The organism is Sphingobacterium alimentarium, from assembly GCF_004342685.1.
Classification (GTDB): Bacteria; Bacteroidota; Bacteroidia; order Sphingobacteriales; family Sphingobacteriaceae; genus Sphingobacterium; species Sphingobacterium alimentarium.
This window is the reverse complement of record NZ_SMBZ01000034.1, coordinates 1-42,109: the sequence shown is the minus strand read 5'-3', so window position 1 is coordinate 42,109 and position 42,109 is coordinate 1. Positions and strand designations below refer to the sequence as shown.

At 38.8% G+C, this 42,109-nt stretch carries 37 protein-coding genes; 18 read left to right on the top strand and 19 right to left on the bottom strand.

The annotated features are described in order from the left end of the window. Positions 1-94: 94 nt before the first annotated feature. The 9 genes from EDC17_RS11995 to EDC17_RS11955 form a co-directional block, all read right to left on the bottom strand. Positions 95-886 carry an META domain-containing protein gene (locus EDC17_RS11995; protein ID WP_132778312.1) on the bottom strand — a complete coding sequence of 264 codons (792 nt, stop codon included), beginning with the start codon at positions 884-886 and terminating at the stop codon, positions 95-97. Positions 887-986: 100 nt separating this feature from the next. Continuing rightward, on the bottom strand, positions 987-2,171 hold the full coding sequence (locus EDC17_RS11990; protein WP_132778311.1) for a C1 family peptidase: 1,185 nt from the start codon (positions 2,169-2,171) through the stop codon (positions 987-989). Between the two features lie 64 nt (positions 2,172-2,235). Beyond that, positions 2,236-5,991 carry a sensor histidine kinase gene (locus tag EDC17_RS11985; RefSeq protein WP_132778310.1) on the bottom strand — a complete coding sequence of 1,252 codons (3,756 nt, stop codon included), beginning with the start codon at positions 5,989-5,991 and terminating at the stop codon, positions 2,236-2,238. A gap of 165 nt (positions 5,992-6,156) precedes the next feature. Continuing rightward, positions 6,157-6,996 carry a sulfurtransferase gene (locus tag EDC17_RS11980; protein WP_132778309.1) on the bottom strand — a complete coding sequence of 280 codons (840 nt, stop codon included), beginning with the start codon at positions 6,994-6,996 and terminating at the stop codon, positions 6,157-6,159. 88 nt (positions 6,997-7,084) lie between these two features. Further along, positions 7,085-9,013 carry a 30S ribosomal protein S1 gene (rpsA, locus tag EDC17_RS11975; protein ID WP_132778308.1) on the bottom strand — a complete coding sequence of 643 codons (1,929 nt, stop codon included), beginning with the start codon at positions 9,011-9,013 and terminating at the stop codon, positions 7,085-7,087. 212 nt (positions 9,014-9,225) lie between these two features. Then, on the bottom strand, positions 9,226-10,188 hold the full coding sequence (locus EDC17_RS11970; protein WP_132778307.1) for a YihY/virulence factor BrkB family protein: 963 nt from the start codon (positions 10,186-10,188) through the stop codon (positions 9,226-9,228). Between the two features lie 9 nt (positions 10,189-10,197). Beyond that, positions 10,198-10,605: an acyl-CoA thioesterase gene (locus tag EDC17_RS11965; protein ID WP_132778306.1), complete on the bottom strand. Its 408-nt coding sequence runs from the start codon at positions 10,603-10,605 to the stop codon at positions 10,198-10,200. 8 nt (positions 10,606-10,613) lie between these two features. Further along, positions 10,614-11,654 carry an endolytic transglycosylase MltG gene (gene mltG, locus EDC17_RS11960; protein WP_132778305.1) on the bottom strand — a complete coding sequence of 347 codons (1,041 nt, stop codon included), beginning with the start codon at positions 11,652-11,654 and terminating at the stop codon, positions 10,614-10,616. Between the two features lie 2 nt (positions 11,655-11,656). Further along, positions 11,657-12,439 (bottom strand): PASTA domain-containing protein, encoded by a 783-nt coding sequence (locus EDC17_RS11955; RefSeq protein WP_132778304.1) that lies wholly within the window; start codon positions 12,437-12,439, stop codon positions 11,657-11,659. A 126-nt stretch (positions 12,440-12,565) separates the two neighbouring features. Between EDC17_RS11955 and EDC17_RS11950 the strand changes: the two genes are divergently transcribed. Beyond that, complete coding sequence (locus EDC17_RS11950) at positions 12,566-13,567, top strand: D-alanine--D-alanine ligase (RefSeq protein WP_132778303.1); 1,002 nt, start codon at positions 12,566-12,568, stop codon at positions 13,565-13,567. Positions 13,568-13,632: 65 nt separating this feature from the next. Here EDC17_RS11950 and EDC17_RS11945 read toward each other — a convergent pair whose 3' ends face one another. The 3 genes from EDC17_RS11945 to EDC17_RS11935 form a co-directional block, all read right to left on the bottom strand. Then, a complete protein-coding gene (locus tag EDC17_RS11945) occupies positions 13,633-16,281 on the bottom strand; it encodes a M14 family metallopeptidase (RefSeq protein ID WP_132778302.1) in 2,649 nt (882 codons plus the stop codon). Between the two features lie 94 nt (positions 16,282-16,375). Beyond that, the gene (locus EDC17_RS11940; protein WP_132778301.1) at positions 16,376-16,978 is read right to left on the bottom strand and encodes an alpha-ketoglutarate-dependent dioxygenase AlkB family protein; all 603 of its coding nucleotides are present in this window, start codon (positions 16,976-16,978) and stop codon (positions 16,376-16,378) included. After that, on the bottom strand, positions 16,965-17,825 hold the full coding sequence (locus tag EDC17_RS11935; protein ID WP_207895755.1) for a methylated-DNA--[protein]-cysteine S-methyltransferase: 861 nt from the start codon (positions 17,823-17,825) through the stop codon (positions 16,965-16,967). Before EDC17_RS11935 ends, EDC17_RS11940 begins: the two co-directional genes overlap by 14 nt. Before the next feature lie 71 nt (positions 17,826-17,896). Between EDC17_RS11935 and EDC17_RS11930 the strand changes: the two genes are divergently transcribed. Then, entirely contained in the window at positions 17,897-18,310 is a 414-nt protein-coding gene (locus tag EDC17_RS11930) for a hypothetical protein (protein WP_132778300.1), read from the top strand. Positions 18,311-18,389: 79 nt separating this feature from the next. Here the strand turns inward: EDC17_RS11930 and EDC17_RS11925 are convergent, their stop codons facing one another. The 3 genes from EDC17_RS11925 to EDC17_RS11915 all read right to left on the bottom strand — a co-directional run bounded on the left by EDC17_RS11925 (position 18,390) and on the right by EDC17_RS11915 (position 21,758). Continuing rightward, the gene (locus tag EDC17_RS11925; protein WP_132778299.1) at positions 18,390-19,097 is read right to left on the bottom strand and encodes a class I SAM-dependent methyltransferase; all 708 of its coding nucleotides are present in this window, start codon (positions 19,095-19,097) and stop codon (positions 18,390-18,392) included. Next, a complete protein-coding gene (pncB, locus tag EDC17_RS11920; RefSeq protein WP_132778298.1) occupies positions 19,084-20,262 on the bottom strand; it encodes a nicotinate phosphoribosyltransferase in 1,179 nt (392 codons plus the stop codon). Before pncB ends, EDC17_RS11925 begins: the two co-directional genes overlap by 14 nt. Positions 20,263-20,408: 146 nt before the next feature. Continuing rightward, positions 20,409-21,758 carry a DUF6600 domain-containing protein gene (locus EDC17_RS11915; RefSeq protein WP_132778297.1) on the bottom strand — a complete coding sequence of 450 codons (1,350 nt, stop codon included), beginning with the start codon at positions 21,756-21,758 and terminating at the stop codon, positions 20,409-20,411. A 332-nt stretch (positions 21,759-22,090) separates the two neighbouring features. Between EDC17_RS11915 and EDC17_RS11910 the strand changes: the two genes are divergently transcribed. The 5 genes from EDC17_RS11910 to EDC17_RS11890 are packed head-to-tail and all read left to right on the top strand — an operon-like array spanning position 22,091 to position 25,661. Beyond that, positions 22,091-22,861 (top strand): MlaE family ABC transporter permease, encoded by a 771-nt coding sequence (locus tag EDC17_RS11910; RefSeq protein WP_132778296.1) that lies wholly within the window; start codon positions 22,091-22,093, stop codon positions 22,859-22,861. 2 nt (positions 22,862-22,863) lie between these two features. Next, positions 22,864-23,637, top strand: coding sequence for an ABC transporter ATP-binding protein (locus EDC17_RS11905; protein WP_132778295.1), 774 nt, complete (start codon positions 22,864-22,866; stop codon positions 23,635-23,637). Between the two features lie 12 nt (positions 23,638-23,649). Next, positions 23,650-24,639, top strand: a complete 990-nt coding sequence (locus tag EDC17_RS11900) for an MlaD family protein (RefSeq protein WP_132778294.1) — start codon at positions 23,650-23,652, stop codon at positions 24,637-24,639. Between the two features lie 23 nt (positions 24,640-24,662). Continuing rightward, a complete protein-coding gene (locus EDC17_RS11895) occupies positions 24,663-25,355 on the top strand; it encodes an RluA family pseudouridine synthase (RefSeq protein ID WP_132778293.1) in 693 nt (230 codons plus the stop codon). A gap of 45 nt (positions 25,356-25,400) precedes the next feature. Continuing rightward, positions 25,401-25,661 (top strand): hypothetical protein, encoded by a 261-nt coding sequence (locus tag EDC17_RS11890; RefSeq protein WP_132778292.1) that lies wholly within the window; start codon positions 25,401-25,403, stop codon positions 25,659-25,661. 34 nt (positions 25,662-25,695) lie between these two features. Here the strand turns inward: EDC17_RS11890 and EDC17_RS11885 are convergent, their stop codons facing one another. After that, on the bottom strand, positions 25,696-25,980 hold the full coding sequence (locus EDC17_RS11885) for a DUF4286 family protein (protein WP_132778291.1): 285 nt from the start codon (positions 25,978-25,980) through the stop codon (positions 25,696-25,698). Between the two features lie 102 nt (positions 25,981-26,082). Between EDC17_RS11885 and EDC17_RS11880 the strand changes: the two genes are divergently transcribed. The 9 genes from EDC17_RS11880 to EDC17_RS11840 all read left to right on the top strand — a co-directional run bounded on the left by EDC17_RS11880 (position 26,083) and on the right by EDC17_RS11840 (position 34,871). Beyond that, complete coding sequence (locus tag EDC17_RS11880; protein ID WP_132778290.1) at positions 26,083-27,966, top strand: S9 family peptidase; 1,884 nt, start codon at positions 26,083-26,085, stop codon at positions 27,964-27,966. Beyond that, positions 27,966-29,642 carry a sensor histidine kinase gene (locus EDC17_RS11875; RefSeq protein WP_132778289.1) on the top strand — a complete coding sequence of 559 codons (1,677 nt, stop codon included), beginning with the start codon at positions 27,966-27,968 and terminating at the stop codon, positions 29,640-29,642. Before EDC17_RS11880 ends, EDC17_RS11875 begins: the two co-directional genes overlap by 1 nt. Positions 29,643-29,646: 4 nt before the next feature. Next, positions 29,647-30,342 carry a response regulator transcription factor gene (locus tag EDC17_RS11870; protein ID WP_132778288.1) on the top strand — a complete coding sequence of 232 codons (696 nt, stop codon included), beginning with the start codon at positions 29,647-29,649 and terminating at the stop codon, positions 30,340-30,342. A gap of 144 nt (positions 30,343-30,486) precedes the next feature. Then, positions 30,487-30,960 (top strand): transcription elongation factor GreA, encoded by a 474-nt coding sequence (greA, locus tag EDC17_RS11865; protein WP_132778287.1) that lies wholly within the window; start codon positions 30,487-30,489, stop codon positions 30,958-30,960. 217 nt (positions 30,961-31,177) lie between these two features. Then, a complete protein-coding gene (locus EDC17_RS11860; RefSeq protein WP_132778286.1) occupies positions 31,178-31,591 on the top strand; it encodes an HIT family protein in 414 nt (137 codons plus the stop codon). Between the two features lie 34 nt (positions 31,592-31,625). Further along, positions 31,626-32,273 carry a DedA family protein gene (locus tag EDC17_RS11855; RefSeq protein ID WP_132778285.1) on the top strand — a complete coding sequence of 216 codons (648 nt, stop codon included), beginning with the start codon at positions 31,626-31,628 and terminating at the stop codon, positions 32,271-32,273. A gap of 16 nt (positions 32,274-32,289) precedes the next feature. Then, positions 32,290-32,832, top strand: coding sequence for an inorganic diphosphatase (locus EDC17_RS11850; protein ID WP_132778284.1), 543 nt, complete (start codon positions 32,290-32,292; stop codon positions 32,830-32,832). Positions 32,833-32,836: 4 nt separating this feature from the next. After that, on the top strand, positions 32,837-34,153 hold the full coding sequence (locus tag EDC17_RS11845) for a hemolysin family protein (protein WP_132778283.1): 1,317 nt from the start codon (positions 32,837-32,839) through the stop codon (positions 34,151-34,153). 1 nt (position 34,154) lies between these two features. Further along, a complete protein-coding gene (locus EDC17_RS11840) occupies positions 34,155-34,871 on the top strand; it encodes a 16S rRNA (uracil(1498)-N(3))-methyltransferase (protein ID WP_132778282.1) in 717 nt (238 codons plus the stop codon). Here the strand turns inward: EDC17_RS11840 and EDC17_RS11835 are convergent. The 3 genes from EDC17_RS11835 to EDC17_RS11825 are packed head-to-tail and all read right to left on the bottom strand — an operon-like array spanning position 34,868 to position 37,422. Next, positions 34,868-35,350 carry a hypothetical protein gene (locus EDC17_RS11835; protein ID WP_132778281.1) on the bottom strand — a complete coding sequence of 161 codons (483 nt, stop codon included), beginning with the start codon at positions 35,348-35,350 and terminating at the stop codon, positions 34,868-34,870. The two genes, EDC17_RS11840 and EDC17_RS11835, sit on opposite strands and share 4 nt — an antisense overlap. Next, positions 35,351-36,787, bottom strand: a complete 1,437-nt coding sequence (locus EDC17_RS11830; protein ID WP_132778280.1) for an ABC transporter permease — start codon at positions 36,785-36,787, stop codon at positions 35,351-35,353. It abuts the gene before it with no gap. A gap of 8 nt (positions 36,788-36,795) precedes the next feature. Continuing rightward, positions 36,796-37,422, bottom strand: coding sequence for an ABC transporter ATP-binding protein (locus tag EDC17_RS11825; RefSeq protein WP_132778279.1), 627 nt, complete (start codon positions 37,420-37,422; stop codon positions 36,796-36,798). Positions 37,423-37,694: 272 nt separating this feature from the next. Between EDC17_RS11825 and EDC17_RS11820 the strand changes: the two genes are divergently transcribed. Together EDC17_RS11820 and EDC17_RS11815 are read left to right on the top strand one after the other, a co-directional pair. After that, positions 37,695-40,559, top strand: a complete 2,865-nt coding sequence (locus tag EDC17_RS11820) for a TonB-dependent receptor (RefSeq protein WP_132778278.1) — start codon at positions 37,695-37,697, stop codon at positions 40,557-40,559. A 94-nt stretch (positions 40,560-40,653) separates the two neighbouring features. Continuing rightward, positions 40,654-41,844: a hypothetical protein gene (locus EDC17_RS11815; protein ID WP_132778277.1), complete on the top strand. Its 1,191-nt coding sequence runs from the start codon at positions 40,654-40,656 to the stop codon at positions 41,842-41,844. Positions 41,845-42,109 lie beyond the last annotated feature (265 nt).

Here is a 42,109-nt window from a genome sequence, read left to right as displayed (position 1 = left end):
CGACGTTATTCTAACAAACCGCCTTGGTACGGATCCGTATGCCGGGTGGTGTGAGAGGACAGATAGGGAAATAATCCCTATCTTCCTACTCGATTTATTTCTTTATTTTTTTGAACCTCAGCACGGCGATATCGTCGGTGATTAATGTCAACTGGTCATCGTTGACACTAAATGAGGATATTCCTTGTAGATTTTTGAAATACATACTTTCACCTTCCAAAGCGGGACAAGCCATCTTCGTAGAAGCGATAGCGCTGAACTTCAATTTATGACCATCCAACTGAAAAGTGCTGGAATAGCTGTTACAGCCACCATTACCTGTCAATGTTTCTTCTTTAATATCAAACTCTAACGTAGGTTTTTTCGTAGGGAATAATTCTTCAAAAGGAGCAGATGCCATACCCATATAATCTAATTCCCAGCCACCTTTGAGTAAAGCCGATTTATTTTCTTTTTTCAATTTGAATTGAGCTTTAATATTTTTCTTAGCATCTAATAGCGATAACGTATCATTAGCGAGTTTATAGTTTGTAATCGTAGGGATAATACGGGATAAACCGAGCTCTACATCCATATTGTCGCAGGCCATCATGGTCGAGATACCTCTAGTCATTTTTATTTTATTAGGCGCTTTGACCTCAAAATTGCCCATTAAATTATTGCAACCTGTAATTGCTGAATATTCTTTTTTGGCTATATCGACACTAAATGAAGGCTCGATACCATTCACTTTGTCTCCAATTTTTTTATTGTCAATGGATATAATATGCCATTTAGCATTTAAATTACTTGCACTTTGATCAGAAGCATACTGTTGCGGTTGAAACAGCGAACAACTGCCGAACAAGAATACTATTGAGACCGCAATTAAATTAATTGATTTCATGTGATTAAAAGTAGACTTTTAATACAATTATAACAATAAAAAATTGAGTTAAAAAAAAAGCTCAACATTTGCTGAGCTTTTCTTATTTGGGCATGTGTGCTTATAGACCCAATTTATTGCGGATTTCTTTCTGTATTGCATTTTTGTGCACCAGAAGAGATATTGTTTTATATTTTACGTATTCTTTAGTGACATACATGTAACCTTTGTAGTCATTGGATTCACCCCAAGAATTTTTCACAATATAATATTCTTTACCTTTTTGATCTTTTACCATACCCACTATATGCATACCGTGGTCATCGGTAGTCGAATAATTATCGAATGCAGCTTGACGTAGGTCTTCGGTGATTTTAGCCTCTGCTTTAGGACCGTTAAACATATCGGCAACCTCTTGCTGGCTCATTTTTTCAATTTCCTTTTCCGGCACAAATGCAACGCCATTTTTCCAGCTAAAGAATTTTTCGGATACATCGGTAGCCCAAGCTACTGTGTATCCATTTTGTAATGCATTGTCGATAATTTCTGTTAGCTCATTCATTTTTACATTGTAAAAACTCTCATACGACCAATTGTCAGGAATTAACAATACGAATGGCTTGTAATATGCATGTTCATTAAAAGAACTGATTCCTACATAGTCATCAGGATTGATGCCGATCACTTGATCTGCCCAAGTACGTGGTGTGTAGGTTTTGCCTTTATATTGAAAGGATTCTGGAGGTACGCCAATATAAGCATTCATCACTCCCTTCACGGCATTTTGCCAAATAGGAGTAAGTTTTTTATTTTTCACAATATTCTCATTCATCCCATGAAGAATATTGCTCATTTCGGAAAAATTGTTGCGTGTTTGTCCTTCTCTCAATCCCGTATATACTTCGCGCGGTACGGCTCCATATTTACGGTAGATCGTCAATACATCGTGTACTTGTCCCCCTTCACCTTGTGCTTGGTCACCATGTAATTTTACGTAGGTTTTCGCTTTTTCCAAATAGGTGTAGTATGCCGTAAAGATTTGTGAAATCTCGACAGGTTGTTTGCCCATACGAATCATCTCGGATTCCAGATATGAGTTTCCAGAATACGACCAACAAGTGCCTGACGAGCCTTGATCTTTGATCGAAGTGTTGCCAAGATTGATTACATCAGTAAAAACAAAGCCTTCTTTACTTTTGTCGCTCGCATTGTTTTTAAGAGCATTAATGAGGTTGTCTTGCGCAAAAGTTTGTGAGGTAGTTGCCAACAAAAAGGCAGCTATATAAAAGGATTTTCTCCAGTTCATTTTTTGTTATTTAATAAATTTAATACGAATATACATTTTTTGGATTTTCGTATTTGTAAAATTCTTATAGCAATTTTTCTTCACCAGTGTATAATGGCAATACTATAAAGAAAGTGGTGCCTTGATTGAGTTTTGTTTGATAGTCAATTGTGCCTCCCATTCCCGTAATTGTTTGTTTCACAAAGGCTAAGCCCAATCCTGTGCCCGAACTTTTGGTGGTGAAATTGGGTTTAAAAATTTTGGGAATTACCTCCTCAGGAATACCAAAACCATTGTCTGATACTTCAACCATGACATGGTTATCATCATGGCTTTTAATAGTGATCACGATTTTTGGTCTGCGTCTTCCCAAAGTGGCTTCGATGGCATTTTTAATCAGGTTATTGAATGTACGAATGACTTGGTCCCGATCCCCGAATATCTCGATGCGTTCGCCAAATGTGGTTTCATTATGCAATTGAATTTTCACATTCGGAAGATTATCATATACGTGGATAGACTTATTTATCTTCTCTATAAGATTAAGAACGATGAAATGAGATTCCGGGAGCTTCGCAAAAGCAGAGAACTCTGAAGCGATATTTGCTAAGGCTTCGATCTGCTCTATAAAGGAGTTGGATATCTTCTCAAAACGCTCTGGAAAACGGCTGTCGTTATCTTTGAAAGATCGGTTGAGCTGTTGAATGCCCAATTTCATCGGCGTCAACGGGTTTTTGATCTCATGAGCTACCTGTTGGGCCATTTCGCGCCATACACTTTCCCGCTCTGCGTGCCTCAATTGTTTGGCGTGTTGCTCCAGCTTGACCAACATATAATTATACTCTTTAACCAACAAACCGATCTCATCATCCTTTTCCCAATACAAAGACTCGTTGGGTTTGTCTGATATATTTGTCTGCGAAAGTTTTTTCCGAATCATTTGCAGCGGTTCGGTAATCTTATTGGATATGTATAAAGATAGGAACGCGAAGATAATAAGTATAATCGTGTATATATTTAAAATGGTCTTCAGGAGGATATTGGTGTTTTGCCTCTCCACTTCCAAATAATCAAAATACGGAATTCCCAGATAAGCGATGGTGCGGTAGTTGCCATCTTTGATGGCACCGTATGAACTCTCATACGTGAAATCTATAATCTGCTCGTAGACTAAGGTTTCGTTTTTCTTCAGCACATTCATCTCCATGAATGCATTTGGATTAATGAATGATGATACTAGACTATTATTATAAATAGCAGGTTGGGTCGTGAAGAAAAGCTTCCCATTCTTGTCATAAAGGTTGAAATCCATCACATGTACATTCGTCAGCGAAGACATGGTTTTGTGCAATGATGTGAGATAGCTCTGGGATGAATCTTTGACAGCGATATCTTGTAGGTTTTGGATAGTTTCATTCACAAAATTCAATTTGTGTTCTTTACGGGTTTTCGCCGTTTGAATCTTGATACTATAGAAACTGATAATTCCTGAAATCACAATGGCTATCAATACCGATGTAATCACGAGCGTCTGAATACGTGAACTATATCTTATCTGCGCAATACTGTAGCGCAGACGTAGAAATAGATTCATTAAAGTCACATTCTGCCGCACATATACGGGCAGAATCTGCGAAAGCAGTCGCACTAAATTGATCAGGATGTAGAGGTACAGGAACGTAATCGACACGACTGTAATAAACTGCCACGAAGATTGAATCTGTTTACTGACAATCAATGTTGTATTTTCGTCCGGACGATATATGACGTGATTATATGAATCGTCATCATTTATATAAATGAACTCGTTGATTTTCTGTGTATGGTATGGATCATGGTTGGAATACGTATACTTACCATTTTGACTGATCAGTGCCCCCTCTTTGTAGATCGCGAAGTTAAAGTCTTTTATTTTGCTATTAGGGTGATCGTCAATACCTGTATTCTTATTAAGGAATGGAATAAAGGAAGCAATATTCGTCAGACTTTTCTTCAGATTAATTATAACGGTATAACTGTTGCCATTATTATCTTGTAGGCTTAGTAAGGAGAAATAATCATAAAAACCGATTTCAGTTTTAGATTTATAAAAAGTCTCTGTATTGGTTATTTTATTTGCATTGGAAATAACTTTCTCCCTAAAATCCAACAGCGGATTGGAGACATAGTTGGCTAGCGGCAAACCATTAAAGTAATAGTAAGTGGATAAATTGTAATTGCTGGACAATGCAGCCAAATAATTCTTCTGAATATAATCATCAATGAGATGCGTATTGGGATTGCGGCTAGCGATCTCTATTAGTTTTTTCAACCTTTCATCTTGCTTGATCCGGCTTTCAATTCCCGCAAACAATGATACTGCTTCGACATCATCATCCGATTCCAGATTAAGCAACATGAGCTTCATATGCTCTTTGTTGTTTTCATTGATGGCATCTGCATACTTGATCGTCGTGATGCAAACGATTGTCAGTATGGTGATGATTTGCGTATAGATATTGTTGTATTTTAATATGGACTTGTCAAACGAACTCATCATTATCAAAATACCGATCAATACATTGATGAGGGAAAAATCCTGATAAAAACCACTTACGATCAAGGTGATAACAAGAGCTATAAGCTGGATATTTAAATTGATTGTGGTTTTTGGCGTAAGTATTTTACCGAGGAATACCAAAATATCCGTAATCAAGAATATCGAGAATATATTCAAAGAATATATTAGAATATGATATATCGTGAAATCATACGTAAAAAACAGCGTAATTAAGTCTTCAGTAGAAAATGAAGAGTGCGTGATCAGGGAAGCAAGCTGGCGGAATTGTTCATTAAAAATGTAATAAACGAACAGTAAGATCCCTAAAAATACCCAATTACGTAGATTCCGTTTGAGAAAGAATTCGGGAATGACGATATGCTTTTTGATGAAAATGATAAAGCATAATACCCACAGTAGGACGGTCGAATTGATGAGGTAAGACCAGAGATTAGGGGCTAAATAATTATAGGCATATACTTTTGGCGAGAACAATTGGTAATCCGAAATCTGGGATAGCCAGTTCGTCTCCAGATCGATCAGCCGAATGATGGTAAAGGTAACAGCTAAGATTATTATGGATAAGATGGGCTTACCATTCCGGGCAATGTTAACACAAATGCTACTGATGAGGATGACACAGCAAATGGTGCCAAGCACCCAGCAGATGAGTTGGATATTGAGATAAATATTGTTGTATTTACCGTTTTTAAGCTTTACCGAAAACAGGTATTGGCCGCCCTGTGAATAAATATTTCGGATATCATCACTATCGCCAAATTTGGATACTTGTAGCTGCGTAGTGGTTAATGCACCTATATAATTTTGCCGAGCTCGAGCGATATAGTTGGTCTGAAACTGCCTTTCAATGGGTGTGAGGGCAACCAGATGCATGCCACCTGACAAAATCTTCTTTTTAGCCAAGAAAGAAAAATTGTCTCCGTTGATATAACTTATCCCTTCTTTGAGACCGGCATCTGTCTCAGGCACATATATATTTGTTGACCAGTAAATCGGGCTCGAATTTTTGAAAAGATAGAGATAAATCTGTTTTTCTTTGTATTCATTGGCTATCTCCCGTACTTGTAAGGGATAGCGTTCACTATTGATAAAAGTTTTCTGAAGGATAGAATCTCCAAAGATTTCATCAATAATTTGTTCTTTGAGGTAAATATTCTGAGTTACTTTTTGACTTTCTAAGTCAAGAACGTCCTTGTCTGTTATCGCATTTTTTACAGTAACAGCTGTCGCAAAAAATAAGAGTGTGAGTACGAATAATAATATTCGGATTTTGTTTTTCATGTTTTTACGACTGGAACTACATATTTAAGTATTGGACAAAAGGAACATCTCGTTCTTGGTAAAAATAGTATAAAAAACCAAGTTGAAGCATATGCACTTTTTATTTAAGCCATTAGGTATATTAATAAAGCATTAATTATGCCTATTTTTTGCAAAAGAATAAAATTACTTTTTAGTCGGGAGATTTAGGTCCTCAATTCCCCATTCTGCCCAGGATCCATCATAGACTCTAATGTGTTTAGTTCCAGTGAGGTAACTGGCAAATGCGAGTATAGAAGCTGTTATTCCTGACCCACAAGTAAAAACATGTTCATCGGAAACGGGCTTCAGACTTTGAAAAATACTTGTTAACTCTTGCGTATCCCAATACTTATCGCCGTCTAATACCTCGTCAAAAGGCAGGTTTTTGGAATGGGGGATATGTCCTCCGTTTAATCCTTTTCGAGGTTCAGGCACTAACCCCGTAAATCTTCCTTTGCTGCGGGCATCGAATATATCTATTTTTTTTCCTTTATAATGCTGTAATATAAAATCCTTATCTGCATACCAATCCGCTCTAAACTGTGCTTCAAAATCTCCTTTCGAGGATGCGGTACTATGTGAGTTTACCACAGGAAGTTTGCTCTTCTTCCAGTTAGGAAGCCCTCCGTTGAGAATATAGACATTGTCAAATCCCATGACCTTAAACATCCACCAGGCTCTCGGACTTGAGTATATTCCCCACCGATCGTACAGGACTACGGTGCTATCCTTATTGATTCCCAGCTGCTGCATTTCCTGCTCAAATACATCTGCTGATACGAGCGTATGCGGTAGCTGAGACTTTTTGTCCGACAGTTTGTTTTCTATATCGAAGAATAGGGAGTTGGGAATGAGCTCGAGTTTTTTTCCTTTTAGCGATTTTCCAATTTTGTCAATTGTACAATCCAAAAGCACAATTGCATCAGAATTTTCTAATGCTTTTGCGAGTTCGAGAGCGGTGATAAGTGAATAATTGAATTCCATAGCCTAAATTTACAAAATACCCTATAAAAACAAAAAGCTCCAGTCTATTGACCGGAGCTTTTCTTATATGTTAGTTAGTGACTAAAAATTACTTTTTGTCGCCACCTTCCATTTGCTCTTTCAATTGAGCTAACACGTCTAAGTCACCTAAAGTAGATTTCTCAACTGAATCTTTTACTTTTTTCACTGCGTTTGAAGCTGATTTAGCATCTTTTTTGCGTGAGTTAGATTCTTCTTTGCGAGCTTCTTCTTTAGCTTCTTCCCAGATACGTGAATGAGAGATTACTAAACGTTTGTTCTCTTTGTTGAATTCGATGATTTTGAACTCAGCAGTATCATCTACTTTCAATGCTGAACCGTCTTCTTTTACAGAGTGTTTAGAAGGACAGAAACCTTCAACACCGTATTGTAAAGCTACGATATCACCTTTGTCACCAACTTTGATTACTGTACCTTCGTGGATCGAACCTTCAGTGAAGATAGTTTCGAATGTATCCCAAGGGTTTTCTTCTAATTGTTTGTGACCTAAAGATAATTTACGGTTTTCTTCGTCTAATTCTAATACAACTACGTCTAATGTTTCACCTACTTTAGTGAATTCGTTAGGGTGGTTGATTTTTTTAGACCAAGATAAGTCAGAGATGTGAATTAAACCATCGATACCGTCTTCTAATTCAACAAATACACCGAAGTTAGTCATGTTTTTAACAACAGCTGTTTGTTTAGAGCCAACAGGGTAACGCTCTGTGATGTTTTGCCAAGGATCTGGAGTCAATTGTTTGATACCTAAGCTCATTTTACGCTCATCGCGGTCTAATGTTAAGATTTGAGCTTCGATTTCGTCACCTACTTTTAAGAACTCTTGTGGAGAACGTAAGTTTTGTGACCATGACATTTCAGATACGTGGATTAAACCTTCAACACCTGGGATGATTTCTAAGAAAGCACCGTAATCAGCAACTGTTACGATTTTTCCTTTTACTTTAGAACCTACTGCTAAAGTAGTATCTAAAGATTCCCAAGGGTGAGCTGATAATTGTTTTAAGCCTAAGGCGATACGTTTTTTCTCATCATCAAAGTCTAATACAACTACGTTGATAGTTTGATCAAGAGCTAAAACTTCTTTTGGATGCTCGATACGGCCCCAAGAGATATCTGTAATGTGAAGTAAACCGTCAACACCACCTAAGTCGATGAACACACCGAAGTCAGTGATATTTTTAACAGTACCTTCTAATACTTGACCTTTTTCTAATTTAGCAACGATTTCAGATTTTTGGTTTTCTAAATCGTCTTCAATTAATACTTTGTGTGATACTACTACGTTTTTGAATTCGTGGTTGATTTTTACCACTTTGAATTCCATAGTTTTACCTACGTAAATATCGTAGTCACGGATAGGTTTGATATCGATTTGAGATCCAGGTAAGAAAGCTTCTACACCTTTGATGTCAACGATTAAACCACCTTTAGTACGAGATTTAACGAAACCGTCGATGATTGCATCATTTTCTAATGCCTCATTGATAGCTTCCCATGATTTTTGAGTTTTTGCACGCTTACGTGACAATACCAATTGACCATTTGCATCTTCTTGAGATTCTACAAATACATCAACAGTATCCCCAACTTTTAAGTCAGGTAGATCACGAAACTCAGTTTTTGCTACAAGACCGTCTGATTTGAAACCTACGTTTAATACAACGTCTTTGTTGTTAATAGAAACAACAACACCTTCGATAATTTCACCTTGATTGATTTGGTTGAAAGTACCAGCGTATTGCTCTTCTAATTTAGAACGCTCAGCTTCGCTGTAGTTACCGAAAGCTTTTTCGTCAGCATCCCAATCGAAATCACCTTCTGGTGTAGACCAAGTAGTTGATTTGATTTGGTCGATCAAAGTTGAATCTGCTTCAGACTCAATTTTTTCAGTGTCTTTCACTACTTTAGTGTCAGCACCTTGTAGCTCTGCGTTTTTCGCCGCTAACTCTTTTTCTGCTTCTTGTTTTTTTGCCATTAATTAATTTCTCCTTTTTCCTACATTGTAGGAAGTGCAAAGATACGAAAAACTTTTATTTCCAATTATTTATATGCTATTTTTTTTGTCTGTTGGGATAAAAACTTTCTCATCTATCTGTATGGCCAGCTGTGGCTTATGATAACAAGCACTTTTATAAAATGTAAAAACAGAAAAATAAAAGGATAAAGAGGGGTAAATCATTAAATTTCCTAATACCTAAAGCTATTGGATTTTTTTGGCGTGACAACTTTTATGCTTTGTTTCGACAAGGTAATACTGGTGTTTAATTCAAATCCAATCAATATAATCAATGAATTGAGGTACATCCATATCATGACGACTATTATCGTTCCGATCGAACCGTATAGTTTATTGTAAGCGTTGAAATTGTTGATATAAAATGCAAACCCGGAAAAAGTAACGATAGCTAAAATCGTCGCTAGCATTGCACCCGGGCTCAAGATACGCCAATGCTTGGAGCTGGAAGGCCCATATTTGTATACCAATCCCACCGTCAAGAAGTAAATTAAAAACAAAATACTCCAGCGAGATATCTTCAATAAAAAGGTCCATAGCCAAGCCAGATCGTAATCAATATTTTCTTTGAGGTAATTGATCGAAACGCCAACCATTGTAAATACACCGATCCCAAGCGTCAAGGCAATGATAATGGCAAAGGACAACGCTAATGCAATCGTTCTACGCTTGAGCCATTTTCTGTTCTCACGCGTCAACGATGATTTGTTGAAAGCCATCATTAAATTGGTCATACCATTTGTTGCAAAGAATGTCGCTAGCAAAAAACCGAAGGACAGCAATCCACCATTTTGATTTTTGATAATATCTTCGAGGGTATTTTGGAAAGCACTAAAAGCATCTGTAGGAATCACTATTTCCAAGAAGCTTAACAGCTTTTCCTGAAAATTTTCGACAGGAATGTAGGGGATAAGCGTGAAGAGAAAAATAATACCCGGAAACATCGCTAGCATAAAGTTGTATGCCAGACTTGATGCTTTGTTAAGCAAGGATTCTCGGGTGATCTCTTGAAAAAAGAAAGTGGCAACCGTATATAACGGTAATTTGCCAAATCCGGGGATGATGGCGGTTTTGCTCCATTCAACTAGATTGTCGTATGGTTTTAACAATAATAATCTATGATGAAGCTTATTCATAGCCTAATGTTAGCTAAAATAGGGCTCCATTTGCTTCATGAAGACGCTTGGAGCTTTGCATGGTCTATTTTTTTGCATATCGACAAAAACCAACTGCGTCGTGCCCGTATTGATCAGTTCGCTCGCTTCATTATACACTTCATATTCAAATTTGATACGTACTGCCGGTTTTTCTTTGATGATGACTTTGATGGTCAGCAATTCGTCGTACTTGGCAGGCTGAATGTATTTGATGTTCATTTCCAATACAGGCATCATCACACCCAATTCTTCTAATTCTTTGTACGAGAATCCTGTCTGACGGAGCATTTCGGTACGCGCTACTTCGTAGTATGCCGCATAGTTGCCATAATATACATACCCCATTTGATCCGTCTCTGCATATCTTACTCTAATTTTTTGTTCGTGTACAAACATGGATAGCATTATTTTTTGATATTTCTTTCGTCTAAGGCTTTTTGGAATTTGCGTGCATTGACTTGATGTTCGGCTACAGTCTCCGCAAATGCGTGATACCCCGAAAAATCTTCTTTGGCACACATGTATATATAGTTGTGCTGTGCGGGATTCAATACAGCATCGATAGCGACGATAGGCGCCATATTGATCGGTCCTGGAGGCAAGCCTCTGTATTTGTATGTGTTGTAAGGATTGTCAATAGCTAAATGTCTAAAAAGTACCCGACGAATGGTGAAATCATTGTTCGCAAATATGACCGTTGGATCTGCCTGTAATAGCATTCCTTTTTTCAAACGATTCAAATACAATCCTGCGATCAAAGGCATTTCATCATTGTGCAGTGCTTCTCCACGTACGATAGATGCTAGTATAGATACTTCGATAGGTGTTAAGTTTTGCTTTTCGGCTTTGGCAATACGCTCCGCTGTCCAGAATTTTTTGTATTCGGTATGTAGTCGCTCGATTACTTTGTCCGCTGATGTATTCCAATAGATCTCGTACGTATTCGGAATGAACATCGTGTAGAAGTTGTCCTTTGTAAAACCGTATTTTTCGGCCTCCGCCTCATTATTAAGTAGCGAAATAAACTGTAGCGAGTCTGGTTCAAAATTACGGCCTAGGAAGCCCGCAAAATCTTCTTTCAGGCGAATGTTGGAGAAACGTAGCGCAACGGCTTCTTGGTAGCCCCCACGTAGATTACCTATCAGTCGTCTGTTGCTCATGTTTTTTTCTAGCTTATAACGCCCAGGCTTGACAGATGCCGGGTATTTCATGGCTTTAGCCACCATGTCAAATTCATCAGCATCCTTTACTATATTCTCTGTGCGTACTCTGCGGAGCACATTTTCATAATTGTCGTTGGTATGCACATATAGGTACTTTTGGCTGTCTGTAACCGAGGCACCTAAGAATATCTGATAGGCTTTATAGCTAATTATTAATCCTAAAACAAGGATTAAGGCTAGCGTAATGCCAAACCATTTTGGGAATTTACGTTTCTGCGTCATATTTACGGATTTGGAAGGATCTCTGAAGGTGTGCTATCATTGCTTAATTCAAGATGGATAGGTGAGCCTATACTGATAAATCGAGCCGTAGAATCTGGCGATTGTCCAATCACACGTGCTGATGCGGTGTCAGTAATATTACCCGTTATTTTGCCCACGGTCAGTCCTAATCCCACCAACGCAAATTTTGCTTCTGACAAAGTTAGATTGGTCAAAGTAGGTACTTCTACTTCGTTAGAGCCTTTACCATTCCCTAATACCAAGGTAATTTTGGATCCTTTGGCAATAGGGCGGCCAGTGCGGATCGATTGTCCGGCAAATTTAGCGTCCAAGACCACATCTCTGGCGATGTCATATATATAGATGGTATCCCCAATTTTCAATGAAGAATTATTCAGAATGGCGCTAGCTTCAATAAAAGTTTTTTCGATGATATTCGGAAATTCTACGTCTGGAGCTACTTCGGTAATAATTGTCAAATAAACGGTACGCCCACTTTTTACTAAAGAATTAGCGGATGGATTCTGTTCAATAACAACACCAGGTTTAGCATCCATTTGATAGATGGAATCGATTTGGTATTCCAAATCTGCCTTTTCTAAGATAGCCTTTGCTTCTGATATATTAAGGCCTTTGAGTAAGGGAACCTGTTGTGAGTCACCATGCTTCGTATATATCCGTAGTCCTATGTATACTGTCAAGAAAAAAGCTGCTATAACGATCAGCGCATAAATAAGATTTTTTCTAAACGTATCCGTTTTTAAATAGAGTAATAGTTTGGACATTTGTAATTCTTTAATTTAATTGAGCAAAGTTAAGGTATAAATAGTGCATAAACCTAATGAATATTAAGCAAAAATATTCGTTTTTCCGTGTATCACAAATTATATTTGCGAAGACAAACCCATAACATGAAAACAAAAGTAGCATTAGTCACAGGTGGATATACAGGTGAAGCCGAGGTGTCATACAAAAGTTCAAAATTTGTTTATAGCCAATTAGACAAGGACAAATACGATATTTATTTGATCGATATTACACCTTCAGGCTGGTTTTACAAAGATGAAGATGACAACCAATATCCAATCGAAAAAGATGATTTTTCTTTATTGTTAAATAATGTTAAAGTAACGTTTGATGTCGCCTTTATCATCCTGCATGGTACGCCGGGTGAAGACGGACGTTTGCAAGGTTACTTTGATATGATTGGTCTTCCATATACGTCGTGTAATGCGCTGACTTCCTCATTGACGATGAACAAAGGATATACAAAAGCTATTCTAGCGGATATTCCCGAATTGTACGTCGCTCAGTCAGTTTTATTATTTGAGAATCACAGAGAGCAGGCAGTTTCTTTAGTAGAATCCAAATTAGCGTTGCCTTATTTTGTAAAACCTAATGCGGGTGGGTCGAGTATTGGGATGAGTAAAGTGAAGTTTGCGGAGGAACTAAAAGGAGCGCTTGATAAAGCTTACGATGCGGAGAATACAGGCACTCAAGTGTTGGTCGAAGAATTCGTGTCAGGCAGGGAATTTTCTCAAGGTATTTTTCGTAATGCGAAAGGGGAATTAGTCGTATTGCCCGCTACGGAGGTTCGAACTACTCGTGAATTTTTCGACTTCGAAGCGAAATATATTCCGGGATTGACAGAAGAAATTACGCCGGCAGACCTGAATCAGGAACAACAATACCGTGCAGCAAGGATAATAAAAGAAATCTATATTCGCTTGAATTGTAAAGGAATGGTGCGTGTAGACTTTTTCTTAGAAAATGATACCGACAAATTTTATTTTATTGAAATCAATACTATACCAGGACAGACCGCGCAAAGTTTTATCCCGCAGCAAGTAAGAGCCTTCGGAATGAAAGAAACGGATTTTTATAGTGAATTGATTGAAGCAGCGTTGCTGTAGAGTAGAAACGAGAATATTTTTTAATGAAAAAGGCAAGTTCTTCAGAACTTGCCTTTTTCTTTTGTCTAGTACAAATTGTTGAACAACAATTTGAATGTACCATGAGCTTGTGCTCTAAAAGTGATGTCGGGTGTGAAAACCGAAAGTTTTCCTTTGCCAAGCGAGGTTTCGAAAGCGATAACACCATCTTTCAAATATTTTTCTCCCCAAGACCAACCACTCTTAAGAACTTTGTCTGATCCAAACCAAAGCAATGGTTTTATGGATGTGTCATTAATCTTGTATACATTATTGTTGGCGAAGTATATGTCCATCTTGTCAGCGTAGCCTTTTCCTGATCGCGTTGTATTATCCACATTTGCCACCAATACTGAGCCCGGCGTATAGAATACTTCCCGGGTCAAAGCTTTATTTTGGTTATCCACCAAATGATTACTCACGCCGATATTTAAGTCTTCAGCTATTCTTGCACTTGCTCCAATAGCGACCAGATGTCCGCCATTTTTGACGAAAGCTTCCAGCTGAGGCAATGTTTTTTCGATGCTCATGCTGCCCCAAGTCGCAGCATACGGAGCTGGGATATTATCAGGAGCAGATGCAGGCATCGCGCCGAATTGTGAATTTCCCGGTCTTCTGATTACAGCATTGCTTGGTAATACAATGACATCAAATTGCTGATTTAAATTTCCTTTGTCCATGTCTGGGGCATAGATGACCGTGAAGTCAAAACCATATTTTTCGAATATAAACCTTGTCCATCCGGAAGGCATACTGCCACCATAAGTATCCCAAAGGCCTATACGTAATTGCTTTATCGGCTTAGCATTATTCGGTAGTTTGTCTATTGCCGTCGTCGCCAATCCCGATTCAGAAATTATTTTTTCTGCGGTGTTATTATTGGAAATAACAAAGTCACCAGCATCTGTTTTATATACTTTTACTTTTTGCTTTATCAAGTCATTCACGACACGGAAACTTTCGTTATCCTTGTTTGATAAATTCAGAAACTTACCTTTTGCCACGGATTGTGTCATTACTTTTAGGGGTTCACCATATGGCAATGTGGTGAAATTACCCGCCACTTCTTCGTAGGCACGATCAAAATTGATGTGCATCAAGTAGGCTAATGTCCAACCTGCAGCATCGTAAGGTGCGATAGGAGGGCCTCCTGCATATTCAAAGTCGTTAGGATGATCTTGCGCTTCAAACATATCCAAGATATGTGGGCGAAATGCCTGATTCGTGCGGATTATATAGCTCTGTGCAGGATACGTTTTGCCATTTTGGGTGAAAGCTTGTAGCGCTTGCTCAATGCGTATGCCGTTAGCGGATAGCGCATTCAAGAATTTCACTGTTGTCGCTGGATTATCTTGATTGGTAGCAATGATGTAGGCGCGAGGATCTCTATACTGCTTGTTTTTTAGCAGGGAGTCTATCGCATGTCTTGAAGGATATCTTTGGTTTCTTTGATTGTCGTTTTCCTTTTTTAAGTTTTCAATTGCTTTTTCCACTACAGCTACTTTACTTGGGGAAAGCGACCACGTGTCTTTATTTCCTTTTTCAATCGAATTGCGCCCCATTCTATAAATGTTGAATAACAATTCCTGACGGAATTTTGAGGCGTAATTAAGCACAGCGTAGTTCAATGAAGTGGAATAGTCAATAGACTGTTTGAAATGCCAAGTCTGCGGAATTACTGGAAAGTGTGTGTTGCTGTTTGGAATCAAACGCGACGGAACTAATGGGATTTCGAAAGGATTTGGTCCTCCAATAATTTCGGTCAATAAGCCAATGGTATTGTGAAAATATGTGGTTGTACGCAAGCCGCCATTATACCAAGTAGAAAACACAGAGCCACCTCTTTGTGTATAGCCGGGCTTATTCTCCGCATACAATCGAGATGACATGGCTGCGCCTAAAGATTCAATACCAGTAATAACCAATGGATCAAATACATAATTGAATGGATCACGGTAAGGTGCACCGGCTACCACTGCACCAGCAGGAGCAGTTTGATGGTGATTATACATGATTTGTGGATTCCATTCGATGAATAACTGACGTGCAATATTTTGGGATTCTTTTAAGTTCAACATGAAAAAATCTCGGTTATTATCGTGTCCAGCATACTTTTGGTAAAGTTTAGGAACATTCCAAAGGGATCTTTTCTCCGGCTGTGCTTCGCGCATATACCAATCCGAAATTAATTGCTGTCCATCGGGATTCGCGTGTGTCAACAAGATAATCGTATTCTCAAGAATATGTTTTGTCTCATCGTCATTGCGGCTCGCCAAAAGGTAAGCAATCTCGATCAGCTGATGCATACCTACGGTCTCGTTAGAATGCAGTCCACCATCTATCCAGACAACAGATTTTCCTTCTTTGGCCAGATCGCGTGCCTCTTGCTCAGGCAATTCTGCACGTGCCAAAGTCAGTGCTATAGATTTATAGCGTGCTAAGTTAGCGAGGTTTTGAGGAGATGATACAATCAACATAGGCTGATTGCGACCCTCTTCAGTCTTGCCTATGATTTGATAATTTATACGGTCAGACTGCTGGGCAATTTTTTTGAAATAGGCTTCAGTCTCCGTGAAGTTTGCCAAATGATAATCATCACCAATATTAAAACCGAAATGTTCTTTTGGGGATGTGATTTGCCCACTTGCCAATGACAAATGAGCCAAAAAGGCTAGAAATAATAATACTTGTTTCATTAACTTAGTGATTGGTCGTAATTAGGATAAATATAAGAAGTAAAGGCTGATTAAAGCACAGCAAAAGAGAGTTTCTTAGAATTGTTACATTCTGCTATAGCTCTTCGATGGTTCTAAATGTAAGGTTTATGCGGGCTGTATTGATCTTGGTGGTTGGTGGAAGTCGATGCAACCAATGGGATTGGGTTTCGTCTTTCATTATCAGTAGGGAGCCGTTTTCGAGTTGGATGTCGATTTTTTGTTTGGTCAACTTATGCTTGAAAGCGAATTTACGTTCTGCTCCAAAGCTTAACGAAGCAATAGCGCCGTTTTTCTTGAGATCTTTTTCGCCATCACTGTGCCAAGCCATTCCTTCACTGCCATCATGGTAGAGGTTCAATAAACAGGAATTGAATGTTTCTCCACTAGCTGCTTCTACACGTTTTTTTAATTGCAAAAGGGTATCGTTCCAAGGGGAAGCCACTTTTTGGATTCCTGAGTAGGTGTATTCAAAGGGAGAATCGCCATACCAAGCGACTTTACGTTTGGTGTGGATTAATTTACCAAAAATCATGGCTTGATCGTGCTGCCAGTTGATCTCTTCTTTTAGTCGCTCGTAAAAATAGTCAGGTTGATTAATGATTATACCGTAATAATGAACTGTGCCATCATAGGGCAGTAGATTTTGTAATGGATCAGCAAAGTTAAATATTTTCATCTTGTTCCTTGTTGGTTTGTGCATGCTCCCAGCCAATAATCGCCGTTTTGCGAATAGGTCCCCACATATAACCGCCAAATAGCCCAGAAGTTTGTATGACACGGTGGCAAGGAATCAAATAGGCTATGGCGTTGCTTCCTATTGCTGTTCCTACCGCTCTTGAGGAACCGGGGTTGCCGATGGAATTGGCAATCTGTCCATACGTTTTTAGTTGTCCCGAAGGAATTTTTAATAAGGCTTCCCAGACCTTCAATTGAAATGGAGTACCTTTCAAATGAAGACGTAAAGGCGTCGATATGTTGGACATGTTGTTAAAGATCTTGCTGATTTCGGCATGTATCTTTTCCTCTTGCAGCCTAATGTTTGCCTTAGGAAAATACTCCTTGATGCTTTCCATGGCATCTAAACCTTCTACCAAAAAGGCAATATGACAAATTCCTTTATTAGTTGATGCTACGCAGACTTCGCCAAATGGTGTGGATTGGCAACTGTAGTTGATTTGCAAAGATGCTCCGCCATTTTTGTATTCCGCAGGCGTCATGCTTTCAATTTTGACAAATAGTTCATGTAAGCGGCTGGAACTGCTTAGGCCCGTTTTGAATGTAGCTGTTTCGGTGGAGTTGGAATCTTTCAAAACTTTTTTAGCATGCTGAAGACTGATATATTGCAAAAATTTCTTCGGCGTAGTACCCGCCCATTCTTGAAATAAGCGCTGGAAATGAAAGGGACTTACATTTATATGGGTGGCGATTTCTTCCAACGTGGGCTGCTGCTTGAAGTTAGATTGTATATAAGCGATTGCTTTTGCAATACGTTCGTAATTCAACTGCTGTTGTGACATCTCCATATACAAATGTCCATTATCTTTTTCTTCTATGCAATCCGAAAATTGCTTAAATAAAATTATATTAGGGGAATATGGTTGTAGCAAATAAACTTAAAAACGTATCTATTCTTTTTCTAGCATCAACCTTAATATTTATGTTGACTTTTGTAGGATGTAGAATGCTATTACAGTCGGATAATTTATCTGATTATGATGTTAAGGAGGGACGACTTGAGAGTTATTGGTTAGAAGAAAGGAGTCGTTTAGAGGGATACAGAATAAAGACAACTCGGAAATATAATATTCTGAAACTGAAGCTAGTTTCGGGAGAAATTTTTGAATATAAGAGTGATTTATATTCAAAAATTAACAAAAATGATTATTTAAAAATTTATTATAATGAAAGTTTGTCAAATGAAATTGCTCAGCTAGAACTGAATAATCAAATTGTTAAATCGATTTCATCTCATCTAAAAGGACAGATTGGTTTGGGGATTTTTTTTTAAAATATTTTCTTTGGTTATCTTTTTATCAGTTGCTTATAATCTTATAAAAAAAGGTTTTAATAGTAAGTGGTAATCCAAATTATCTCCTTGGTTCCATTCGGACTAAATACTGGTCATTCTCGTCTTCAAAAAGAATCTGTACGACCCAACCTTCCTCATGGGCAATTTTTATTAAAATATCTTGATCCAAATAGAGCCACTTAAAAGGTTCACCTTTGATACCTTTGAATTCGTATTGAAAGCCGATTTCCCCGAAATAATAGCTCGGTCTTTGTATACGGTATTCCTCATAGAGATACGAAATATCCGAACTATCAAATAGTAATTGACCTCTGTCCGTTAATAGGGTTTTGCTGTGTGCCAGAAGTTGACGAAAACCATCCACAGTACCTGCCAATCCTATTCCATTCATGAGGAATAGCAAAGTGTCATATTGTGCGTCTTTTAAGTTGTAAAAGTTTTTTTGAACGATTTTCTGTACGCCGCGCTGCTGCATGATAGTGCAGGCTGTTGCTGAGATTTCTAACGCAGTGACGTCGAAGTCTTTTTGTTGCAAATATAGTGCGTGCGCACCTACACCGGCACCTACATCCAATACTTTGCCGTCACAAAGTGATAATGCAATAAACTCCAATTCAGGAAACTCTTCAGGATCTCGAAAGAAGACTTCTATAGGCATCTCTTCGATATCACCATACGTGCTATGCAGGAAAAGTGGGGTGCTTAATTCTTGTTTCTCAAAATATTCGGCTAAAGCTTCTCCGGATACGTCTCTATGCTTGCTCATCTATTTGTAAATATCTTTTTGCCATTTCAATTTCTTTGGGGGCGCCCGTATGCTTCATGGCTTCGTCCGAAAGCTTAATAACAGGTGTCCAGTCGCCATCTTCAGGCAGGGCTTCGGTCATTTTTAGGACTATATTCATGCGCTTCAGGCCTACATCATTGGTGAAATCTGTACCGATTCCAAAGGATATGCCGATCTTTCCTTTACAAAAATTCACAATACGTTCGACTTTGGCATAATCCAAGCCATCGGAGAAAATGATAGTTTTGGAATTCGGGTCAATGCCTTTGCTGAGGTAATGATTAATAGTCTTTTGCGCGAATTCAATGGCGTCACCCGAATCATGACGGATTCCGTCAAAAAGTTTGGTGAGTTTCTTATCAAATTGTTTGAAAAACACTTCCGTCGTATATGTGTCAGACAACGCGATACCCAAGTCCCCACGATATACATCCGCCCAATTCTCCAATCCGAGAAGATTAGCCATTTTGTACCCAAACTTGGCGGCATGAAACATAAACCACTCGTGCGCATGTGTGCCGATGGGTTTGGTCTGGTGCTTCATAGCCAGATACACATTGCTGGTGCCAATGAAAGTCTTTGAATTGTGTTTTTTTAATGTGTCAATAACTAAATCATGCACCGCGAAGGAATGACGTCTACGTGTGCCGAAATCGGCGATGGTAATATCTAGTTTGTCGTATTTCTGCATTTTGCTTTCGACGATGGCTGCGACCTCATCGTCCGATACGCGCTGCAGTCCCATCATCTCGTAGTATAATTCACAGATCAATGACATGATAGGGACTTCCCACAGGATTGTTCGGTACCAATAGCCTTCAATTTTAACAGTTAGGTCAGGGCCGTCCTGCTCTATTGAAACCTCCGACGGATCATACTGATAGCCTTGGAGGAAATCAAAATAGGTCGGGTCAATGTAGGGACAAGTTTCTGCAAAGAAGCTTTTCTCTTCTTTGGAAAGTTTTAATTTCCCTAATTCGCGAACTGCCTCCTGCAACTTTTCGGCAAAACCATCCGGAAATTGATGCTTGCCCCGATTAATAAACTGATACCGTGCTTTAGCACGCGGAAAAAGTTTGGTAACCGCGTATTGCATGGTGAATTTGTAGAAATCATTATCTAGTATGGATTCAAGTCTTGCCATAAGAATTCGTTGTCCTAATTGAAACCCTGTTAAGCTGTGTATTTGCACCGAAATGTAGTTCGAAAGTACATAAAAAAAGCGAGCTAGCATGAAGCTGGCTCGCCAAAATTGATAAATTATGATACTTATGTTGAATCCTAAATGGATTATCTTCTGCTTCTTTCCGAATTGCCAGAACCTCCACCACGTTGTGTATTGCCTGAAGATCTATTATTAGAAGCTGGCGTAGATCGCTCTACACGTGAGGATGACCCTCTGCTTACGCTAGTAGGGTTGGAGCTACGTACACTACGTTCCTGTGTTCTTTGCTCACGCTGTGGTTGGGCACGTTCTACACGTTGCGGTTGCGATCTTTCAGCTCTTTGCGCTTGTGGGCGCTCTGCACGTTGAGGTTGTTGCTGTACATTTTCTCTGCGTGGTGTAGCTGTTTCACGTGTACGTGCTGCGTTTTCTCTTGCATTCGTATTGTTGCGCTCTACTGGCGTACGTTCTACTGTTCTCGGGCTTCGTTCCCTAGTGTTGGTGTTCGTATTACCTCGTTCTACTGCAGTGCGTGAATTTGTATTTCTGTTGTCAACTGCTCGCTCTTGCGTGCGGTTATCTCTATTTCTGATTGTGCTATTACCGTCGTTGTCTATACGCATTTCACGTGTAGCGCTTCTTGCAGCACTTCTATCAGCAGTATTTCTACTGTTGTTTCTGCTTTCTTCACGTGCAGTCTTTGCAGAACGTCTTTCAGAAGATGTAACCGAACGGTTAGATGTTCTATTGTTGTCACGATCTGGACGATATATAGATACACTTCTGCTATCCGTACGTGACGCACCAGGACGATCAGATTGTCTTACACTTCTTACTTCTACTCGTCTACCGATAGCACGCTCCATTTCCTTGCGAGAAGGACCACCATAGTAATGATTATTGTTCACAACATAGGTGTTGTTGATGATAGTTGTTCGGTTGTAGATATTAGTGCGACCATAGTGTGCATGTCTATGGAAATTGTGCGAGTAAATATATCTTGCAGGTGTAAAGCACCAAGCAGATACAGGAATGTGAATAGAAATGTTAACACCACGGTGAGGCATCATCGGAGCCCAACCATAATATCCATTTCCTGAACGCCATTCTACCCAAGCTGGTCCCCATTCATATCCTGGAATCCATCCCCAGCGATTGTAAGAGGTATATACCCAGCGGCCGTAGTGAAACGGTGCCCAGCCCCATTCGTAGTTAGAAACCCAAGTATTACCATACTCTGTCATAGCCCAGTAGCCATTCGAGCTGTATGGTCTGAAGTCTCTTCCCGCATCTGGATACCAAACATCACCATAGTTAGGGTCCATGTCCCACTGTCCATAAGGTGACAATTCGTTATAGAATAAATCCAAGGATACTTGTCCATAAGCTTGTGCTTTCGCATTGTTTATAGACAAAACGCTGGAAAATGCAATCATTAAAGCTGCTATTAAGGCGGTGAATTTCCAGTTTTTCATGTTCTGTATATTAAAATGTAAATATTTTTTATCTGTACTCAATTTTGTTGGTATGACAATAAAAAAGGAGGTAGGGTTTAATTGGCAGATGGTAATATTTTGCTTAACAGTCAAAAATATTGATGCTTAATTGCTATGTGGCTTTTTCGATTTACATCCTGCTGTCATTTTCTGTTTGCTTTTACGTTATATATAATGATTTAAAACAATTTTTCATTTATTAGTATTTGTAAATTTAGGTATGCGTAAGGGTATGACCTAAAAATTTGTACATTTGCGTTGTGCTTTATTTAGGGCACTTTTTAATTTTTATATAGGTATAAGAGATATAAATGGGAAGGAAAATCAATAATTTACTCCTCGAATTTGCTAGGTTGCATCGTTTTTTGATGCGATTTTTTCGCGAAGTTGTGAGCCCACCATTTGAGTTTAAAGAGATAATAAGACAATGTTATGAAGTTGGGTGGAAATCCTTTCCATTGATTTCGTTGACTGGATTTATCGTTGGTTTTGTATTTACAAAGCAATCTAGACCTTCCTTAGAAGAGTTTGGCGCTACCTCTTGGTTGCCAGCTTTGATTTCTATCGCTATCGTTCGCGCGTTGGCACCACTGGTGACGGCATTAATTGCTTCGGGTAAAGTGGGGTCGCAAATAGGGGCAGAGCTGAGTTCGATGAATGTGACGGAGCAGATAGATGCCATGGAAGTGTCGGGTACTAACCCATTCAAATTCTTAATTGTGAGTAGGATAGTAGCTACAACTTTGATGATTCCTGTGTTGTGTTTCTACGTTGCTGGCATTGGTCTGTTTGGAGGGTATCTAAGTATTACTTCCAAAGATGATTTGAGTTTACTTAGTTTTTTTACCCAGGTATTTGAGTCTATCCAAATGATAGATTTGTTTGCTATGGTGTTGCGTGCTGTGGTATTCGGTTTTACCATTGGTTTTGCCAGCTGTTATGTAGGCTATTATTCATCCAAAGGTACAGAGGGAGTGGGTATTGCTGCCAACTCAGCCGTAGTCGCTTCGATGTTTATTGTATTCATCGAAGAATTATTGATTGTACAGCTTTTAGGTTTTATCACACCACTAATTAGCTAATCATGGAAAAGAGTAAAGCAATAATCAATTACGATAAAGCTGTAATTGATGTCGATAAAGTAAGTAAGTCTTTTGGAGACAGGCAGATTCTACATGATGTGGATATGCAACTATTCGAAGGGGAGAACTTGGTGGTGTTAGGTCGTTCGGGTACGGGAAAATCCGTATTGATCAAACTCATATCGGGTTTGTTGAAACCGGATTCCGGGACAATTAATGTGCTTGGCGAAGTGGTAAATGACTTAAGTGAGCGGGATTTAATGAAATTGCGTTTGAAAATTGGGTTTTCTTTTCAAAATAGTGCATTATACGATAGTATGACTGTGCGTGAAAATTTAGAATTTCCCTTAGTTCGAAACAAGCGTAATCTGACGAGAGCTGAAATAAACAAAGAAGTAGAGGATGTATTGGAAGGAGTGGGCTTGTTGCAAGCGATCAATCAGATGCCATCAGAGCTTTCGGGTGGACAGAAGAAAAGAATTGGTATTGCCCGTACCTTGATATTACGCCCTGATATTATGCTTTATGATGAGCCGACCGCTGGTTTGGATCCGATTACTTGTCTCGACATCAATACTTTAATCAATGAGGTGCAGGAGCGATACAAAACCTCTTCCATCATTATTACCCATGACTTGGCATGTGCAAAGATGGTGGCTGACCGCATGGTCATGTTATTGGATGGCAGATTCGAAAGACAAGGTGCCTTCTCGGAGATATTTGATACGGATGACGAACGTGTAAAACCGTTTTACGATTATAATTTTATAGTATAAAATACATTGATAATGAGTGCTTCAGAAAATAAAAGATCATTAATAGTAGGACTTTTTGTTTTTATTGGGTTGATAATATTAGTAGCCGGTATTCTGGTAATGGGTACGCAGCAAAATAAATTCAGCAAGAACATTAAGGTTACTGCATTTTTCAAAGATGTAAAAGGATTGAAAGTCGGAAACAATGTTTGGTTTTCGGGTGTGAAAGTGGGGATAATAAAAGAGATTGCATTTGAAGGTGTTGAGAATGTGCGTGTTTCGATGAATATCGAAGAGAAAAACAGTCAGTTCATCCGTAAGGATGTGGTGGCTACTTTAGGTTCGGATGGTCTTATCGGTAACTCCATCATTAGCTTAGTGGGTGGTAATCCACAGACTCCACAAATCGCTGATGGCGACGTGTTGAAAAGTGGTGCCAGCGTGGGCATGGAGCAGATGATGGGCATGTTGCAAGAGAATGGTACCAATCTATCTGTTATTACTTCTAATTTTGCTAAGCTATCTCAACAGATGGTAGATGGTAAAGGTACTGTAGGCGCTTTGATGACGGATGATGACATTGCGAATAATCTAAAGACCTCAGTTCAATCCATGAATAAAGTGATGAGCGATGCCAATGTTGCGGTTAATAATCTTGTTGCGTTGACGCAAAAATTGAATAGTAATCAAGGTCTTATCCACGATTTGACTACAGATACGAAAGTATTTGCTTCTTTACGCGAAGCTGCTGCACAATTGCAGGGTGTGACACAGACTGCAAATGCTTTGGTCGAAAACTTAAATCAGACCTCAGCGCGCTTGAATGATAAAGACAATGCTATTGGTGTATTGACAAATGATCCCGAGGCAGCGAATGAAATTAAGCAAATCCTTCGCAATCTTAATACTAGTACACAAAAGTTGGATGATAATATGGAAGCACTCCAAAGTAACTTTTTATTCAGAGGATTCTTCAAGAAAAGAGAAAAGGAAGCAGATAAAGTTGCTGAAGAGATAAAATAATAGTGAGGGCTTTAAAAGAAGAAATGTCGGTAATTACAGAGAGTGATATCTTATTCGAAGACAATCACTTGATAGCTATCAATAAAAAAGGCGGAGATATCGTTCAGATCGATGATTCGGGAGATAAGTCTCTTGAAATCATGGTCAACGAATTTTTGACAAAGAAGTATAATAAGCCCAATGGAGCTTTCGTGGGCGTGATCCATCGATTAGACAGGCCTGTTAGTGGCATGATATTGCTCGCCAAAACGAGTAAGGCGCTGGATCGCATGAACAGAGCTTTTCACGATCGAAAAGTTCAGAAATCATACCTCGCAGTAGTCAAAGAAAAGCCTGCGCAACAAGCTGGTAAGCTCGTGAATTGGCTTTTGCGTGATCGCAAAAAAATGATTACTAAAGCTTATGATCGACAAGTGAAAAATGGTACATATGCTGAGTTGGATTACGAAGTGATCGGCAGGCTGGATGGCTATTATCTTTTGAAGATCAATCCACTGACTGGGAGAACACATCAGATACGCTGCCAGTTGGCATTTATGGGCTGTCCTATCGTTGGCGATAATAAATATGGATACCCTCGCGGTTCATTGCGCCGCACAATATGCTTGCATTCTCGCTCATTAACTTTTCCTCATCCGGTCAAAGAAGAAGAGATGACCGTAGTGGCACCACTGCCAGAAGATGGTTTTTGGGAAAAATTTAATGTGCTGTTGTAATAAGAACTTACAAAAATTTGATAATTAAATCCTTACCTTTGAAGTATGAAATTGTTCCGGATTTTGATATTGTGCGTTAGTCTTGCTATAGGCTCGAATGCTGTTACGATTACAGAAGCACAGGCACAATGCGCTATGTGTTCCTTAAATGCAGAAAACAGTACACAGAATGGAAATACACAAGGCCAAGGTTTGAATGATGGAATCTTGTTCTTATTGGCTATGCCTTTCTTAATTGGGGCAGGAGTCGCCATACTGTGGTACAAAAAATATAGACATAAAGAAGAAAAGTCTCCTATTTTTTAGGAGACTTTTCTTCTTTATAGCCAATTGCCTGATTCTACAAGTACTTCATGGTACTATCAAACAAAAATGCTTTTTCGTGGTGATTCGTGGAGATATACTCTTGCAGAACGATCAATTTTTCCTGTTGAAACTTCGGAATATCCGACGCATATTCGAAATTAAATTGTATGGAATAAGTATGCCCTTCATGCGGCGAATCCAGAATCTTCAAGTATTTTGGTTTTTCCGATAAGGTTTGAAACCAGTTGTTTGTCACCCAATTCATTAGAATTTCGTGATTGTCATTTTCTACAATGATAGAGATATTATACAGATACATGTCGCAAAGTTAGGAAAAGGTATTTATTCCGCTGTAAAAATAAGGTTGCAATTGTTATAATCTCTCAAAAAATTGCTTTATTTGAATAGGAGTAAATACCATATGAACACAAAATTGTTAGTTAATGTGCTGTTATTATCAATAAGCTTAATGTTGGTAATAGGATGTAGTGAGCGTGTTCACGACCAAAAAATTCCGATTGAGGATTTTTTTGACAAGCCCGATCATTCAAACTTTAAAATTTCACCCGATGGTAAACATATTGCTTACCTTGGATTAGAAGATCATTGTAAAAATATTTTTGTCTTAAATCTGGAGAATCCTGATTCTTCCAAGCAACTGACGTATCAGAATAGTATGAATGTGCAATACTATTTTTGGGCTACGCAGGATACGATCGTATTTTCCAATTCGGAATCTTACAAGGATAGTTTGCGTCTATTCACCGTCGATGTACATACCGAAGAAATCCGACCATTACTCGCGCCCTCCAAGCATTCGCTGGACTGGGTGAAGCCGGCACGTGCTTTTAATGGTTCGCTATTAGCGCGAATGAATAGAAGAGATTCGACGATTATCGATCTGTATAGGATTCCATTAGCCGGTGGCGAACCTCAACTCGTAGATGAAAATATCCATGATTTCAAAGAATGGTTCGTGTCCTCGGATGGCAAGGTGAGATTGGCATTATCCAGCGACAGTGTAGAAGATCGCTTGTGGTATAGGGAAGAAGAGTATTTGCCTTATCGCAATGTCTTGGAAACGGATTTTTCGTCCTTAGTCTATCCCTTGGGACCACTCAAAAACTCCAAACAGAATGTCTATGCGCTATCGAACCGTGGTCGGGACAAAATGGCTGTTGTCAATCTGGACTTAGAAACTGGTACAGAGACTATTCTTGCTAAAAATGATGATGTAGATATGAATGGAGACGGCTATTCCTTCACCCGTCAAGAACTCCTTTTCTCTACAGCCTATAATAAGAAAAAGGAAACGGTCATCCATAACGAGCAGCTGAAACATATTTACAAAACCATTTCTTCACAATTTGAAGGCAATAGCGTAGATATTATCGATGTAGACAGTTCTTTTCAGACTGTATTATTCAAAACATATACGGATACCAATCCGGGTGGAATATACTATTACTACAAAGGCAAGATTAAGGAACTTACACCAATTAATCCTGCATTGAGTAATAAAAAATTACCAGCCATGGAGGAAGTGGCTTTCGATTCTCGGGATGGCAAGCATATCAAAGGATATATTACTTATCCATTGGAAAAAAAGGATAAATATCCGGTCGTGGTTTTGGTGCATGATGGACCTAATCGTCGTGATGTATGGGGTTTTAATTCGGAAGTCCAGTTTCTCGCAAATAGAGGGTATGCTGTATTTCAAGTGAATTATCGCGGTTCGGTAGGATTGGGCAAGAACTTTTATGTGTCAGGATTTAAGCAATGGGGTGGTGAGATTCAGAATGATATTAATGATGGCGTAGCCTGGTTGATTCACAAAGGAATCGCCGACAAAGACCGTATTGCGATAATGGGAACTGGATTTGGAGGATATTCCGCATTGTATGCGGCTTGTTTCAACCCAACATTGTACAAATGTGCGATTTCTTCATCGGGCTATATTAACCTTTTTGCGTATTTCAAGGAATTTCCGCCTTACCTCAACTCTTATAAACAGCTGTATTATAAAATTATAGGTGATCCACAAAAAGAGTACGAACTTTTCAAAGCTATTTCCCCGCTTTTCCATGCGGAGAAAATCAGGATGCCTATACTTATGTTTCAAGGAGGTAAAGACCGCTACAATAGCATGACCGATGTCAATCACTTCGTACAAAAACTGAAAAGCAACAACGTACCATATCAATATGTGCTGAAAGAAGACGAAGGACGAAGATTTAAGAAAGATGAGAATATAGTAGAGTTTTATCAGACGATAGAGAAATTCTTGAAAGAGCAATTAAAATAATGGCAAAGATTGATTCGAGATATAGAAAAAACTTTGGCTTACTGCTGGTGTTCTTGCTTTTCGTGACTTTATTGTTTGTTATTTCCGTGTTTTTCGCACGCACTATTACTTCCAATTTCGTCCAAACGGACTTTAACAACCGCAAAGCTGAAGTATTCGACGAGACTATTAAGGATTTCAATGAATTCTTTCAGGAGAAAATTCCAGAGGTCGCTTACTATCAAGGTTTTATGGATTCGGTCCAAGCAAAGGAATTTTCCAGTACGGTCTTGCGTAAATATCCTTTTGTACAGAAGATAGAATTTTCGGATATCGTCTTTACGAATATTGATTCGGCACAGCGGCAGATGCGTATCGGTAATTTTGGTGCATCTTCTAAATCCAGTTATCAGTATCAGCTGAGCGCAGATTATCGCTTACAAAGTACCAAACAAACAGCGAGTGGAGATCTTTCTTCGAATGAAGAACTGTACAGTGTTTTTTTGCGTTTGTGTACATGGCTGGGCCGCGATCAGATTGATACCACCAAGATTGCAAATACGGAGATATATAAGCTTTTTTACAACATACAGCCTGGTAAGATTTCTTATCTAAATATACCACGCATGACGGATATTCTGGCCTTTCGCAATATGATGATAGATGCCAATTATCAAAAATCCGTCTATGAGCAGGATTTTTATGTGTTCTACATTTTGCCTACTAAGATGCAGGTCAAAAATAAATATACAAACCTGTATGAAAAGGTATCTATCAAGCCTGTGGTGGATCAGTACGTCCTGAATGAAGACGTGTATCTGAAAACCGAAATAGCTTTGCCCGGGGCATTATCAGAATATAAGTTGCAATTTGAATCCTCGCAAAATCATATCTCTAAGGAAATAAACAAGAAATTTTTTCCTGTTGTGATTATTTTGATTCTTATCTATCTAATTTTGCTATCGTTAGGATATTTGATTTATCGGAATGTATTGACCAACAATCGGATGTACCAACTTCAATACGATTTTATCAATAATCTGACCCATGAATTTAAAACTCCGGTGAGTGTGATAAAAATTGCGGGTAATAATATCAAAAGTGCGGAGCAATTAAGCGATGGGGATAGAGCCATGTACGGCCGTATATTGGATCAGGAGGCAGACAAATTGAATAGTCTGATGAATAAGCTGCTTTCGTTTGCACAAATCGAAAACAAATCCATCAAATTCAATGGTGAATATATAGATTTAAAAGAATTTAGTCAGCATATATTCGAATCCACGCGGATCAAATACCCCGATTTGGAGTTGCAGACACGCGTCAGAGTGAAAGATGAAATCTATGCAGACCCTGTTTTGCTGACTAGCGTGTTTCAGAATTTAATAGATAATGCTTACAAATACTCCAGCCCCAGCAAGCGGTTTTTGGAGATAAATGTTGAACAAACTAAGAAAAATTTTGTTATTTTATTCAACGATCGGGGGATAGGTATAGATAAGAAAGAATTTAATAGTATTTTTAAGAAATTTTACCGCGTCAAAAACCAATTTAATCAACAAGGAAGTATTGGACTGGGATTAGCATTTTGTAAAGAAATAACCGAATTCATGGGCGGTGAAATTAAAGTTGAAAGCGAATTGAATGTAGGAACGTCATTCACGTTAGTATTTCCTACAGAAGTCAAAAATGGATAAAAATATGGATAAAGATATTACAGTTGCTGTCATTGAAGATGATGAAAATTTACGTTTTTTGATCAGCCACCGTTTGCAGACTGAGCGCTATAAAGTAGTGCAGGCTGGTAATGGTGATGAGGCAGAAGAGTTAATATTATCTGTACAACCGGATATTGTTCTTTTGGACTGGATGCTTCCCGGCAAGGAGGGTATCGATGTGTGTCGATCCGTACGTAATAAGGGATTCGAACATATCATCATTATGATGACCGCAAAATCGCAAGATGTCGATAAGATCGATGCCTATAGCCATGGCATTACCGACTATATTACCAAGCCATTCAATATGGATGTATTGGTCGCTATGATTGATAATAAAGTCCGGTTCTTTGTGCCTAAAAATGCAAACAAAGATGTGTACGTATTTGGTAGCACCGAACATCATCCACAGATTCACTCACTCATACGTGATGGTAAGAAGATAGAGCTCACTATCTTGGAAAACAGAATTTTGTTGCATTTTCTTCAAAACATGGGTAAGGAAATCACGCGTGAGGAGCTGATGGAAGTGGTATGGGGGTATAGCTCCAATGTCAACACCCGTACACTGGATATGCACGTAGTGCGCTTGCGCAAGAAGATAGAAAGCAATCCAGATAAGCCTACATACCTACAGACAGTACGTGGCTTAGGCTATAAATTTGTGAACGAAGAATAGTTTATTACTAATTTGGAATATTGATTTATTTAATATATCTTCGTGTAGAACGATGAACAAGACCATTCTCTCCTGGAGCGAATGGTCTTGTTTATTTTTTTGTTAAATTTTTTTTGTTAATTAATTAAGTTAAAATATAAAATTATGGCAGAAGTAACTTATTACACCGAAGAAGGGTTAGCAAAACTCAAGGAGGAGTTACAGTACTTAAAGTCGGAAGGACGAGTTAAGATTGCTAACGCTATTGCTGAAGCAAGAGACAAAGGTGATTTGTCCGAAAATGCAGAATACGATGCTGCAAAAGAAGCTCAAGGCTTGCACGAGGCTAAGATTGCGAAGTTGGAAGAGGTATTGTCAAGTGCCCGTTTGATCGATGAGTCCAAATTGGATTTATCTAAAGTGTTGGCGTTGTCTATTGTACGTATTCGTAACAAAAAGAATGGTGCGGAGATGACTTATCAGTTAGTTTCGGAAACGGAGGCTGACTTGAAAGCAGGTAAAATTTCTGTTAAATCCCCAATTGCACAAGGCTTGTTGGGTAAATCCGTAGGCGATGTTGCCTTGGTACAGGTGCCAGCTGGCGAAATTGAATTTGAAATCTTGGATATTTCAAGATAAGCGTATGTAAAGGTTATGAGCGGTACTGCCATAACCGCTTATATTACTTTGCTATATCACACAAAAGGATTCTTTGTTAAAAAAAGAATCCTTTTTCATTTTTAGCTCGATTCCTAAAGTATTTAAATTGTAAGATGAATATCAAAACGCTGCCAATATTACCATATTGTCTTTGATATTTTGTTATATTTGCGGATACACTGATACGAAATATTATATGTCTACGATATTTTCCAAAATTATAGCTGGTGAAATACCTGCTTATAAAGTAGCTGAGAGTAATGATTATTTAGCATTTTTAGATATATCACCCCTTACACGAGGGCATGTATTGGTAATCCCTAAAAAAGAGACAGACTATATCTTTGATATTGATAACGATGAGTACATGGGCTTATGGGTGTTTGCAAAGATAGTATCGCAAGGTATTAAAAAAGTATTCCCCTGTGTGAAAGTAGGCGTGGCCGTAGTAGGTCTAGAGGTGGCACATGCCCATATACATTTGATTCCATTAAATAAGGTTAGTGATATGAGTTTTGACAAGCCAAAATTGTCATTGCCAGCAGATGAATTGCAGCAAATTGCCGATGATATACGTCAGGCGATTTCGGAAGTGACTAATGCAGAATAACACGTAGCAGAAGTCTTATAACGAACTAACTAGTATGCAAGAGTTTTTATTGTCATTCCAACAACTAATGGATCCCGAGTACTTACTGAGTAACGGCGGATTCTATATAGTATGTTTGATTGTATTTGCGGAAACGGGTCTCTTCTTTGGCTTCTTTTTGCCAGGAGACTATTTATTATTTCTAGCGGGGCTATTCTGCGCCCTTAATAAAATTGACGTAAGCATCACTACGATGTTTTTAGGCATTTTGGCTTCGGGTATTGCGGGTAATTTTGCTGGATATTGGTTTGGCCATCGAGCCGGGCCCATGCTTTTCAAGAGAGAAGATTCTTGGATTTTCAAGAAAAAATATATTGTCATGGCTGAAGAATTCTACCAGAAATATGGTGGAACTGCCTTAGTCATTGGTAGGTTTGTGCCAATAATTCGTACATTTGCACCCATATTTGCGGGGGTAGTGAAGCTTGACTTCAAGAAGTTTGTCTTGTACAATGTATTGGGCGCACTTGTTTGGGTAGGTCTTTTGACCTTATCTGGATACTATCTAGGAGCTTTATTCCCTGAAATCATCAATTATGTAGAATATATTGTGATAGGTATGATTGTCATTGCTTTCTTACCTATTATCATAGCTTTACTCAAGAGATGGTTGAAAAATCGAAAACAGAAATTAACAAAATAAACAGTAAGTAATATTAATGAGTACACAACATCCTTGGCATCAAGTGTCTCCTGGAGACGACGTGCCAAATTCAGTAAATGCCATAATTGAAATTCCTAAAGGTTCAAAAGCAAAATATGAAATTGACAAAGAGAGTGGTTTAATTAAATTGGACCGTGTATTATTCTCCTCTGTAATGTATCCAGCGAATTATGGATTCATTCCGCAAACATACTGTGATGATAAAGATCCATTGGATATTTTAGTCATTAGCTCCGTGGATGTATATCCTATGAGTCTGATCGAGGCTAAAGTAATCGGTGTGATGCACATGATCGATGGTGGTGAGCAAGATGACAAAATCATTGCCGTAGCTAAAAATGATGTATCTGTAAATTATATCAACGATCTATCGGAATTGCCCCCGCATACCATGAAAGAAATTGTTCGTTTCTTCCAAGATTACAAAGCATTGGAAGGAAAGAGCGTAGAAATTCAAAATTTATACGGTCGTGCGTATGCTCAAAATATTATAAAAGAGAGTATCGAACTTTATAATACTGAAATAAGAAATAAATAATCAAATGGCTCTCGATATTTTTTGGACGTTATTATTAGTCTGTGCAAATGGTTTTTTTGTCGCAGCTGAGTTTGCGATTGTCAAGGTAAGGGCATCGCAAATCGAGCTACAGGCCAAATCCGGTAGCAATGTGGCTAAAGTAGCAAAAAATATTACAGAGCATTTGGACAAATACCTAGCTGCCACACAGCTAGGTATTACTTTGGCTTCTCTAGGTCTGGGATGGATCGGGGAGAAGGTCATGACCAATGCGGTGCATCAGGCTTTTGGTTTGTTGGATATCGATGTTTCACAAGGTTGGGCAAAGGGATTAGGAATTGCTATTGCCTTCGGAACAATCACGTTATTACACGTAGTGCTCGGTGAGTTAGCGCCCAAATCTATCGCCATTCAAAAACCGGTCGCTACCACGATGAAGATTGCTGTGCCTTTACGCTTGTTTTATTGGCTATTAATGCCATTGATTTTTGTGTTTAATGGGTTGGCAAATTTCTTACTCAAGTTGGTAGGTATCGAACCGCACCCCAATGAATCCATTCACTCTTCGGAAGAATTGCAATATTTACTGGATAAAGGTAAAGAGTCGGGCGTATTGAATATGTCGGAGCATGAGCTTATCAAAAATGTTTTTGATTTTAATGAGCGTATTGTTAAGAATATCATGGTGCCGCGCACCAAAATTGTTGCTGTAGAAGTCAATGATTCTACGGAAGAATTTATCAAGACTGTCACTGAAGAAGGTTATTCGCGTATTCCGATCTATTCGGACAATATCGATAAGATCGTAGGGGTAGTACATACAAAGGATATTCTCCCTATTGTGGTGAAAGGTAAAGAGGTCGAGCTGAAAGACATTATGCGTAAGCCGTACTTTATCCCTGAAACCAAAAAAATCAATGATTTGATGGCTGAGTTCCAGCAGAAACGCATTCAAATTGCATTTGTATTGGATGAGTTTGGCGGAACGTCAGGTATGGTTACATTGGAGGATATTGTAGAAGAGTTGGTCGGTGATATTCAAGATGAGTATGATGAAGAAAACCCAGTGGTAGAGCAGATTTCGGAAACGGAATTTATGCTGGATGCTGGAGCCAATGTACATGATGTCAATGAATACCTTCCGATAGACTTACCGGAAAGTTCGGACTATGATACGATAGCTGGTCTAGTAAGTCATATCTTTGAAAAAATACCTGATGTGGGTGAATCTATGGAAGACTTAGACTACCGATTTACGATTATGAAGAAGACGCAGCAGAATATTGAGTACGTGAAGTTGGATGTAATCGAAAATACTGAAGACGATAACCAAGACTCTTAATATGCAACTTTTCTATACCTCAGATATTGAATCTCATCACACTTCATTTATGCTAAGTGAAGAGGAAAGTAAACATGCTATCCGTGTTTTGCGACTGAATGTGGGCGACAAGATTCATTTAATCGACGGAAGAGGAGGATTGTATGAGACCGAAATACTGGATGCTCATCCTAAGCGTACGACCTTAAGCATATTATCTGTACAAGAAAATTTCGGAAAACTTCCTTATGAAATCCACTTGGCGGTAGCGCCAACCAAAAATATTGATCGTATAGAATGGTTTCTCGAGAAAGCCACTGAAGTGGGTTTGTCCGAATATACTCCTATTATTTGTGAACATTCTGAGCGCAAAGAAGTAAAAGTCGAACGATTGGAAAAAGTAGCTATTGCAGCTATGAAACAGTCGTTGAAAGCTTATTTACCCAAGATAAATCCAGCTATTTCTTTCGCTAAATTTGTGGAAGCACAAAAGGCTAATGAAGATGTCCGTAAAGGTATCGCTCATTGTGTGGACGCCTCCAAATCGTACCTGTCTACCTCATTCGAGGCAAAACAAAAATACTTGATTCTTATTGGTCCTGAGGGGGATTTCTCCGAAAAAGAAATAAACCAGGCTTTGGAGACTGGTTTTATTCCTTTATCATTAGGAGAAGCTAGGCTGCGTACAGAAACAGCAGCATTAGCTTCTGTAATGGAAATCGCTTTATTGAATCGCTAATTTATAATTACCGCGTCTATTATTTGTATTTCAGCATTCCCTTTTAATGGCTCGGGATTGAATACCATTTTACCTTTAAGTTTTATTGGCTCTTCTGTAAATCGAACCGTTCCCTTTTTCATAAAAATCTCTATCATCGGTGGGATACCATTTGTTCCACAGAATTGACATTGTGCAATAGGCAATACAGATAACATGAATGTGCTGTGATTGCGGCCACTCGTCAATGGAATGAGGTAGCCAGGTACTTCTACGATTTTATTTTCCAGTTTTTTGAGTTCTGGTGGATAATGAGGGGTATACACCTTTTTATTGCCTGATGTAGTCACCTTATACATCATTTTGTCAATAGCTTCCCAAGTGCTATTCATCATAGGGGTATGGTCTGGAACATCAAGTCCCTGCATATTTCCATCAATTTGTGCGCTAGCGCCAAAGGAAACGAATGACAATAAAAGTAATATTAAATAATTCTTCATTTATTTGGATGATAGTATGTTTGAAATAGTTGTCTGATACGCTTTTATTGCAGGAAGGATACTAGCCAGTATACCTATTCCCATTGCTGCCAATAAAATTAATAATTCATTTGTATGTATAGCAAAAACCTGTATAAAATCTGCACTTTCGCTCGCCTGAAGGCTGATATAGTAAAGGATTAAATGCCCTAAAACTAATCCGATCACACCTCCGATACATGTTATTATTAATCCTTCGACTAATGTAATAGTGAAAAGTTTAGCCTTGGTTGCACCCAATGTACGCATGATGGCCAAGTCATATTTGCGATCCTTCATGGCATTATATAAACTAATGAATACACTGAATCCTGCGATAATCATAATGACATAAGCCAAGATGCCTAATGAATCAAAACCTACCCCCAGTAAAGAGAAGACCCTAGAACTTTCGATAGCGGGAGATGCAGCTTGCATTTGTGTACTTTGGTTTATCATTCGTGGAAGTACACTCAATGCCGTAGGTGAGCTGTACTTTACCAATAGGGCGGTGATTTCTACGCCATGATCTTCGATCATGTCTTGTCCGATACTTTTGATAAACGTGTTATTTTGTGGTTTTTCTGTAACCAATTCCTCTTCCTGTACATCGCTGCTGGTCGCTGCTGACGTATTTTTATCATGGTCATGATTATGATCATGTCCTTCATCGTGTGCGTGGTCAGCGTGGTCATGATTATGGTCGTCCTCGTTGTGCTCATGCGCGTGTCCATCATGATTATGGTCATGACTATGGTTGTGATCATGGTCATCATCAGCATGGATGTGCTCACCTTGATGGGCGATACCATGTACTTCCCAGACACTGGATAGATTACTTAATATCAGATTATCTACCACGGACTGAGCAGGCTCTAATATACCTACCACAGTAAAAGGATGGTCGTCATGTTGATGTGACTCCGCAGAAAGTCCGTGTGCACTAAATATCTTGTCGCCAATCTTGAGCGCCTGTTTGCGTGCCACTTCTGCACCGAGTACCACCTCAAAAGATTTTTTCCACAGTTGTCCTTCTTTAATTTTTAACTCATATAATTCTAAGAAGGTCTGATCTGTACCGATAATGCGATGCCCTTTATAGTTGTCACCTAATGAGATCGGTGTAGCCAGCTGAACCAAGGGATTTTCTGCAATTTTATTTGCTTCAGTCAATGGAATATTTCCTGTAGGATTGTCTACATGATATAGGGAGCTTAGTATCAATTGCATAGGGCTGCCTTTAGCGCCGACTACTAAATCTATATTCTTGGAATTATTTTCCAGCTGTTTTTCAAAAGTTACTGAACTAATGTATATGACGATTAGTATGGATACGCCAAATGCGGTAAGTAATACGCTTAATATTGCCGATCCCCATTGTTGGGATATATTTTTCCAAACCAAAGAAAATGTATTCATACGTGTTCTTATAATTGATAGGTGTTTGCAAAATAAGGTTTGATTCTTGTGTCGTGCGTAGCAATGAGGAGTGTAGCATCAAAATTTTCAGCTATCTCTAACAACAGGTCTATTGCATACTTCGTGTTGGTGTCATCCAACGCGGCAGTTGGCTCATCAGCGATCAAGACTTTTGGCTTGTTGATCACGGCACGTGCAATGGCTGCACGCTGAAGCTGCCCTCTACTGAGCTGTGTAGGATAACTATTTGCTTTATCACCAATCTGAAGTTTGTCCAGCACTTCGCGCACGGCTAACTTATCTTGTTTCTCTTTGGCAAGAAATTGAGCCAAGACAATGTTTTCTTCTAAAGTTAGATTTTTCAATAAATGAGCGTCTTGGAAAATAAATCCCATATTTTTTGCTCGAAAAAGGTCCCTTTGTTCTTCCGTCAAGGCATAGATATCCGATTCATTGATAAATACATTACCCGACTGTGGCTGCGACAGGCCTCCAAGCAGATGCAGTAATGTTGTTTTGCCACTTCCGGATTCGCCCAAAAGTAACGTGTGCTTATTCTTATCGACATGCACATCGGGGAATATTAATGGATTTGAAGAAGAATATTTGAAAATGAGATTTTTTGATCGTATCATAGATATTTTTTATTCAATCAATTTAGCGCTATCTAATGTTAAAGGTATCTACAAAAGATAAGAATAGAAAATTCTATTCAAATTATTACATCCCTTGTTTCTGGATTTAAAGTTAACAAATAATTAATGTTAAAGGGCTTAGATGCTGAAATATGCAGGCTCCGAACTTGCTTAACATGCTTTTAACATCTATTTGATAAAATGGTAATGCAGCCGTAATACTGAGCTAATGTATCCACTTTAGTTTTGTGTTAAATTAAAATTAACATAAGGTGGAAATAAATTGGATTAGCAGAAGCGTAGGTTTGATCGCGCTCAGTTTTGTATTAAACCATATTGCCTTCGCTCAGACTTCAGGAATAATTTTGGGTACCATTAAAAGTGAGAATAATAGCAATAAGATGGTATCTACATCTTATAAAGATACGGCCGCGTACCCATTGCATCTGTCAAATGTAGAAAGTCTGGTCGCGCCGAAGGAAGGATTGGGAATTCGCGGTAAAGTGGTCGATGTAGAAACTTTGGAACCTATGCCCGGAGTAAATGTTTCTATTCCACAGCATAATAAAGTAACTGTCACCAATGCGCAGGGTGAATTTTTAATTCCACTTGTGAAGAAAGGGAATTATAAGATCGTAACGAATTTTCTGGGATACAGCCCGGAAGAAATGGTTGTTGATGTACAACAAAAATGGGAATTTGTCAGTCTAGCACTTGTACATGAAGCTTCAGAAATGGAGGAAGTGGTCGTTTCCCGACGAAGAATTCAAGCAAGTGAACTGGCTATTCTGGAAGAGCGCAAAGCTTCGAATCTTTTCGTGGAGAAGATAGGCAACCAAGAGCTATCACGCAAAGGCATAGGTGATGCTTCTACGGCTGTTGCAAAATTGTCTGGAGTATCCAAGCAAGAGGGAAGTACACAAGTATATGTGCGTGGACTCGGCGATCGATACATCTCGACAACCATGAACGGATTACCTATTCCATCAAGCGACCCCAACCTTAAAAACATTGCCTTGGATATATTTTCTACGGATATCGTGGAATATGTAGGAGTCGATAAATCCTTCAACAGTAATATTAATGGTGATTTTGGAGGAGCTAGTGTAGATATTGGTTCTAAGAATTACACAGGCGACAGAATATTTGAAGTGTCGGTTGGATCGAGTATGAATACAAATGTTATTCAACAGAGTGGAGATTTTCGCTTACAAAGCGGTCCTAATTTTTGGGGTTATTCCAATTATTCTGCTCCGGCAGATGCGCAAGGTAGTTATCATTTTGCGAACAGTTGGGATCCGAATAAGAAAGCTGTTACTCCCATAAATTTTGGGATTAAAGTGGGTGATTCGTTTCGTGTAGGTGAGGAGGGACGCTTGAGTCTATTTGCATCGGCAAAGTTTGCCAACAGTTATATGAGTAGAAATGGAGTGAATGCCAATTTCAGTGCGCAAGGGGCGCCATTAAAAACTTTAACGCAAGAAAGACAGAGTTATGGCACCAATTCTACGGGGTTGATCAATGCCAATTATCAAATTAATAGCAAGCATCGAATCGGCTATAATTTCTTATACATCAATTCCAGCAATCAGACCCGTGATGCGTTCCGCGGTTTTATTCGTGATGCAGGGTCGGATGCCGAAAATAATCGTGGATTCATCAATCGAAATACATTTGATAATACGCAGTTGATCATCAATCAGGTACTGGGTAAGCACGCTATCACCGAAGCAGTGCAAGTGGATTGGGGATTAGCCTACAATATAGTGGATGGCAATATGCCTGACCGTATGCAAACTATGTATAGTCAACAAGCATCGGGTGATTTTCGTTTCATCCGCATCAATGCTGCTGATAACCACCGCTACACCTATTATTTAAAGGAAGATGAAATGGCTGCAAACCTTTCCGCTTCATACAAATTTGGAGTTTCCAATCCTGCTGTATTGCGCGTGGGGTATTCTGGTAGGATCAAGCAACGAACTTTTGATGTGATGCAACTGAATTTTGCCATCAAAAACGGATTGCATGAGACCACATCGATTGATCCGACAAATATAGATGAGTATTTGGGTGCTTCAGGTTTTGGAACCTTTTATGATCTGGTAGGTATGGCTGGTAATGCATTCCAATTTTACAATGGCGATCAAGATATTCATGCGGGCTATGCGACTTTGGATTATGCATTCAATGATAAATTGACCGCTGTCGTAGGGATGCGTTACGAACGAATTAAACAATTTGTGGATTACAACAGTATCGAATACCGACCTGGGAGTAATACACTGAATAAGAATGGAATTCTACCAAGTTTGAATTTGAAGTATGTCCTCAACGCGAAGAATAATCTTCGATTGGGAGCAAGTAAAACCTATACTCTCCCGCAGTTCAAAGAGCGCGTACGTTTTCCGTATGAAGATGTCACTCAGGTGGTCGTAGGCAACCCCTATTTGTACGCTTCGGACAATTACAATTTGGATGTGAAATGGGAAATGTTTCCTTCGGATGGTGAATTGTTTTCTGTAGCGGCATTTGGAAAATATATTCAGAATCCTATCAATGAAATAATGATTTCTTCTGCTTCAAACGATATTTCATTTGCCAATACGGGCGACAAGGGTTATGTGTATGGTTTGGAGTTAGAAGCAAAAAAATACCTGATAAATAACAGTCAAAATAAGATCTCGCTTGGATTCAATACGGCGATGATGAAAACAGATCAAAAGTTTGATGCCGCAAAAGTATCCACAGAAACAGAAGGCTTATTGAATATTGATCCTACGCATCCTCGATCCAACTTTACCGGAGCTTCTGATTTTATTGTAAACGCGGATCTTTCTTACCAGAAAGATATCAATACGGACAAAAATGTAATAGCTACGGTATTATATAGCTATTATTCGGACAAGTTGAATGCAATCGGTACAGGTGGATTGGGTAATCGTGTGGATAAGGGTATCGGTAGTCTGGACTTTGTCTTAAAAACAAAATGTAATAAAGCACTGGGGATAGACTTTAGCGCCAATAATATACTCAACCCCGAATTCCAAAGATGGCAAGAAAATACAGTGCCGGTGAAGGTATTATCCTATAAGCGTGGTGCGTTCATCAGTTTAGGCGTGAATTATAAATTCTAGTTAACAATTATTTCATAATCAGTTAATTACTACGACATACGATATTCATTTATTTGTATAACATTTCAACGCAAAACAATTAAAACATATAAAAATGAAAAAATCACTTTCCACAGTATTGTTATTAGCTTCGTTAACTTCGGCTCCCATGTTGTTCACGGCTTGTAGCTCAGACAATGATCCGATCGTAAATCCGATAGATGACATTCGCGAGAATCTAAAAGGAGAGATCAAAAATGGTGAACACATAATCTTGGAAACCGGCGTGTATAAGTTGACAGGAGCTTTAATTGTTCAAAATGGTGGTAAATTGACTGTCAAACCCGGCGTAGTTATCGAAGCGACACCATATCGTGATGGCGAAGAAATCCGATACATTGCCGTAGCACAGGGCGGTCAGATTTTTGCTGAGGGAACGAAAGAAAAACCCGTGATATTTACTTCCACCAACAAAACTCAACAAGCTTGGGGAGGTGTCGTGTTATGTGGTAAAGCACCTATTAATAAGGGCAATACAGCAAATGCTGAAGTCTCTGGATTACCTTATGGAGGTACGCAAGTTGATGATAACTCTGGAATTATAAGATATGCCCGTATAGAATATTCTGGTTATTCCTATTCTTCAGACAAAGAGTTCAATGGCTTATCCATGTTTGGTGTAGGTGCGGGTACGACAATTGAATATGTGCAGGTACACGAAGGTTCGGATGACGGCTTTGAGTGGTTTGGAGGTACCGTGAATACCAAGTATTTGGTGTCTACATCAAATGAAGATGATCTTTTTGATTGGACGGAAGGCTGGAACGGGACCAACGAATATTGGTATGGTAAAGAAGCTGCTAATAAGGGAAATAGAGGCGTAGAAGCTGATAATAACTCGAATAATCATCTTGCGGGACCCATCTCGAATCCTACAATCAAGAATTTGACGTTGATAGGGCGTGGTGCTTCGAGCTCGGAGCCGCAGGCTATGAAATTGCGTGTAGGCACGAAAACAAGTATGGATAATGTGTTTTTAAGCAACTGGTCTGTAGGGATAGATATTGAGCACGATGAAAGTGTCGGCTATGTAACTGACGGAAGTTTGAAAATTTCGAATGTGAAATTTGAAAACATTACAACGAAATCAAAGGGTACGAAAACCGTTCCACAAGGATCTCCCGAAGGTACCAAAGGTGCAAGCGTAGATGTTTCAGCAGCGTTCACCGAAAATAATAACGCGACGGGTGCAGGTGCTGGATCAGGGACACCAGAGTGGGCAAAAGGTTGGACAGTAGGAATTTAGTATAGTAGGAATATAGTTAATCAAGGGGCATAACTTCGGTTTTGCCCCTTTTCTTATGTGGTTTTTTATTTACATTTATTTTTATTAATAATTAATTCCAAGTACGTTTTAAGTTAAATATTTAAATTTAATTGTAATTATAAATTGATTTAAAGTAACTACTCAGGTTCTTTTTTTTCTTTCTTGACTTGATCTCAAGGCGTATTTTTTTCAATTTTCATTTTCAGGAATTTAGGTCATTTTATCCACATTTCACTGTATAACT

Excerpts from the sequence above, each read along its gene's own strand:
- EDC17_RS11995 (WP_132778312.1), bottom strand. The coding sequence starts at position 886 with ATGAAATCAATTAATTTAATTGCGGTCTCAATAGTATTCTTGTTCGGC.
- EDC17_RS11990 (WP_132778311.1), bottom strand. The coding sequence starts at position 2,171 with ATGAACTGGAGAAAATCCTTTTATATAGCTGCCTTTTTGTTGGCAACT.
- EDC17_RS11985 (WP_132778310.1), bottom strand. The coding sequence starts at position 5,991 with ATGAAAAACAAAATCCGAATATTATTATTCGTACTCACACTCTTATTT.
- EDC17_RS11980 (WP_132778309.1), bottom strand. The coding sequence starts at position 6,996 with ATGGAATTCAATTATTCACTTATCACCGCTCTCGAACTCGCAAAAGCA.
- rpsA (WP_132778308.1), bottom strand. The coding sequence starts at position 9,013 with ATGGCAAAAAAACAAGAAGCAGAAAAAGAGTTAGCGGCGAAAAACGCA.
- EDC17_RS11970 (WP_132778307.1), bottom strand. The coding sequence starts at position 10,188 with ATGAATAAGCTTCATCATAGATTATTATTGTTAAAACCATACGACAAT.
- EDC17_RS11965 (WP_132778306.1), bottom strand. The coding sequence starts at position 10,605 with ATGTTTGTACACGAACAAAAAATTAGAGTAAGATATGCAGAGACGGAT.
- mltG (WP_132778305.1), bottom strand. The coding sequence starts at position 11,654 with ATGACGCAGAAACGTAAATTCCCAAAATGGTTTGGCATTACGCTAGCC.
- EDC17_RS11955 (WP_132778304.1), bottom strand. The coding sequence starts at position 12,439 with ATGTCCAAACTATTACTCTATTTAAAAACGGATACGTTTAGAAAAAAT.
- EDC17_RS11950 (WP_132778303.1), top strand. The coding sequence starts at position 12,566 with ATGAAAACAAAAGTAGCATTAGTCACAGGTGGATATACAGGTGAAGCC.
- EDC17_RS11945 (WP_132778302.1), bottom strand. The coding sequence starts at position 16,281 with ATGAAACAAGTATTATTATTTCTAGCCTTTTTGGCTCATTTGTCATTG.
- EDC17_RS11940 (WP_132778301.1), bottom strand. The coding sequence starts at position 16,978 with ATGAAAATATTTAACTTTGCTGATCCATTACAAAATCTACTGCCCTAT.
- EDC17_RS11935 (WP_207895755.1), bottom strand. The coding sequence starts at position 17,825 with ATGGAGATGTCACAACAGCAGTTGAATTACGAACGTATTGCAAAAGCA.
- EDC17_RS11930 (WP_132778300.1), top strand. The coding sequence starts at position 17,897 with ATGGTTGTAGCAAATAAACTTAAAAACGTATCTATTCTTTTTCTAGCA.
- EDC17_RS11925 (WP_132778299.1), bottom strand. The coding sequence starts at position 19,097 with ATGAGCAAGCATAGAGACGTATCCGGAGAAGCTTTAGCCGAATATTTT.
- pncB (WP_132778298.1), bottom strand. The coding sequence starts at position 20,262 with ATGGCAAGACTTGAATCCATACTAGATAATGATTTCTACAAATTCACC.
- EDC17_RS11915 (WP_132778297.1), bottom strand. The coding sequence starts at position 21,758 with ATGAAAAACTGGAAATTCACCGCCTTAATAGCAGCTTTAATGATTGCA.
- EDC17_RS11910 (WP_132778296.1), top strand. The coding sequence starts at position 22,091 with ATGGGAAGGAAAATCAATAATTTACTCCTCGAATTTGCTAGGTTGCAT.
- EDC17_RS11905 (WP_132778295.1), top strand. The coding sequence starts at position 22,864 with ATGGAAAAGAGTAAAGCAATAATCAATTACGATAAAGCTGTAATTGAT.
- EDC17_RS11900 (WP_132778294.1), top strand. The coding sequence starts at position 23,650 with ATGAGTGCTTCAGAAAATAAAAGATCATTAATAGTAGGACTTTTTGTT.
- EDC17_RS11895 (WP_132778293.1), top strand. The coding sequence starts at position 24,663 with ATGTCGGTAATTACAGAGAGTGATATCTTATTCGAAGACAATCACTTG.
- EDC17_RS11890 (WP_132778292.1), top strand. The coding sequence starts at position 25,401 with ATGAAATTGTTCCGGATTTTGATATTGTGCGTTAGTCTTGCTATAGGC.
- EDC17_RS11885 (WP_132778291.1), bottom strand. The coding sequence starts at position 25,980 with ATGTATCTGTATAATATCTCTATCATTGTAGAAAATGACAATCACGAA.
- EDC17_RS11880 (WP_132778290.1), top strand. The coding sequence starts at position 26,083 with ATGAACACAAAATTGTTAGTTAATGTGCTGTTATTATCAATAAGCTTA.
- EDC17_RS11875 (WP_132778289.1), top strand. The coding sequence starts at position 27,966 with ATGGCAAAGATTGATTCGAGATATAGAAAAAACTTTGGCTTACTGCTG.
- EDC17_RS11870 (WP_132778288.1), top strand. The coding sequence starts at position 29,647 with ATGGATAAAGATATTACAGTTGCTGTCATTGAAGATGATGAAAATTTA.
- greA (WP_132778287.1), top strand. The coding sequence starts at position 30,487 with ATGGCAGAAGTAACTTATTACACCGAAGAAGGGTTAGCAAAACTCAAG.
- EDC17_RS11860 (WP_132778286.1), top strand. The coding sequence starts at position 31,178 with ATGTCTACGATATTTTCCAAAATTATAGCTGGTGAAATACCTGCTTAT.
- EDC17_RS11855 (WP_132778285.1), top strand. The coding sequence starts at position 31,626 with ATGCAAGAGTTTTTATTGTCATTCCAACAACTAATGGATCCCGAGTAC.
- EDC17_RS11850 (WP_132778284.1), top strand. The coding sequence starts at position 32,290 with ATGAGTACACAACATCCTTGGCATCAAGTGTCTCCTGGAGACGACGTG.
- EDC17_RS11845 (WP_132778283.1), top strand. The coding sequence starts at position 32,837 with ATGGCTCTCGATATTTTTTGGACGTTATTATTAGTCTGTGCAAATGGT.
- EDC17_RS11840 (WP_132778282.1), top strand. The coding sequence starts at position 34,155 with ATGCAACTTTTCTATACCTCAGATATTGAATCTCATCACACTTCATTT.
- EDC17_RS11835 (WP_132778281.1), bottom strand. The coding sequence starts at position 35,350 with ATGAAGAATTATTTAATATTACTTTTATTGTCATTCGTTTCCTTTGGC.
- EDC17_RS11830 (WP_132778280.1), bottom strand. The coding sequence starts at position 36,787 with ATGAATACATTTTCTTTGGTTTGGAAAAATATATCCCAACAATGGGGA.
- EDC17_RS11825 (WP_132778279.1), bottom strand. The coding sequence starts at position 37,422 with ATGATACGATCAAAAAATCTCATTTTCAAATATTCTTCTTCAAATCCA.
- EDC17_RS11815 (WP_132778277.1), top strand. The coding sequence starts at position 40,654 with ATGAAAAAATCACTTTCCACAGTATTGTTATTAGCTTCGTTAACTTCG.